Origin of the sequence: Thiomicrorhabdus sp. 6S3-12 (assembly GCF_017571475.1) — a bacterium.
Lineage (GTDB): Bacteria > Pseudomonadota > Gammaproteobacteria > Thiomicrospirales > Thiomicrospiraceae > Thiomicrorhabdus.
The window spans coordinates 115344-173014 of record NZ_JAGETW010000004.1; the positions used below are offsets into that span (position 1 = coordinate 115344).

The window sequence follows — 57671 nt, forward strand, 5'->3', positions numbered from 1 at the left end:
GGGCCGCTTCGACCTGACCGTCCGGATCCGACAAGTAGGCGTAAGCGATTTCGAAAGCCCCCTGCTGGAATTTTTTCAGACCGGTTTCGGCAAACGCAACCGTCATCGGGTATTTTTTAAAAATCGCTTTCTGCTCGGTGGTATTCATCAGGCGAACTTCGCAACAATCAATCAACTGAATCACCGCCTCTAGTTTAAAACCATTCGCACCACCGGCAAACTTGCCTTTTTTCATACGCTCGCGTACGACGATACGGTCGATTTTGTAATCTTCCACTAGTTTGACCAGACTCTTTTGAAAGTAGCGCAGATCGCCGGCGTTATCCGGATTGCGACATTCAATCCGGCGCGCGCGGCACTCCGGCAGATAAAACATTCCGGTACTGTATTCCACTAAAGCGACAATCGCGTCATTACCGCTCAGTTCGACTCCTAAAACTCGCATTTGCATTTTCCTTATCTCTTTTTACCACTCTCGGCCCCTGCATGCGTTCGATATATTCTTTCGAACGGCCGGAGCATGTCGCGGTAAAACAAAAAAGGCGACCGAAGCCGCCTTAACGATTTATTTGTTCTGTGACCAGGTATCTCTCAGAGCCACAGTTCGGTTGAAGACCAGACGGTCGGTGATTTTATTGTCACGACAGAAGTAGCCTTCGCGCTCACACTGATATGCCTGCTCGACCGGCGCATCCGCCATACCCGGCTCGACAAATCCGTTCTTGGTAATCAGTGAACCCGGATTCAATACCGCTTCAAAATCTGTTTCCTTGGCCGGGTTCGGTACAGTGAACAGACGGTCGTAAACGCGGAACTCGGCCGGCAGAGCCTTAGTCGCTTCGACAAAGTGAATTACGCCTTTTACCTTGCGTCCGTCCGCCGGATTCTTGCCTCGGGTATCCGGGTCATAAGAACAGTAAACGGTCGTAATATTGCCATCGGCATCGGTTTCATAGCGCTCGGCCTTGATAATATAGGCGTTGCGCAGACGCACTTCCTTGTCGATCGCAAGACGCATAAACTTGCGGTTCGGCGCTTCCGGCTCGAAATCTGCGCGATCGATATACAGCTCACGGCCAAAGAAGATTTCACGCTTTCCCATCGCTTCATTCTGCGGGTGAACCGGAGCTTGAATGGATTCGACTTCCCCTTCAGGATAGTTTTCGACCACCAGTTTGATCGGATCCATCACCGCCATAGTTCGCGGTGCAACCACATTCAAGTCGTCGCGGATCGCCGCTTCAAGAATGCCCATTTCGGTCATGCTGTCCACTTTGGAAATACCGATACGCTCTGCAAAATCGCGCAGGGAAGCCGGTGTATAACCGCGGCGGCGCATACCGGAAATTGTCGGCATTCGCGGATCGTCCCAGCCATCAACCAGCTTGTCGTTAACCAGTTGGTGCAGCATACGCTTGGACATCACGGTATATTCCAGATTCAAACGCGAAAACTCGTACTGAAACGGGCGATCCGGACGGGAAAAATCATCCAGATGATCCAGAAGCCAGTCGTAGATTCGACGGTTATCCTGGAATTCCAGAGTACATAAAGAGTGCGTCACGCCTTCAATGCCGTCGGAAATACAGTGTGCGAAATCGTACATCGGATAAATGCACCACTTGTCGCCGGTCTGATGATGGGTTTCAAAACGCACACGATACAAAGTTGGATCGCGCATACACATGAATGAAGAGGCCATATCGATCTTGGCACGCAGAACACACTCACCCTCTTTAAAACCGCCGGCGCGCATTTTTTCGAACAGCGCCAGGTTTTCTTCCGGCGAAGTATCGCGATACGGACTGTTTTTACCAGGTTCTTTCAGACTTCCTCGGTATTCGCGCGTCTCTTCGGCATTTAGGAAACAGACATACGCCAGTCCCTTATTAATCAATTCGACCGCGTACTGGTAGAACTTCTCGAAATAGTTCGATGAGTATTTGATGTCACCGGCCCACTTGAAGCCCAGCCACTGCACATCACGTTTAATCGATTCAACATACTCCATATCCTCTTTGGCCGGATTGGTATCGTCGAAACGCAGGTTGCATTCTCCCTGGTAATCTTCCGCCAGTCCGAAATTCAGACAGATTGATTTGGCGTGCCCGATATGCAGATAGCCGTTCGGTTCAGGCGGGAAACGGGTTCTGACCGATTGGTATTTATTTTTCGCTAAATCGTCATTAATGATATTACGGATAAAATTAACAGGACGTTCGATCGCTTCCGGCTTATTACTCATGGAAATATCTAACCTATAAACAAACTCATCAAGAAAAACGGGCCGCAAAACGGCCCTCTCATTATTGCGCGTGATTATAGCATAGGGCTTATAACGAGTGCGTTTTAAGGTAAGGCATTTTTATCGACAATAAGGTTTGCAATGCACCGTAAAACTGTTATTCGACAAGATAAGCCATCAGATGAATATGCAGCTTTTCGAGAACGTGAATATTTTCCCGACACTTCTCATGATCGTACAGGGGATCCTCGAGTGCGGCTTTGTTGAGTTTCCACAGATGACGGCAGGTATGAATCGTGACGCGAAGTTCGTAAGCGGACGGATTGCCGACCTCTTCCCAGTCACATGGAAGCATCAGCTCCTCTTTACCGCGAAAAGGAACCACTTTGCGTTCGTCGGAACCGATATTACGCTCGGCTCGGGATTCTGTTTTTTCAGGTAAAGTCGCAGGGGTCAGTACAGATATGCTTGCCATAGAAAGCTCTCCTTCTACTAAATGCTTTTATTGCTTTTAATGCTATAAATTTTTAATGACCTTACCTCTGGCTCCAGTATAAAAACCGCTAGCCTTCACAGAAATAACTTTTTGTAATCACTCTCTTTTAAAAAATTAATATTAAATCCCGAAATCGAATCTCTGACCTGAGGTCAGAAAACAAGAAACCAAAGCAGGGAAACGCTCTACAGACGCATCCACCCGGCTCATTTGGAACCTGCACCGGTATTCAAAGCAAAAGCCGCACCAGCCGCAATTGAATCGCACTCAACAGGTTTAATCGGCGTGAGGAAATACCGGTACAAGGAGCTATAAGCCGTAACCAACCTGCGAAAGCGGATTCTCACGCATTCAAACAGTCAGGATAATAGGAAAATAAACAGTATAGAAAACGGACCCCCCCTTACCGCAGCGTAAGAGAGCTGAAAAGAGGCTAAGTAGATGATCTAGCGAAGAAAGGCGGCGGGTAATGTGGGTAAAGAGGCTAAGCTAAGCTAAGCCAATCCGAGCCAAGCTACGCTTGCTGAGCCTGGAAGTCGATCTTAAACTGCTTGGCGACCCTGCCACTGCGTCCGCCCCGTAATGAAGCAAAGCGAATCGCCAAACGGTGCAACTCTGCGCGATCGCCGCAATAATCGGCAAACAGAGCGTCGATCATCTGCAGGTACAGATCCTGTGCCGGCGCATAGAAAGAGAGACTGAGCCCGAAACGATCTGCTAAAGACAATCCCTCTTCGATCGCATCGCCGTAATGAAGCTCGCCGTTAGCGGCGACTGTAACCGACTGGTTATCTTGCTGTGTTTCCGGAATTAGATGACGCCGATTGGACGTTGCCATCATCAGAATATTCTCCGGCGGCAGCTCAATCGAACCTTCCATCAGCACTTTCAAATAGCGATAGCGCTTATCGCCGGCCTCAAAACTTAGGTCGTCGCAATACAAAATGAACTTCCAAGGCAACTCGCGCAGTTGCGCGCTAATCTCCGGAAGGTCATGAATATCGTCCTTTTCCAGCTCGACGACACGCAAACCTTGAGCACCGTAGGCGTTAAGCGCGGCCTTGATCAATGAGGATTTCCCAGTGCCCCGAGCGCCCCAGAGCAGAACATGATTGGCGGGAAGGCCGTTTAAAAACGCCTGAATATTACGATTGAAACGGCGTTTCTGTTCTTCGATTCCGAGCAGCTCATGCATGTCGATCGGGTCAAGTGCTCTGACGCCGCGTAACGTTTGCTTGCGGCCGGACCATACCGCTGCCAGCGTCTTGTTCCAATCAACCTGTTCAGCCGTTCCCGGCATAGATTCAGGCATATTAATTAACTCCCTGAAAGTGAGTGTGGATCCGGATGATTGTCGATCAGGTGCGTTTCAAACTCACGCAGACGTTTGATCACCGAGAGGAATTTGGTGATATCGGTCCAACGGTCGATAAAGAAGCTGAAACCTTCGTTCACTTTACCGAAAGCGTTACCGGTCTGAGTGACAACCCCAAGCGTAATAATCCCGCCGAACAGAGACGGTGCCATCATCAGATACGGCAGCACAATCATCAGCTGGCCGTAAATATTCGACCAAAGATTGAAATAGGTGTAATGGTTGAACAGACGGAAGTAATTCGGGCGCAGTCCCAGAAATAACTCCGCCAGTGTCGGCAAACTGGCATAGCTTTTATCGTCTTCGGAATACACCAGGTGTTTGCGGTAATGCGCTTCGACACGCTGATTATTGTATTCCAGCCCCGGCAATTTGATTCCGACCAGAAAAGAGATCAGAACCGCTCCGAGCGAAGTCAGAAAAGCGATCCATACCAGCACGCCGGGAATTTCGGACAGCCATGGAATATTAATCTGTTCGGAAAGCGCCCAAAGAATCGGGATAAAGGCGATCAGGGTCAGCAATGAGCGGAAAAAGCCCAAACCAAGGGATTCCAGCGCATTGGCAAACTGATAGGTATCTTCCTGAATACGCTGCGACGCCCCTTCGATATTCCCAGGATGCGAGCTCCAGTAAGGCAAGTAATAGAAAGTGATCGCCTGACGCCAGCGGAAAGCATAATGGCGTGCAAAATAGCTGGAGACGATAGCGGCAAAAATATACGGGATGGCGATATACAGAAACTGCACCATCTTTTCCCAGAAAGCATCGATATCATTTGCTGCCTGAAGAATATCGTAAAACTCTTTATACCACTGGTTGAGCTGGACGGTCATCTCGACTTGAAAAACCACCAGAGCGAGAAGAAACAACAATCCGCCCCATGCCCAGAGTGCCCATTCTCGGGTTCCGAAAAAACTCTTTAACATAGCCTTGCAATAGCCCTTTTATTGTTTAAACGACAATCCTGTCGCAACTGATTCGGATACTTGCGAACAATACAATCTTAAGCATTTGCTGCATGTAAAGAATGGCGAAAAGCTTAAAAAGCCTTGTTCGCTTTTAATGCTGTTGAGGTTCCGAATAATGAAGTTTCAGCAGCTTGACTACCTTATCGCCGCCCTTCTCGCGAAAACGGTAGAAAGTCGGTTCTTCGCCGATACGGTCATAGTTCTCTTCCATATAGTGCATGCGGTCGTCGTGATACTGACGCAGAATCGACTGATCCGCCGTCCAACCTTTCGGGAAAGCCGCTTTTTGCGCCGCAGCCGACCCCTTCAAAGAGGCCATACAGACCAGCAGATCATCCTTGGTTTTCTGAAAAGTAACGGTCAACCAGGGGCACAGCACTTCCAGCTCACCATACTGGGTCAGCATCACCATATCGCCCGCCTGCTCTTCGCCGTCGACCTCGATACGCTCTTTCATACCAGCCTGTACCAACTGCTTCCAAAGCGCCTGCATTTCATCCAGCTTCAGAAAACCGATCCGCAGAAGATCCTGATCCGCACAAACCGCCCCCGGATACAGTTCTGCTCCGACACTTTGCAAAGCCTCCTGCGCCTGCGCATTCCGCAAAGCCTCTTGCTTATTAATGATAATTGAATAACCTTCAACCAAAACTGCCATGGAAAACTCCTGTTTTACGGATTTATCAAGTGTTCAGCCCGCATCCCCCGACAGTGCGAAACTTTTCAAAAAAGGGAATAATAAAACGATTCGTCGCAGAGATAAACCTTAAGACACCTATCGGCACTCTCGCGCGGAAAGAACATTCGGCAAAGCCCGCAACGCATCCAGCAGCGATTCATCGATATCGGCACGCAGATCAATCAGCGTATAGGCAATTTCCCCACGGGATTTGTTAAGCATATCTTCGATGTTAAGTTCCCTGCGACCAAGCGTTTCGGTAATCTCGGCGAGAATCCCAGCCTGATTGCGGTTAACGATTGCCAGACGGCGAATACCGTCACCTTTCGGTTCGATTGAGACATCCGGCAGATTCACCGAATTCTGAACGCTGCCCTGTTCCAAATAGCTCTTTAAGTTACGGATAACCTGAATGGCCGAAAGTTCCTCCGCTTCAAGCGTCGAGGCTCCCAAGTGCGGGAAGCTGAGAACATTCGGCAGACCCAGCAGTTCCTCATTCGGAAAGTCGCTGACGTAGGCATGCAGATAGTGATTGTTCAGGTGCGTTTTGAGCGCCTGTTCATCGACAATTTCGCCACGCGAGAAATTGAGCAGAATTGCGCCTTTCGGCAGGAGCGCAAGACGGCTGGCATTCAGCATCCCCTTGGTTGAATCCAGTAGAGGGACATGAATAGTCACCACATCGCTGGCCTGCAAGAGACTTTCCAAGCGTTCGCACTGATGAACTGCGGAGTTCAAGTGCCAGGCGTGATGAACCGAAATCACCGGATCATAACCATACACTTCCATCCCCATTCCGATCGCGGCATTGGCAACCTTGACACCAATGGCGCCAAGACCGATTACGCCGAGCTTGCGCCCGGCCAGTTCAAAGCCGGAAAAACGTTTTTTACCGCTTTCGACCTGGGCCGCGAGATCGCCTGCGGATGAATCCAGATGTTTTGCATAATCGGCCGCGGTATAGAGATTTCGCGCCGCCATCAGCATCGCCGCCATCACCAGTTCTTTAACCGCATTGGCATTGGCCCCGGGCGCGTTAAAAACCGCAATACCGGCTTCGCTCAGACTTTGTACCGGAATATTATTGACCCCGACACCGGCTCTGGCGACCGCTTGAAGATGGGATCCCGTTTGCAGTGCATGCATATCCGCCGAACGGACGATAATCGCTTCGGCGTCCTCGCTCTGTTCCGTCAAGCGGTACGACGGTTCGTTGAGTAACGCCAGCCCCTTTTCTGAAATTTGGTTTAATACTCGAATCTTTTTCATGCCGACTCCGGACCCCGCTCCGTTTATTCTTAGTAATCCAATAGGCTTCTGTAGAGTTTAATCGCAATTGCTTCCGAAACCAGCAGAAAAGCGCTAATTACGGCAAATTCGACCAGCAGCGCCGATTACGATGTCCGCCTGTTCATCAGCGGCAAAACGAAATAAAAGACTAACAAAAAGGATGCCACCGGCATAAAACAGAGTAAAATGCTTTAGCTTCAAAACCTTGCCGCGAACTTTCAGGCAATTTGACTCTTTTTCTACAGGTTTTCGTTATGCTGAGTTACCTTCACTCCTTCCATGCAGGCAATTTTGCCGATGTTCTCAAACACCTTGTCAGTACTCAAATCCTTCAGTACCTGACGCAAAAGCCCAAACCCCTTTACTATCTGGACACCCATTCAAGCAGCGGCGCTTTTCAGCTGGAACATCGTGAAGCTCAGAAAAACCAGGAATACCTCAACGGCATTGCAAAACTCTGGTCCATGTCAACACCTCCTGCCGCGCTTGAAAGTTACCTTAAATTGGTCAAAGAGTTTAACGGAGGAGCGGAGCTGAAACGTTATCCGGGCTCGCCCTGGTTTGCACAGGCGCTGCTGCGGGAAACGGATCGTGCGCACCTGTTCGAACTGCATCCGCGCGAATACAAGCTGTGCAAAAACAACTTCGCCGATGATCGCCGCTTCAAGGTGTTCAACAGCGACGGATTTCACGCCTGCCTGTCGCAGTTACCGCCGAAAGAAAAACGCGGTTTTATTTTGATGGATCCACCCTATGAAGTTAAACAGGACTACGACACCGCCGTGGATGCGCTGACCAAGGCGCACAAGAAATTTGCGACCGGAACTTACGCCCTCTGGTATCCGGTGGTCGAACGCAAACGCATTGATCGTATCGAAAAGCGTTTTCGCGATAGCGGGATTCGCAACATTCAACTGTTTGAACTGGGCATCGCCGACGACCGAGAAATCGGTATGACAGCCAGCGGCATGATTGTCATTAATCCGCCATGGATACTCAAATCCGAACTGGACACAGTGTTACCTCTATTGGCCAAAACACTCGGCGGTAACAAGGGGTTCTATCGCAGCGAGCAACTGGTCGAAGAATAGTCTGTTCGCATAGCGTTTTTTTTAACGCACCGGACCCAGTTTCTAGAACCAGATTAATAAATCGCCGAAACCCCACACCAGCGTACCGACAACGACCGTCAGGTGCGCGGCCCAAACCTTCTTGCGCTGCCATTTGCTGGGCGACAGATCAGGGATGTCCTCACCGACATCCAGCTTATCCAGTTTACGGTACAACACATCAAATTCGCCGTGCAAAAGCGCATATTCACTCATTACGGCAAACAAAACCACCAGACTTCCGAAACGGGCAAACCACATCGGTTCCAGGAACACGCCCAACAGCATTCCTATAATGCCAAAAACCCACGCCAACAGTAAAAACAGGCTCGCCCGACGATGCATAACTTCTCCTTATTCTGCGAGAATTATTGTAATCTTTTGTCTCCATCGAAAGAGAACTAAAATAAGTGACGCGCATTGTTGTTGCGCTAAGGCATTTTAAACTCTAAAATCCCCCACTTTCAGGTGCACCCTTACTTAACATCCCTGACATAAGGGCGTTAAACGGGAAGATTGGTGCGAAATTCGTTTTCAATTCCAACGCTGCCCCCGCAACGGTAATAGAGAAAACTTTGATGGGTTTGTCCCAACCACTGGCTAAATCGGTGCAAGCTGTTTAGCCGGGAAGGTCAAAGAAACCGCTCTTAAGCCCGGATACCGGCCTGAAATCCGACCTTGTCCGTACGACAAGCTCTCAACCGATTGCGGTGGGCAATGCGGAAGAAATAGGTTTATTGGTTCTCGCTCGCTGACCGCGACGGGACAATACGATTTATTCTTTATTCGGACTATCAGCCGGATAAACCGTTTTGCCTTCGTTCATAATTTATGAAATGAAGGAAATCCAATTGAAATTCTCCAAACGTTCCTCAGCACTCTTGATCGCTCTATTCAGCAATACAGCGGTTGCTGAACAGAAATCCTCTTTGCTTGAGACTATTTTCGTCTCCGAAACGCCGGTTATATCCGACAATCTGCAAACAGCCTATTCCGTCGAATCCTATGACGCCAAATCCATTCAAGAGAGTGGTTCGCGTTCATTGAGCGATTTTCTGAATCAGAAAACGACGCTGTCGGTTCAACCGAGCTACGGCAACCCGCTTGCACCGAGACTGGATATGAATGGTTTTGGTACCAACGGCGGCGAGAATATTCAGGTTATTATCGATGGCGTCTCCATCAATAATATCGACCTGGTTCCTCAACAACTGAGCAGTATTCCGCTGAATGCCATCCAAGAGATTCAAATTCTCCGCGGTTCAGGATCCGTTCTCTATGGTAACGGCGCGGTTGCCGGAGCGATTATTATCAATACCAATCAGGCCTTCAATAGCCAAGATGCACTCAGCGCCACGGTCTCTTACGGCGCCAACAATACAGTAACCAAGTCGTTTCAAGCGACAAAAACAGAAACGCATAAGGGTTATAAACTTCTCGGGAATATGAACTTCGAGACCCTTAAGAGCGACGGTTCGAAAGAAATTAAATCGGACGGCACCCGAAACAGTATTGAAAATACGAATTTCTCGACTAATCTCGGTATTGAAAAAGCGGGAACCCGTCTGATTCTCGGCATTGCTAAAAACGATTCAACCGTAAACTATGCCGGCGCCATGAGCATTGATGAGTTTGAGCAGAACCCGGATGCGAATCTGACTTCGGGTTCTACCGAACAGACTTACGATGTCATCAGCAAAAAACTTCTGTTTTCTAGCGAACTATCGGACAACTCGATTCTCGAGTACACATTCAACAGACGAAACAAAAATTCAGCCTACATCACCTACTCGAGCGAGACGGATTACGAGATTACCGATCACAAACTCGACCTAAAAACCATCCTGAATTCGGCCCTCATCCGCTATGGCGTAAGTAAGAACACATCAGAGGTCGAAGGGACATACGGCGATAAATCCAGAGAAGATCAGGCGGCATACGTCTCCGCCAGTATTGACCTCAATGACAAAACAGTCGTTAATGCAGGCTATCGAAAACAGCAGTTCGAATATGCCGACAAAAATGAGGGCGACGATGATTTAAACGCTTATGAAGTTGGTGTCAACTATCTGCTTAACGTCCAGTCAGCACTGTACGCCACCTATAATCACGCGTTTCTAGTTCCGAACTTTGACCGGCTGTTTGAAGGCGGCAGCTTCAATGACAATATCGAACCTCAGGAAAGTGACACCTATACGCTCGGTTACAAGTTAAATCAGCAGGCGTTCAACCTTAAAGCCGAGCTGTTTTATATCGATTTGAGTAATGAAATCTACTACAACTCGGCGCTTCCGTGGGGCAGCCGCAACACCAATATCGACGAGAGCCATAAACAAGGCGTAAACCTGTCCCTATCGCGTAGCGACGATGCTTTCTCCTACGGAGTAGCCTACAACTATGTCGATGCCGTTATCGATCGGGAAGCGGGACAGGACTACAGTGGAAATACTCTGCCGTCTGCACCGGCGCATACGATCAAGCTTGATGCCCGTTATCAATTTACCAGCCCGCTGATCTCCGCACTTCCGCAACACAGCATCGCCATCAGTCACAAGCAGACTTCGGAAAGCTTTATGATTGATGACTTTGCCAATGTTGCCGACAAAGCCCCCGGTTATAAAACGACCGACATCAGCTACCAGCTGTCGAATAAGTACCTGACCGTTCAGTTCGGCATTGATAATCTGTTTGACGAACCGAACGGCTTGTATTTATACCGATCAACAGGCAGTGTCGTCTATGCGACTGACTATGAGCGATACTATTACGTCTCTGCAAGCTATCAATTCTAAAGTGTACTTAAAGTGACTCACTGTTTGATGATCCAAGGCTGTACTTCCGATGCGGGGAAAAGCACCGTTGTTGCCGGTTTATGCCGTGTTTTGCAGCAAAAAGGCATTCAAGTTGCACCTTTTAAACCGCAGAATATGGCCTTGAATTCGGCCGTCACCGCAGACGGCGGTGAAATCGGTCGTGCACAAGCGCTACAGGCCGTTGCGGCCAAGGTTCCCCTGTCGGTGCATATGAATCCGGTTTTACTGAAACCGAATTCAGATACCGGTGCTCAGGTTATTCTCCAGGGCCACGCCATCGGTAACCTCGACGCCATGGATTATCACGCTTACAAACCGAAAGCCGCGCAAGCGGTTTTCGATTCCTTTCAAATTCTCTCGCAGCAATACCCCAATATACTGGTCGAAGGTGCCGGCTCACCGGCTGAGATTAATCTGCGCCAGGGTGACATTGCCAATATGGGCTTTGCCGAAAAAGTCGACTGTCCGGTTATTCTGGTCGCAGATATCGATAAGGGCGGCGTTTTTGCCCATATCATCGGGACACTGGAGTGTCTGAGTGAATCTGAAAGGAATCGGATCAAGGGATTTATTATTAACCGTTTTCGCGGCGATATTAAACTGCTGCAGGACGGTCTCGACTGGCTGGAACAGAAAACCGCTAAACCGGTCCTCGGCGTACTGCCCTATCTGCACGGCTTGCATCTTGATGCCGAAGATGCCATCCATCAGGAAATGGAATCAATTCAAGACAGCCACACCTTAACGGTTGTCTGCCCGTTACTACCGCATATTTCCAACCACACCGACCTTGACCCGCTGATCCAGCATCCTCAGGTCAATTTTCAGTGGATCAAACACCATCAGTCCATTCCGCCGGCCGATCTGGTAGTGCTGCCGGGCTCAAAGAGCGTTATCGCCGACCTGCAGTGGCTCAAGTCGCAAGGCTGGGAATCCTATCTGAACACGCATCTGCGCTATGGCGGTAAATTGATCGGAATCTGTGGCGGATTGCAGATGCTCGGTCGTCGATTACTCGACCCCGAACAGATCGAGTCCGAGACGAGTGAAGCCGCAGGGCTTGCATTGATGCCCTACAGCACAACCTTTCACAGCGATAAGCAACTGCTTAACCGTCGAGGAATACTCGATCTGCACGGCGCAGCCGAAATTCAGGGTTATGAAATCCATCAGGGCACGACGGATTTTGCCGGATTATGTCCGGCAATCCGCTTTGCCAACGGGGATACGGACGGTGCGATCAGCGACGACAAGCAAATTCTGGTCAGTTACTGTCACGGGCTTTTCGACCAACCTTCGGCGCTACAGTCTCTGTTGCAATGGGCCGGAATGGAAAGCAGCGAGCCGCTTGATCTGAACGATCTTCGCGAGCGGCAATTAAACCGTCTTGCCGATTGCTTCGAAATGCATCTGGATATCGAGCAGATTCTCTCCGTTATGCAGACCGGAACCATATGCGCCAAACGCTGAAAAACAGCACCCAACCGGCATACTGTTTTTGACCCCATTCCGTAGCCGTTAACCACCTGTGGCGACACCAATTAAGGTTTATAAATCCTTTCGATCATCACAAGCGTATAAACCCTATATAATTAAAGGTTTCATTATTTAAAAAATGCTTATTCACTATGCCGATAATCGATACCACGAAGTCTCTTAACCAATATTTCGTTGCCAACCTGTATACGCCTGCAAACAATCAGCTTCTGGATAAACACCATGCCTTGATTGAAGCTTGCATTGAGCAATGTATCGAGACCTTCTACGAAATACTGTTGCCGGACCCGATCGGTGCTCAGTTCCTCAGCAGCGCAGTAGTGGAAACGCATCTTAAGACCGAGTTGAAAAGATGGTTGCTGGAGACGCTTAGCCCGCAATATCAAGAAGAGGATCATCAGACAATGATCCTTAAGCACCGCCATGTCGGAGCGGTACACGCGCGTGTCGGCGTCCCGATGACCGTGGTTAATCATGCAATGAGCATCATTAAAAACCGCTTCTATGAGCTTCTGTATCAGACAGGCGATTTGCCCGACCTGGAAAAAATAGCTTTATACCGGGTTCTGAATAATCTGCTCGATTCCAGTCTGGCGCTGATTAACGAGTCTTATATTGACGACCATGTCACTCAGGAACGCGCCGCTCAGGAATACCGTTCCCGCAGCAATGCGCATGAAATCGCGATTGAAGTCGAACGCATCAAAGCGTCGCTGTTCAATTGGATCAGCCAGTTAATGAGCGGCCTTCTGACAAGTTCGCAAACCTCACATTCAAATCTGCAAAATCAGGAATTTGCTCTCTGGATTCGACATAAAATCGGCTACGCGTGTCAGGATGACAAAACCACTTCGAAAATCAAGCAGCTGGTTGACGAACTGCAGGAGCAAGTGGATCAGCTGCCTGATTCAGACCCAACACAAAGACGGCATACCATTCAGCAGATAACGGAACTGGGGAATGAATGCGGTTGGCTTCTTGGACAGATTTCCGAGCGCAATATAGACAACGCGGCCCGTGAAGACACCTTGACCACTTTGATCGAACGCCGTTTTCTGGCACCGATACTCAAAAGCGAAACCAAACTGGCAATTAATTCCAAACGGCCTTACAGCATCATTATGCTCGATATCGACAATTTCAAACAGATTAATGATGTTCATGGTCATCAGGCCGGCGACCAGGTACTTTCGCAGCTTGGACTGCTGATTAAACGAACCTTGCGAATCACCGATTACGCATTCCGTTACGGGGGCGAAGAATTCCTGTTACTGCTACCGGAAACCCCTGTTGAGAATGCGCAGATACTCGCACAGAAGTTACTTAAAGCGGTTCGTCAGTTGCAAATTGAAGTCAGCAACAACCATCGTCTGCAAATCACGATCTCTCTCGGTTTGGCGCCATTCAATGAACACCCGGATTTCGAACAGGTGATCAAGCGTGCGGATGAGAAGCTTTATCAGGCTAAACACAACGGAAAAGACCGCTATGAAGCCTAGAACGCGCACGTTCATCTACACGCATTAATATCTAAATTAAGCCACATAAAGGACTCGTCGCAGTCCTTTTTTCATGGCCCTTCCATTAAGCGACAAAATAGCATTTACTTACTTTTTAAGGTGCAATTACGCCCCTTTAAAACGTCATAAATCCCATCTCAAAAACAAGCATTGCTTACTTTTTAATCAGCAGTGGAAAACACCATGTAATATCAGTGACTTAAAAGTTTAATAACAGGATTATCCTGGAGTTATCCACAAAAAATGTGAATTTCTGTGCATTTTATCCCCGTCCCTTTAACCACCGATAAACATTATTAAAATCAATCAATTAAACAACTCTATAACCATTTTGACTCATGCAGGCAGCTCTCCCTCTCCAATCTACGCATACAGCGATGGAATAAATTTTTCCGAACGCATCATTTCGGCTAGACTAAGCAGCAAATTTCAAGAGTTGAATAGGCATATGAATCCACTGAATCAAACCCATCGCAATGGCAGTCGGCCACCTGTGTATCCAATCTGTCAAATCGGCAACGGCGAAATCATTATGATGCCGAAACCCAATGCGAAAACGCTTGCCGCCGACATCGCGTTTTATCGCAACAACGGCATCACGCATTTAGTGAGTCTGTTGCGCCAACCGGAAATGGAGGCCTTGCAACTGCTCGACGAAGAGCCGCTTAGCCGACAGGCCGGTATGCAATTCCTGCATTTTCCGATCAAGGACATGGACGTACCCGACTTCGACAGCTTACAGAAGTTTAATCGCCAACTGTTACCGCAAATTGAACAAGGTGCAAAAGTAGCGATCCACTGTCATGGCGGTCGAGGACGCGCCGGTACCGTCGCCGTCAGTTTAATGCTGGAAGCCGGAATCGAGTTGTCACAGGCCTTGCAAACCGCGCGCGAAAAACGTCAGGACCCTCTGGTTCCGGTGTGCCAGTTGCAAAATGATTTCTTGAAGCGCTATGCGCAAGAACTGGCTGAGCCCCGTTAGCGGAAGCACGTTTACTTTGACTGCGAAGCCGTTCGGTATCCGTTAAAATAAGCGCTTTAGCGTACAGTATGTTTTCAAGGGAGAGAAAATGTCGGATCAATCACTAAGCTGGGAAAACTTACAGCAACTTCTGACAATGAATTCGATCTGGGTCGATGCGATCATAATCGGTCTGCTCGCACTGCTTATCCTGCTGATCGGAAATTTCACGCTCTCTTCTCTGGCTAAACACCGCTTTAACGCCGCCGAACATCCGGTCACCCATTTTGTTCTTAAAGGCTTGCGCTATCCGTTAAGCATTTCGATCCTGTTATTTGCGCTTGGAAACATCCTGATTCTGTTTTCTCTCAGCGAACGTCAATTGGGCTTACTACACGATCTCTTCCGCAGCATCGATATCCTGATCTGGGGACAGTTCTTTTACCGCTCTTCGCAATTTTATTTAACGCGTTTCAGCGCTCTTAACGCGCAAGGATCGATTATCAAACCGCAGACTCTGCCTTTAATGCAGAATATCTCTTCGGTCGTGATTATTCTGATGATCGTTTATCTGCTGTTTATCACCTGGAACATCGATATGACGGCCTGGCTGGCCTCTGCCGGGATTATCGGGATCGCGGTCGGTTTCGCCGCTAAAGACACCATCGCCAACCTGCTTTCCGGGGTCTTTATTCTTGCCGATTCCCCATACAAAATCGGGGACTACATCGTAATCGACTCCGGCGAACGCGGCAAAGTAACCAATATCGGTCTGCGCTCGACGCGAATTCTGACGCGCGACGATCTGGAAGTGAATATCCCCAATGCAATTATCGCCAACGGAAAAATCGTTAACGAGAGTGCCGGCCGCGATATCCGTTCGCGGGTACGCGTGCCGGTTGGCGTCTCCTATACTTCCGATATCGATCAGGTCAAGCGCGTATTGATGGAAGTCGCTTTGACGGAAAGCGAAGTTTGCGCAGAGCCGGAACCTCGTGTGCGCTTCCGTCGTTTCGGGGCTTCCAGTCTTGATCTGGAAGTTCTGATCTGGATTTCCGATCCGGAAATCCGCGGTCGAGTGATCGACAGCATGAACACCCAAATCTACAAACGATTCCATCAGGAAGGAATTGAAATTCCTTACAGCAAGCACGATCTGTATATCAAATCGCTGCCTGCAGACGGGAAAATCGCTGATTTGCAAGACAAGGATGAACAATGAGTGAAAAGCCCGATCTCAGCCAGATGAGTAACGAACAGAAACGCGAGTATTTCCATAAGATTCGCATGGAACGAAAGAAAGCGCAGATCGACACGGCCATTGCCCGTGCAGACAGCGAAAAAGGCTTGCTACTGGTGATTACCGGCAACGGCAAAGGCAAGTCGACATCGGCCTTCGGTATGGTCGGCCGCGCACTCGGTCACGGTATGAAAGTCGGAGTCTGTCAATTTATCAAAAGTCGAACCGATACCGGCGAAGAAGCGTTCTTCGGTGCTTACGACAACTGCGACTGGCATGTTCTCGGTGATGGATTTACTTGGGACACGCAGGATCGAAGCGGCGATATTGCCACCTCGGAACGCGGCTGGGCCATCGCCAGCCAGATGCTCAGCGACCCGAGTTATGATCTGGTCGTACTGGATGAATTAACTTACCTACTCAGCTACGACTATCTCGACAAAGACTTGGTCCTCAACACGCTATCGGAAAAACCCGAAATGCAGCATGTCGTGGTGACAGGACGAAACGCCATTGCCGAACTTAAAGATCTGGCCGATACGGTTTCCGACGTTCAGGATGTCAAACACGCCTATAAAAGCGGGATCAAGGCGCAGAAAGGGATCGACTATTAATGCTGATCAGGCGTACCTTATTGGAACCTTGCAACGGAGCTAAGGGGTGATTAAGCAGCAACCGTCTTGCGAACATGGAGGCCAGATTTTTGCGTTTGCCAAACGCAACGCGGTAGCGCTCGACCAGGTGCTGGATTTCTCCGCCAGCATTAATCCCCAGACGCCCAAAATAGATTGGAACCGCCTGCAACAGAAAGCCAGATCGGAACTCCCTCACTACCCTCCCGAACGTGACGAAACTCTTTCGCCCTTGCTGCCGCTGTTGGCCGAGCGATTTTCGCTCAAGGCGGAGCAAATCTTGTTAAGCAACGGAACCACTCAGGCAATCCACCAGCTCTTTGCTTCTCTTCGCCCGCAGCAAAGCGTACTGTTTACACCGATATACGGCGAGTACCGGCAGGCGGCACAAACACACAGTAAAGAGGTGATTGAATACCGATGCTGCCCGAGCCAGTGGAATGACGCCAGCATGCCCCTGCCACAAAACGGCGTCGTAGTCATGGTCAATCCTGGGACGCCGCAGGGGAACTACCTGTCTCCGGAAAAGCTGCTGCCACTGCTTGAAGCCGTACATCTAAAAAACTCTTGGTTACTGATTGATGAATCCTTTTTGCCTTTTATCGGTTTTGCCAGTGAACTCAGCGTCCGTCAATGGCTGAAGCGCTACCCGAAATTGATCGTCATACAATCGCTGACCAAATTTTATGCCTGTCCTGGAGTGCGCATAGGCGCTCTTTTCAGTGGTTGCGCACAAACCAAGTCATTTCTACCGCAGCTGTGGCCAATCTCATCTTTGGATCGACTCTGGCTCAGTCAGGCGATACAGGATCCGGGGCATATCATGAATACCCGGCACTGGTTAGAAACGGTCAAACCGAAATTTCTACAGGAACTCGTGCAACTGCCGATTGTCGACAAACTCTATCCGGGCGACGTTAATTTTGTCTTGCTGCGTTTTACGCAGCCGGTCGGTCGCGTCCAACAGTATCTTGAAACACAGGGCATAATGATCCGCCCCGTACAGAGTTTCGGTTTCAGTGCGTACCATGCCCGTCTGGCGATAAAGTCCGCTCCCGATAACACCCGCTTAATCGAGGCACTTAACGCCCTGAGTCGACCTAATACGGAAAAACAGTATGCCAGAAACAACGCTCTGTAACTGGCTGGTCATGAACTCCGCCATCGCTGCCTGTGCACTGTTACTCGACCGGCTATTTGGCGAGTTTCTGCAACGCAGCCACCCTGTCGTGCTGATCGGCAGGTTTATCAGCGCGTTTGAACGGCGTTTATATGCTGACTCATTCAGGCACGGCGTTTTGCTTTGGCTGGCAACGCTTGCCGTCGCGCTGACGGGCGCTTTTCTGACGCTATGGTTGGTGCAGATGCTGCCCGGCTGGCTGGCTTTTCTGCTGACGACTGTACTGGCATCTACACTGTTGGCGCACAGAATGCTCTACGATTCAGTTAATGCGGTTTTATACAGCCCACAGCCGCAGGAATCCGTGGCAATGCTGGTCAGCCGCGATACTCAGAGCATGAGTCATGCCGATGCTTATAAGGCGGCGATCGAAACCTATGCAGAGAACCTCTCCGACGGTGTGATTGCACCTTTATTTTTTCTGCTTCTGTTCGGGCTGCCGGGCATTGTTTTCTATAAAACGGTCAATACTTTGGATTCCATGGTTGGTTATCGAACCCAACGCTATGAAAAATTCGGGAAGTTTTCGGCTCGCATCGATGATCTGGCCAACTGGATTCCGGCGCGCATCAGTGCCATTTTGATTATGCTGCTTAACCGGCAATGGCGCTTCTGGTCGTTCTATACTAACGGCAACCAGCACAAAAGTCCGAATGCCGGCCACCCTATTACCGCCATGGCGTTATCATGCCGCTGCCGTCTCGGCGGGCCGACCGCTTATTTCGGACAGCTGCAAGAAAAAGCCTATTTCGGTCGCCGGCACGACACTCGATCCGTCACCTCTGCGCATCTTCAGTGTGCTCTGAAGCGCCGTAATGCAATCGATCTGACACTCATTGCCGGCTGTATAGCGCTTGGCATAATCTGTCATCACGTTTAAACAAAGGAATGCTTTATGCCGTTAACCGTCGCTAACTTGCTTAAGTTGTGCAGTTTTTTTCTGTTACTGCTTGCGTCCTCCGGCAATGCCGCATCGCAAAGTGATCCGACAGAGTCACTCTCGCCACGTATCATTTCACTGGCTCCGCACCTGACGGAAATGGTCTATTCGGCCGGAGCGGGCGAGCAGCTTATCGGCGTAGTCAACTATTCCGACTACCCTCCCGAAGCCAAAAAACTACCGATCATCGGCAGCTATAACGCAATTAATTTGGAACGGATTGTCGAAATGCGCCCCGACCTAATTCTGACCTGGCGCTCCGGCAATCGTTTACAGGATCTGCAACGCCTCAAAGAGCTACAGGAAAAACTGGGGTTCAGAATTTATGAATCCGAGATCGAAACACTCGAGGATATTCCGGACCTGATCGCCCGTATAGGGAAACTGGCCGGAACCCAAACAACCGCCAATCTCAAAGCCCGTCAACTGCGCGCACAACTTGGAGAATTACGGCACAAATACGCTTCCAGTGAAGCGGTTTCGGTTTTTTATCAGATCTGGAACAAACCGCTGATTACCATGGGTAAAAATCAGTTTATCAGTCTCGGCATCAATCTGTGCGGCGGGCGTAATATCTTCGACGATCTGGGCAATCTAACCGGACAGGTCTCGCTGGAGACGGTTATTCTGCGCAACCCGCAGGTCATTCTTCTCGGCGGTCAGAAAGCCTTCCAGAGCGACTGGTATCAGGCATGGCAAAACTATCCCAACGTTCAAGCGGTCAAAAACGGTAGAGTGCATAAACTGAACAACGACCTCTACCAGCGGCCTACCGAACGCTTCATCGACGCCTTGGCCCCTCTGTGTGCATTACTGGAACAGGCAAGACACAATCGTGACCTATCAACGACACAATAAAAAACACCGCGACCCGAAAATTCGAGTGGCGGCGTTTGCTTTAGGAGAGTAGAAATCTTACTTTAAGCGAAACGGCTTTTCGGCTTCAAGACCTTTGCTTTATAAATAAAGGTTCCGAGAGGAATAAAGGAAGCGAAAAAACCGCTCATGGTGCTGAAAAATCCGAGGTGTCCTTTCATGGCATGGGTAAACAATACGATATTGAAGAGAACGAATAACACGCCGTGAATCGGTCCGATAATCTTAACCGCCTCCGGAATTCCCATCGCATATTTCATCGGCATAGCAACCAACAATAGCAGTAACAGAGAAGTCCCTTCCAATAAGGCGGCCACTTTCAAAATAGAAAAATTGCTGGTTGAACTGGTTTGACTCGACTGCATAACTCGATCCTTGCATCTTGAAGTAATATCGATGATCACGCTTTGTCCGAAAAATAAACAGAGACAGCATAACGCCGCTGCGGATCACTTTGAATTACAACTTATTATGAAGATCGAAAAACAAAAGCCAATAGAGGATTCTTAAGAAACCCTTGATATTTAATAAATCTATCCACCAATAAGGTTAAATTATCAACTAAATCAACTGCTTTCGCCGCCGGTTGCCAGATAATACAGCAGATAACCGCCGTAGATCACAACCAGTACAATGCTGAGAATCGTCACAGGGCGCATTCCCTGCTGTTCAATCTGATAGCCCTGACTTTCAAGTTTACGCTGGCGGATCTTATGTTTTATCAGCCAGTAGAAAAAGTAGATTATCGCCAGAAGGGTAATGTATTTAAGCATAGAAGAAAGCGTTTCCTGTTGCTCTGTAATTCGCCGTTATGCTCCGTCTCCGGACGTCATAAGTTGACGGACTCTCTGTAGATCCTGTTCCGTATCCACCCCGACACCGGCATCCATCAATGCATCCAATACCAGAATTTTTTCGCCGTGCCACAGAACCCGTAACTGCTCAAGCTTCTCAATCTGCTCCAACTCACACTCCGGCCAAGCCACATAGCGTTTTACAAATCCAGCGCGGTATGCGTAAAGCCCGATATGTCGGCGATAAAGATTGCAGGAAGGCAAATGCTCTTTGCTCTGCGCAAACTCATCGCGCGCCCATGGAAGCGGTGCACGACTGAAAGTCAGGGCAAAATCGTTCGCATCACGGCTGACCTTAACCGCATTCGGATCAAATAGCACCTGCGCCGAATCAATCTCTTCGCACAGAGTCGCCATTGGCACACTCGGATTCTCCTCCAGCCCCTGAGCGACCTGATGAATCAACTCCGGAGGCAACATCGGTTCGTCACCCTGGACATTGACGATAATCTGCTCGTCACCGATCAGACTCAGTTCGATCACTTCAGCAATCCGTTCTGTACCGGACTGGTGATGCTCACCGGTAATACAGACCTCCGCGCCGAACGCGTGACATGCGTCGGCAACCTCGTGGGATTCGGTCGCGATAATGATTCGGCTAGCACCGGATTTTTTCGCCTGCATCCAAGTCCAATACACCATCGGGTAGCCATTGATCTCCATAAGCGGCTTTCGCGGCAGTCTGCTTGACTGCAGGCGAGCGGGAATAATCACCACAAATGACATTCTGAGTCCTTTAGAGTTTTATTTTGCTTGAGGAAAAATTACGCTTTCTGCTTGCGGTACTTTTCCGCTTCTTCGGCGCTGATTTGACGCGCTTCGTCTTCCAGAAGAATTGGAATACCGTCACGGATGGGATAAGCAAGATTGGCCGAGGTTGAAATCAATTCTTGCTGTTCCTTATCGAACACCAGCTTGGTTTTACTGACCGGACAGACCAGAATTTCCAGAAGTTTAGGATCCATAATTCTCTCTTTATTCTTTATTCACAGCGGGTTAACGGACAATAAACACGTCATCAATTCTGCAATTTTTGCAAAATGAGGGTCAACAGTTCGTTATCGACCTGCGTTTCTACTTCCAAAGCCCACCAGTTCTTCGCATTGAGCTGCTGAGCGATGGGAAGACATTTTACCGCATCTTTAGTCGTCATAATCAGCGGTTTTTGCGGATCGAATCGCTTGAGATCATCGCGATTATAAGCCTGATGATCCTTAAAAGGATGTCTGTTCTGTTTGGCGACATAGGGTTCAAGCGTGTCGAAAAAACGCTTCGGGTTACCGATCCCGGCAATGGCATTGACCTCTTGTCCGGAGAAAGTCTCTACCGCTAGAGTCACCTCACCGTTCAGCAGATTTCGCAGAACTGTCGGCTTAAGTTGCATCCCGTATCGCGGTGGCAGCTTTCTCTGCAGACTGTTTCCAAGCTTAAGTTGATTGTTGCCGTTAATCACCACCGCGTCGACCTCGGTGATTCTCTGCAAAGGCTCTCTTAGCGGTCCCGCCGGCAAACACCAGCCATTACCGAACTGACGTTCGCCGTCGACGACAACCAGTTCAATATCGCGCTGCATACCAAAATGCTGCAAACCGTCATCGCTAAGAATGACATCGCAAGCCTGCTCTTTTTCAATCAGTCCGATTGCCTGATCCCTTTTCGGTCCGACAGCTATCGGCACCTGTAACTGTTTGGCCAGCAGCAAAGGCTCATCTCCGACCAGAATAGGATTGCTTTCCGCGGTAACGGCCTGCGGCCAGGTCTGGCTTTGCCCTCCGTAGCCGCGGCTGACGATCCCGACTTTCAAACCGCGTTGCTGCAAGGCCCGGGTCAGCCAGATGATCAAGGGGGTTTTACCGCTGCCTCCGACGACCAGATTGCCCACAACGATCACTTTCGCGCCATGGGCGTCGGTCTGCCGGGTCTGGTTGAACTTTTTCAAACGGCGTTCCGCTTCCAGACAGACCAGTTTGGAAACCGGCCAGAGCAGACCCGACAACCAATTCTTTTTATACCAGAAGTTTGGCCAACTCACCTCGGCTCCTTTAATCGCAACAAGCGTTTCAAGACAGCATCCTCACTTTATCGTTTCAGAACAGCGCTGATAATACCATTTTGCACGCGTTCTGCGTGCCTGATCTATCAATTCGATTTTGCGCGGCGTCACCCGCCAGCGCATTGCCCCCGAACAGGCCGTATTATATAACTGTGCCGTCGGGTTAAAACGTTGCAAACGCTCAACAAGCGCATCATTAGGAAAATCAAAACGGTTCCGGTAGCCAGCTGAAAAGATCACCACCTGTGGATCGAGTCTTTTTAACCAACGCTCGGAAGAAGAATGCCGGCTACCGTGGTGTCCGGCAATCAGAATTTCCGTCGCCCCCAGACCTGTGCCGAGTCGTTGCAGAAGTTTATGCTCGCCTCTAGCACTTAAATCACCGGGGATGAGCAGTGTTTTAGCATTCTCCCCTGCTCCGCTTGTCACCCGCAAAACACAGGACAGATCGTTATCACTGATTGTCTGATCGGCGAGGTCTGAACTCTGCGGCGATAAGAACTCAAATTGTACCTGATCCCATTGCCAGCTCATGCCGCGCAAACAGTGCTGCGAATCCAGCTCGTCCGGAAGCGCAAGCTTATCTAGCTGACTGCTCAACACCTGCTTGATCGGCAAGCGGTCGATCAAATACTGCAGACCACCGGCATGATCGCTATCCGAGTGGCTGACGACCAGTTTATCAATCACTGGTGCAGACTGTCCTCGCCACCACGGAAGCAAAGCAAACTGCGCGGCTGCGACTCGCCCCCATTGCGGTCCGGCATCATACACCAGCAGATGGTTGCGAGTTTTAATCGCCACAGACATGCCCTGACCGACATCAAATACAGTCAATTCAAAGGAACCGGATTGCCATGAATCTTTTTTCGGCTGCAGACAGAGCCAAAGAACGCACACAAGCAACAGCAACCAGAATCCATTTTTGAATGCGCCTGATCCTCTTACCGTTTGCTCACGATAAACTTCTGACAAACTATCTGCAGAGCGTAATGAGGCATTCAGGCTCTGACGATATTTTGCTATAAAAATGAACAGTCGCCAAACGGAAAACAGCAACAGGTAGACGGCACACAGCCATAACAGCGATTTGCTGCCGGTAAACCATTGCAGATTCAGAGCTTCCTGCCATTGCTGAATAGCCTGCAGATAGCGCCACAGGCTGTGCCAAATCCAGTCATTCAGTGTCAGAAATGGGGTTGCGACAGAAACTGAAACCAGACTGAGAATACTGCTGAAAAACAGTAGCGGCAGCCCTGCCAGTGTAACCACCGGTACGGCCACTAAATTAGCAATAAAGGCGAGTAACGGCAGCTGGTGAAATTGCCACACCAGCAGCGGAGCCAAACCGATTGTCAGCACCGCCTGAATAATTACCAGCTGTTGCCATCGCGGACGCGTTTTAATTTTTGGGAGTGACCAAAAGATCAGCGCCACAGCGCTAAAGGAGAGCCAGAACCCGGGACTCAGTACTGAACGCGAATCGTACAAAACCACAGTACCGGCCGCTATCGCCAGCGCACTCCAAGTTTGAAAACGTCTTTGCAGAAAAAGAAACAGCAGTACGCTGGTCACCATTAACCAGGCACGCTGCGTCGGGATGGACAGACCTGACAGCAACAGATAGAAACTGGCAAATATAGCAGCGCCAACGCCCATCCAGACCGGTAAATAAATGAATTCCAACCGGTAAACACCAAGCAACCACAAGCCCTTAAACAGAAGTGCGCCGAGGATCGCCATAATTCCCATATGCAATCCGGAAATGGCCATCAGATGGATGGTTCCGGTTTCCTGCAGAAGTCGCCAGTCATCATCGCTCATCAAACCTTTCTCGCCAAAAAGCAAGGCTTGGTAAATACGCCAATATTCATGACTACCAAGACGTTCGCTGAAACGATCCAGTAACCGCTGACGCCAAGAACGCCAATCGAGAAAAGACGCTTCGGCCACCTGTATGGCAAACGACTTCTTGCCGACACCCACTTCAGTGTCGGCGGGATATGGCCAATTCAGCTGTACCCAGTTTGCCAACTTCGATCTTTTCTCGACACTGTATTCAGGAAGGTAACCTTTAGCAGCAATCCCCTGCTGAAACAGATGAGTTTCGTAATCGCCGGCCAGAAAATTTTGCGATGCATGAATCGATTTTAATTTAACGGCAAGCACCCAGGTTTCTCCGACTTGCGGTAGAGCATGCTTTGAAAACCATTCGCTGCTTGCCGATCCGGGACGCAAATAAAGCGCCGTTTCCACCCGCGGCTGCATAAAAGTAAACGTTTGGTAGGACGCTTCAGCATTTTCTTCGGCATCGGAAAGCAAGGCGCCAACCGGCTGTAACGCTTTTAATCGCAGAGCGAGTTTAATACGTTTTAAACCCGCCGCAGTTTCGGAATTACCGGCTACTTCTTGAGGAATTTCCAGGTTGAGTATTTCGGCTTCAACCAAAAAATGTTTACCTGAGGCATTTTCCGGCAAGTTTAAGGAAAAAAAACTCTGCCAAAATGCCCAGCTGAAACCTATAATAAGTCCCGCGCATAGATTCAACGCTGCCCCGGATTTTTTAATAAGACCCGCTTCCGGTTTCGTCTTTGACCTACGAACTTGATAGTAAACAGTAAAAACGATAATCAGCAGACTTATAATCGCCGCACAGATTGCGATAAAAATACTCGGACGCTCTGCCAATGCGTAAAATAGGGTAACGGCCGAAATAAAACCGATAACAAAATAGTAAACCATGCCTAAAAAGCTTATTAAACGCTATATCCCCAGCCCGGAAAAAGTTAAAAAACTCAAAGGTTTAGGCTGGCTCGGAACCTGGTTGCACAATCCCAATATTTGGCATTTGCACAGACACTCCGTTGCCAAGGCGTTTTTTATCGGACTCTTCTGGATGGCAATCCCCGTGCCGTCGCAAATGATCATCGCCGCACTGTTTGCAATCACCTTCCGAGCCAACCTTGCCTTGAGCATCGCTTTGGTGTGGATTTCCAACCCTCTTACTATGGGACCGATTTTTTACTTCAATTACGAAATCGGCTCGCTACTCCTCGGCCAGGAAGCGACGGCAAAGCTGCATTTCGAGTTAAGCTGGCACTGGCTCACTGAAGTCTTAGGTGAATTGTGGCAACCTCTGTATCTCGGCAGTACCGTCGTCGGGCTCGTACTCGGCGTTACCGGCTACTTCAGTATTCACTTCCTGTGGCGCCGTCACGTCCTTAAACTCTGGCAAAGCCGCTGTAGAAATGCTCTGCACAAACGAAAAGCCGACAAATAAACAAATAAACGCGCCGTTTAAAATTCAATTAAAACACAATACCATTGCAAAATCACACCTACTCCAAATTAAATATCCATCAGAAATAAAAAAAGCCCCGAACGAGTGATTTATTCCGTTCGGAGCTTTAAGCGGCTGAATTTACCGTCTCAATTTAATCTGAAGACGGTTTAGTCGTTGTCTTCCTTGGCATTCATCTCTTCAAGCGCTTCGGTCACCAGCTTGTTGGCCTCTTCGGCACTCGTACCGCTCAGCAGTGCCAGAGCGTCGTCAATATGCGTCATGGTATAGATCGAAAAATTCCCTTCGGCCACTGCTTGACGAACCTGCTGATTCAACATCAGATGGTTGGCGTTGGCTTTAGGAATAATCACGCCCTGCTTGCCGGTCAGTCCACGAGTCGAACAGATTTTGTAAAAACCTTCGATTTTTTCGTTAACGCCGCCGATCGGTTGAATCTCGCCGAACTGGTTAATCGACCCGGTAATGGCGATATCCTGACGCATAGGCAGTTCGGCGATCGAAGAGAGCAGAGCCAGCAATTCAGCCGACGAAGCGGAATCGCCTTCGATACCGTTATAGGATTGCTCCATCACGATTGATCCGCTAAAACCCATGGCCTTGCGTTTCAAAAAACGTCCGCGCATATAACCCGAAAGAATCAGCATTCCCTTCGAGTGGATCGGACCGGCCATATCCACTTCACGTTCTATATCAACGACTCCTTCATCCCCTGCCGAAGCCTGCGCAGTGATGCGCACCGGTTGACCGAATGACTGGCGTCCAACCGTCAAGACCGTCAAGCCGTTAACCATTCCGATATGGGTTCCGGTTGTCGAGATCAAAACCTGTTGATCGGTAATGGCGCGGTGGTAATACTCTTCCATCAACCCGGTATGGAAATCGCGCTGCTCAATGGTTTTTTCGATAATGTCGCGATTGACTACGGACTGATCCAAGGCGCGGGCATAAGCGTTCGCTTCGGCCAACACGTCGCGCAGTATCGCTTTGTTGGTATAGAGACGGTTTTCGTCTTCAGCCATACGCGATGCGTATTCGATCAATCTTTCGTAAGCACTGACATCAACCTCAAGATCGTTCCATTCGCTGACTTCGGAAGCGAGCTGACGCGCCATAGCCAGTTCATGCTCCTGCGTCCGGTTCAGTTCCGCTTCGAACTCAACCTGAACCTTGAACAGTCGGCTGAACTGAGCGTCCAGTTCCTGAAGTGCGTAAAAATGCGCCGCTTGACCGACCAGAACCAACGTCAGGTTCAATGGGAAATCCGGTAGATGGTATGGCACCACCGCACTCGAGGACGGAATTTCGAAAGAAATTCGCTTGCTCATCAACGCGGCTTTAAGATGCGACCAGATCTCCGGCTCTTTCAGTACCGACTGAATGTTCAGCAGCAGATAACCGCCGTTAGCCTGCTGCAACAACCCCGCCTGATGGCTCATTGCCAAAGTCACGGTATCGGTTGCCGAAGCCTGCGCCGAATTAATCGCGTAACCGAACAGTTTCGGAATCGTCGCATTCTGCTCGTAAATGACCGGGGCGTGTTGTAAATCGCGATGGTCAACCAGCAGATTAACCTCGAAAATCGACAGCGATTGCTGCTCGGCCAAAAGCTCGTCCATACTGGCATTGCTGTTACTGGAAGTCACTCGATCCCCGCTCTGATCCCAGAAAAGGTGCAGTTTACTGATGACCGCGTTTTGCAGATCTTCCAGATAAGCACAGATCTCTTCGCTTTTTCCGAACTCCATTTTCAGCGTCTGAACCATCGGTTCCATATGTTCTTTGGCAAAGTCTGTATTCAGCTGTTTGCCAGCATCCATAAATTCATGCTGCAAGAACGGGAAATGGGTCAAAGCACGGTTAAGCGCCTCTTCAACCTCTTCGAAAGCCTGCTCGAAATGAATCTGAATTGACTGATCCAGATTTTTCAGCTCTGCACTGCGGTACGGCTTGCCGTCGATAATAGCCGTCAGAATAAAGCTGTTCTCCGACTGCGTCACCTCAATGCTTTTGCTTTCGGCGATATCGAAGGCTTCCTGAAGGATCGCCTGTTGCTTATCCGCCAGATCATTTTCCAACTGCTGCGATTTCAGCTGATAGACATGCCCGTCGAACAGAATCGGCAGTTGCGTTTTGAGTTGGGCAATAAAACTCTCTACCGCCTGCTTGAAAGCGTATCCATGCCCCGCCTGAAAATACAGATACTGCGTTTTATTCGCTTCGGAGAAATCGGATACCAGGACAACATCCTGCGGCATCTCCTTTTTACGAGCCATCTTTTTCAGCATCGCTTTGGTCATGCCGATACGTCCGACGCCCGGCTCGCCCATAATAAAAATGTGGTTCTGATTGCGTTTCAGGTGCAGACCGAAATTTAACGACTGATAGGCGCGCGGATGAAAATGCTGCATAAAGGCCAGCAGATCCTTATCTCGTGAAGAGTTTTCTTTGACTATGAAGCTGTTCGGTTCGAGGTGGGTGTAGCGATAAAGCTGCGATACTGAAAGTTTTTCCATAAAGTTTCTTTACTTAGAAAAGCGCCGTAAGGTGAGAAGCGCTGAATATTGATCTATTTATCGGGCATAACTTAACTATGACAACTATAACAAAAAACCCGCCACAAAGGCGGGTTCATGCGAAGTTCGACCCGAGTAACCGGATCGCCGGATAAGAGCGACACTCTTAACGGTTGAAATCTTCTTTCGGCGGATTGGCGTGAATTTTGTGGAAAGTCAAATCCGCACCCAGATACTGCTCTTCTTCGTTCATACGGATCGGAGCAAACATATTGACCAAGGCATACACCAGATAACCACCGATAAATGCGATGCCGACTCCGGCCAGAATACCGACCAGCTGGGACATCAAAGACACTCCGCCCAGACCGCCAAAGGCAGCTGAACCGAAAATACCGGCCGCTATCGCGCCCCAGATTCCGCAAAGACCGTGTAGAGGCCAAACACCAAGCACATCGTCGATTTTCAGATTCTTCTGCGTCCATGTAAACGCCTTAACGAACAAAGCGCCGGCAACCAGACCGATCACCAGAGCGCCCAAAGGACTGACAACGTCCGAACCGGCACAAATCGCCACCAATCCAGCAAGCGGTCCGTTATGTACGAAGCCCGGGTCCTTATCGGAGATAAAGGTCGCGGCCAGAATTCCGCCGACCATCGCCATAAGAGAGTTCATCGCCACCAGTCCCTGAATGCCTTCAACCGCTTGCGCCGACATGACATTGAAACCGAACCAGCCGACGGCCAGAATCCACGACCCCAATGCCAGGAAAGGAATACTTGACGGCGGATAAACATGACGGATCGAACCGTCTTTGGCATACCGGTTGTTGCGCGAACCGATCACCAGCATCGCAGCCAAGGCAATCCAGCCCCCGACACCGTGAACGACAATAGAACCGGCAAAGTCATGGAAGCCGGCACCGAAACGCTCTTCCAACCACGCCTGTAAACCGAAATTACCGTTCCAGCTAATTCCTTCAAACAGCGGATAAATAAAAGCGACCGTCAGAAAACTCGCCGCCAGAATCGGATAAAAGCGGGCACGCTCGGCAATCCCACCGGAAACAATCGCCGGAATTGCCGCGGCAAACGTCATCAGAAAGAAAAACTTCACCAATTCATAACCGGATTTTTCGGTCATTGCCTGGGTCAGTTGACCGTCAAGGTTGAAACCAAGAAATACGCCGTAGGCGATACCATAACCGACAAAGAAATAAGCGACGGTCGAAACCCCGAGATCGCTCATGATTTTTACCAGGGCGTTAACCTGATTTTTGTGTTGCACCGTTCCGACTTCCAAAAAAGCGAAACCCGCATGCATGAATAAAACTAAAATAGCACCCAGTAAGATAAAGAGCACATCCAGACTGGTGGTAAGTTGTTCCATAGAAACCTCTGGCTAAAACTTGATGTAATCCAATTTAAATACGAGCGTTTTTTATTTGCCGTCGGAAACGGGTCCAATGCATCCTTGCTTATTGCTTACTGTCAAAAGTCGCTAAAAGTCGATCCAAAATACTCGCCAAACAATCATGCGAGCATTCAATGGATAAGCAGTGGCGTCTGCCCGACCTTTACAATAAAATTTTCTTTGGATTTTTCGCAACGGCTAACGCTTTGTCAAGCCGACAATTTTACCAGAAGCCCACATGCTGAAACACAAAACCACACCTTTGCAGCCTATTGAGCATCCTCTGTTCAACGAACATAAAATTCGTGTTCTGGTCAAAAGAGAAGAACTGAATCATGAGCAAATTCAAGGAAATAAGCTATATAAACTGGAATTAAACTTAAAACAGTTCCGTAACAGTGATAAAAAATTTCTATTAACTTTTGGCGGCGCCTACTCGAATCATATTGCAGCCACAGCGACTGCCGCGTATCAGTTCCGTATTCCGACAATCGGCGTTATTCGCGGAGATGAGTTAGCCGATAATCAAGCCAAATGGAGCCACACCCTCATCGAGGCGCAAAGAAACGGCATGCATCTGCTCTTTATCCGTCGTACGGACTACCGGCTTAAAACCGGCGCTAACTTTTTGACACTACTGCAACAGAACTACGCTAAGCAACTGGCGGATTTTGTCGATCCTCAATTGGATCCGCAAAATGCCTATATCCTCCCTGAAGGCGGTTCCAATCAACTGGCCGTTCAGGGATTTCACAGTCTGGCTGAAGAACTGGATCAACAGTGCCCGCAATGGACGCATTTATACTGTGCAGTCGGCACCGGTGCCACTCTGGCTGGACTCAGCGCCTATTCGCGATACGATCCGCGGCGAATACTCAATGGCGTTGCCGCGATTAATGACAGTGATTACCTAATGCCGCAGATTGCTCAGTGGATCACCGCAGCCAACCCGCAGCACAACAATCGCTGGCAGTTGCGACAAAATTTTCATGCCGGCGGCTATGCCAAAAGCGATCCGGAACTGGATCAATTCATCCATGAAATCTGGCCGCAATTCCGGATTCCAATCGAGCCTGTGTATACGGCAAAAGCATTTCACTGTTTCTGGAAAGACCTTATAAATCATGAAATTAGAAAAGACTCTACAGTAATACTATTACATACAGGGGGTTTACAAGGAGTGGGTTACAAGGACAGCCGATAGAGTCATATTTCAGGACATTTCCCTAAACGCTCAGACGCAAAAGTACCAAGCCAGTAAATAGCAGAAGCAGTTCGCACAACTCGATCGCCATTCCCAGCAAATCACCATTAAGCCCGCCGATTAACCGCCGCGCAAAATACGCGATCATCGGCACCGCGAGTATCAGCGCAGACCATAAAAACAACCCGCCCGGCAGCACCCACAACAGCACGAGCGAAATCGCAATGCCATAGATGCCGATCGCCCACCAGGAAACCTTGGCAAACATCGCCTGATGCATACCGGTTCGAGTCGCACTGGGAGTCGTTTTCACCAGAATCAGGGGGGCAATTCGTGCCATGACCATGCTCGCGGCCAAAAGTAATATCGGCATCCAGAAGAACGGATTCTGAGCCTGCCAATAGAGATCAATCAACTGTTGTAACAGTATCCATTTGCCTAGCAGTACAGCTATTAAGGCAACCGCCGCGGCAGTACCAATACGACTGTCGTGCATAATCCGTAACGCCTTGTCCGGATCTCTTAGACTCCCCATGGCCGCATCGGCACTGTCGGCGACTCCATCGAGGTGCAAAGCGCCGCTGAGTACAATCCAGGCAATAAGAATCGCGAATGCAACCTCTGCGGAGGAAAAGAAATGCTCACGACCGCTCAGATCCGCCAGCCACATATCCGTCAAGGCAATCGACAAGACTGCTGCGCTCAATAATCCGGCAAACAGCAGTCCGACTAGAGGCAGATAATTAAGAACCCCTGCCTGACGTTGCTCACTGTAACAAGCGATATTAAAGGGGATTCTGCTGAAAAACTGTAAACTCAGGCAAAGTTCACGAAAAAGATGGCGCATAAATAAGTTCGACTCGTTGAAATATCAATTCCGAAGGCGGTTCAATAAACGTTGCAATATGCAATCAAGTGATAACCGCCTGCTCATTCTGACTTATTTCGACCAGATGCGTAAAGCACTCCTTACCAACACGTGTCACTTCAAAGGTCAGACGTGTCGCATAACCGAGTTTAAGATTGAACAAGGCGTCATTCTGCATCTGCAATATCCGCTTCAATACAATCCGCTGCACTCCTGAATGGCTGAAGATCAACAGATGCTCGCAGTCGGATTGACACAGCCGATTCCATTCTTGTACGACACGCGCTTCGAAAAGAGGTAAATTTTCGCCATACGGAATAATGTCGTCGGCAAATGGATCAGCGAAATAGGCCTCTAACTGCTTCGGATAGTGCGCGCGAATCTCATCGAGACTCAAACCGTCCCAGCTTCCGAAATCCCTTTCCGCCAATGCCTGACGAATTGAAACATGCGCAAAATGCTGTTCCGCAAAATCCCGGCAACGGCTCGCCGGAGAAGAGATCACCTGACACGGCTGCGGCAGGCCGTTCAACGCCTGCCGCATCTGTCTTTCCCCCTCCGTACTGAGTTTAGAATCGCTACGCCCGCGCAGAAAAACGTCATCTTCGCAGGCGCCATGACGGATCAAATCAATCCGCACTGCTGACTCCGGCTTGCTCGAAGGTCGCCATGCGATTATGCAGAGCACACGCCTGACGCAACAGAGGGATTACCAGAGCCGCGCCCGAAGCCTCCCCCAGGCGCATTTCAAATTGCAACAAGGGCTCAACGCCAAGCGCCTCCAAAATCACTTCGTGCGCAGGCTCCGCGGACAGATGGGAAAAAAAGCACCACTCCACCAAACGTGGGCAGGAACCGCAGGTACAGAATAAGGTTTCCGGCATCGAATATTTGCCCAGCTCAAGCATTTCCGCGCTTGACTGACAGTGCAGCAGCTGTTCGTTGCGGCTGACAAAATCGCCGACCCAGGCGGCAACAGAAGCGATCACGCCATCGACGACCACGCTCAGGCCCAATTGTGCACAACGAATATAGGCGCCGGTCATAGCAGCGATCTCAAATCCGCCAAGATACTGCAAAACCCGCAAAGGGGAAGTCAGATGCTCGCGATGCAATTCGATCGCCTGCTCGATGATCTGTACCTTCTGTTTTTTCTGGCTAAAACTGATTCCGGTGCCTTCGCCAACGACATCGGCAACTGCTTTACCGCTGAGCACGGCAGTCATTGCGGCTGCACTGCTGGTATTACCGATTCCCATCTCGCCGGCAATAAAAAGGTCTGCATCGGCATTCTTGGCTCGTTCGGCCGCGTCGGCACCGACGCTTAAGGCCGCAAACAGTTCTTGCTCGCTCATGGCCGGCGATTTACAAAAATTCTGTGTCCCGGCAGCGACTCGCGCGGAAATCAAGTGCGCCAGAGGCGCCGGATCTTGTTTGACTCCGACGTCCACGATCTCGAATTCGGCCTGCGAGAACTCGGCCAATACACTGATTGCAGCGCCGCCACGGCTAAAATTTTTGACCATCTCCAGGGTAACGGCTTGAGGGTAGGCCGAGACCCCTTCCTCGACAATACCGTGATCGGCGGCGAATACCGAAATCCACGGCTTCAACACCTCCGGATGCGTACACCTCTGATGGCTCGCCAGACGAACCGCGATCTCTTCAAGGCGCCCCAAGGAACCTTCCGGCTTAGTCAATTGCTGCTGATGCAGAAAAGCCGCTTCAATAAAGGACTCATCCAGTTCCTGATTGGCACAGAAAAAACGTTGTAAGTTTGCTTGCATAGTTGAATTCTCTTGTACTTTTATTGACTATCTTTTAAGCACATCGGCAAACCAGCGGTAACGAAGGTTACCTTATGCGCTCGCTTGGCCACTTGCTGATGCAGACGCCCCAGTTCATCGACAAATTCGCGACTGAGTCGGCCCAGAGGGACTACGCCCAGCCCGACCTCATTGCTGACAATAAAAATCGGCAGACGACTGGCTTCAAGTTGCTGTAAAAAGCGTTGGCTCTGTTCTTCTCGGCAATCGGCATCAATCAGATTCAGCATCCACAAGGTCAAACAGTCGATTAAGACCGCCGTCTTGCGCTGACTCGCCTGAGCCCCACGTTCAATGTCCTGTAACGCCTGCGCCAGTAAAATCGGTTCTTCATGGGTCAGCCAGTTCTGCGGTCTGCGATTTCGATGATGCTCGATCCGCTGCAACATCTCTTGATCAACAGACTCATCAGGTGTCTGCTGTTCTCCCGCATCCCGATAAGCACTTCTTGCCGTTGCCAGGTAGACCACTTCGGCCGTCCCGTTTTCCGTCTCGTTTTCGTTTTGCCAGCACCGGGATTGTTCTTCGGCGTAGGCGCTTTTTCCGGAACGGGCGCCCCCTAAAATCAGATGAATCATGCTAAGCCAATCTCACCTTAAATAAACGCTTAAAGCCGCTTATTCTAAATCAATAACAAGCAAATCTTTTGCTATCGGACAGTTTTTTTAAAGCGCATTTGTTTTAGACTCAAACACGAACCGTTCAAACACTGTCAGGCAAATAATAAGCCTCGCTTCAAAACAAGAATAAAAATAAGTTATCAGCAAATAAACAATTTTAATCTAAAATAAATCGTATTTATTTTGCACACAAAATTCGAAGAAAAGGATTACTTTATGTCAGCAGACAACCGTAAATTAACCGTTCTGGGAAGCGGTTTTGCCGCTTTAACCGCCATCAAGCAACTGCGGAAACTGAACCCGAATGCAGAGATTACCGTCATCTCTCCATCGAAAGAATTCATCTATTTACCGAGTTTGATCTGGATTCCATCCGGGATGCGCAGCGGCGACGATCTGCGTATAGATCTGACAAATTTCTTCAGCAAGAACAATATCCAACACGTTAAAGCGTCGGTGACTAACGTCACCAACGGCGGACGCACCGTGGAAACCGATGCCGGCGAATTTGACAATGATGGTCTGCTTATCGCATCAGGCGGTCGCTTCATTAAGAAGCTGCCCGGCATCGAGCACGCCATCACCCCATGCGAAGGTATTCCGGCAGCCGAGAAAATCCGCGACCGTTTGAATGCCATGGACGGCGGCACTATCGCGATCGGTTTCGGCGGCAACCCGAACGAACCTTCGGCAATGCGCGGCGGCCCGATGTTCGAATTCCTGTTCGGTATCGACAATCTGCTGCGTCAGCAGGGACGTCGCGACAAATTCAAGTTGATTTTCTTCAACCCGGCGGCTCAACCCGGTAAACGTCTGGGCGATAAGGTTCCGGCAAACATCACCAAAATGATGGCTAAAAAAGGCATCGAAACCAAACTGGGCCATAAGATGAAGGGCTTTGAAGCGAATCTGGTCAAAACCGAAGGCGAAGAATTCGCTGCCGACCTGATCCTGTTTATGCCGGGCATGACCGGACCGGCCTGGTTGCCGAACAGCGAACTGCCGAAATCCGCCGGCGGAATGATTACCGCAAATCAGTTTGCCCAGGTAGAGGGTTATCAAGCAACTTATGTTGCCGGTGACGCTGGTAGTTTCCCGGGACCGGACTGGCAGGCTAAGCAGGCACATGCCGCCGATCTGCAAGCCACGGCAGCGGCACAAAACCTGACTAAAGAACTTAACGGCCAGACGGATTACCAAGCGTTCAAACACGAACTGATCTGTATTGTCGACACCCTGAAACACGGTATTTTGATCAAACGCACTGAAAAAGGCACAACCCTGCTACCACCTTGCCGTCTGTTCCACTGGGCCAAACGGATTTTCGAAGGACTCTATCTGCGTCAATACCGCTAATCCCTGCAATGTGCTCATGACCCGGTTCGGCACTCGCCACCGGGTCTTTACTGCCCCGCCTCGAATCTAACATCCCTGTTAAACTTTAAATCATCAATTCAAACCATCCATTTAAATCATTAAATCGATTTGCTGAACCGAACCGGCTTTGCCCGAATCTTCAAACAGGAAGACGCCGCTGGATCGAACCTGTGCCTGCAATTGATTGTTTTCGTCCTTATGACTGAATTCAGATTCTACCGAAGCGAGTGAAATCGCACCGATATTCAATGCCATTAAACCGTCGAGCCACATGAAGCCGGAACTGTCCTGGTGATAAATCTGCAGATCGGCAAAAACCGCATCATTTTCATCGATCCACCCGTTACCATCCTGATCGTAAGCTGCCAGATCGACAAAGCCATTGCCGCTTTCGGTGCCGAACAACTCATACCCCTCGGTAATTTGGCCGTCGTTATTTTTGTCCAGTGCCAGATAACCGCTACCGGCCTGCAAGATGGCAACCTGATCGGAGTCGCCGTCATTGTTCAAATCGAGCTCCACTTTATCGAGGCTCAGCTGCGCCGGCTGACCGCCAAAATTAACCACCAGCGGATCCTGTGGCACGGCGCCCTGCTGAATGGCGACATAAGCGTTACTGGAATAAGCTCTTGATTGCTGAGTGCTCAGATCAAACGACAACTCACGACCATCTGCCGTCTTCACCGTTCCTTCGGCGTGAAAGCGCAGTGTTTCCGTTTCCTGAAGGCTGTGCGAAACATTTACACGCAAACCGTCTCCTGTCAGACTCCGCTCAGTCTGCGGCCAATCTGTACGCATGCCTTTTCGCTGATCCTGCAAATCGGAAACTGTGGAGGAATCACTGTTATCATGCGGATGGTAGCCATAAACCTTCAGATGATAGGTTTTTCCGGTCAAACGCTCCATCATCGACTCAATCGCTTCAATCATTTCAATCAACTGCGGTGGCAACCATGTTTCAGACTCGCCGGGTGTCGCCCCGCTGCGTAGCATTGGCGCTTTATTAAAAGCCGCCTGCAGGCCTCTCTGTGCCTCCGCTTGTCCGCTATTATCAATGCTTTCTTTATAAGCTCGGTTTGCCGGAAGATTCATAAGATTGCGGGCTTTTTCGCGGCTTTCGTCCATGCCAGAATTCAAGGACAGAGAACTGGAGCGGATCTCGGTTTGCGTCAGTGTTTGAGTGTCGACTCTCTGGCTTTGCAACTGGCCGTTGCGGTAGGTTTGCAGCTCTTGCAAGATCTGCTCTTGTCGCTCAAACCGCTGTTGGGCGGACAAGCTTAATTGCTGGTGGGTAATAATCATCGTAAACAGTCTCCTGATATTCTTGCTGTGGTTTCCCCTCGTGACTGTTTGCTGTATTTTTATAAATATCTATCTGATAATGTATCGGTAGCCATTGAAAAAACTTGAATTCCATTCGCCGAGATGCCTATGCCGCAATCCCTTCTTTCTCTAAACCGCCTAAAAACAGTACTGCTCTTTCTGCTGCTGATAACACTATTGAACGGTTGCAGCAAACCCCATCAAGCGTTATCGGAAAACGCGGTTATTCTGGCTTTTGGTGACAGCCTGACCGAAGGTTACGGCGTTCCCGAATCCGCATCCTATCCGACGGTCCTGCAAACTTTAAGCGGCCATGAAGTCGTTAATGCCGGCGTATCCGGAGAGACCACGGATCAGGGTTTATTGCGCTTACAGCAACTGCTTGCCGAACGTCAGTTCGATCTGGTCATACTGTTTGAAGGTGGGAATGATATTCTGCAAAAGCGTTCTTATGCGCAGATCGAAGCCAATCTGCGCAAAATGATCGAACTGCTACAGGCAAAGAAAATACAGATTCTTTTGATCGGAGTACCGGAAAAGCGTCTGTTTTCGGACAGCGCGCCGTTTTATGAAAAGCTCGCCGAGCATTATGACATTCCGTTGGAAGACGAAATTGTCGGCGATCTGGTCATGCGTCCGTCGATGAAATCGGACTATGTGCACTTGAATCGCCAGGGATACCAAGCCTTGGCCGAAGCGGTTTACCGGAAGTTAAAGGCAACCGGCGCCCTAGCCGACTGACTCCTCGTCGGCAAACGGCTGATAACGAATTTCGTTAAGCCACCAGAGTTTTTTTCCCTCCGGCGTCTGGACCACAACCTCATCATCAACCTGCTTACCGATCAGCGCGTGCGCCATCGGCGATTTAATGCTGATAAAATTTTTCGCCGGATTAAACTCGTCGGTTCCGACAATACGGTAGCGGCGAATCTCGCCATCGTCATTTTCCAGTTCGACCCAGGCACCGAAAAAGACCTTGCCCTCCTGCTGCGGGGAGTAAGGCACAACCTGAACGACTTCGAGACGTTTGCGCAGAAACCTTAAGCGTCGGTCGATTTCACGCAATTTGCGCTTGCCTTCCTTGTATTCGGCGTTTTCCGAACGGTCGCCGTGCGCCGCGGCCTCGGTTACGGCCTGCGTGGTTTTGCGACGCTCGATGCGCCACAGATAATCCAATTCTTTTTCCAGAGCCTGTCGGCCTTCGGGAGTAATCAGGTTATTTCGGTTAGTCATACAAAATCATTAATACTCAATAATCGGAAACCAGTTGGATGCTTCCGCCTGACGATACAGTTCTTTAAACTCGTCATGCATCTCTTTATCCCACTTCTGATCTTTTGCGGCCTGACAGCCGCCTTTTTTCGCCAGCACGATATTGAAATGCCGCGAGAACTGACGCTTATAGTCACGGAAATCCTCGGCAATAAAGGTTTCTATATAGTTATTGGCGCTGACGCCGTATTTGGTAATAAACAGGCGATTAACCTGATTGAAATTCTTATCGATACTCATGCCGCGACAACGTTCGGCAAAGGCGTCGTTAAGCAATGCCGATTTAACCAGATTGCTGTGAATCTCCTGCTGAGGATTCGGCACTTCTGGCTCCTGCGCTTGAGCAGGCAGCAAAAACAGACCCATTATAAAAACCAATGTTGTCGCGACCGTACGGGAAATGACTCTCATGCATTTTGCCTTATTGTTAATGACTTCCGAGGATTCAATCTCGATTATGCCGATTTTGCCAATAGGCAGCAAACAAAGAACCGGAAATATTATGCCAGACACTGAACAAAGCGCCCGGCAAGGCGCTGGCAGCGCCAAAATATTTAATCGCCAGCGCGACACTCAATCCGGAATTCTGCATAGCAACTTCGATGGCAACCGTACGCGATACACGTGAATCGTAGCCAAGCCCGCGACTCAATAAATAGCCCATAACCAGTCCTCCCAGATTATGCAAAACTACCGCTGCGACCAGCAGCGCACTGAGCGAAACGAAATTACTCTGATTCAAGGCCACAACGATACCGATAATCAAAGCGATCGCCAGTACCGCAACCTGCGGCAGCAGACTTTCAAGCCGTTGCAGTCTTGCAGCCGCAAGATGTCGAACCAGCATTCCGGCGAAAACCGGCAGCAAGACGATCTTTAGCAACATCCACAGCATCGAGGCTGCCGGAACTTGGATGGTGTTCTGAAGATATACCCAGGTCAGCCACGGCATCAAAATGACCGCAAGCAAGGTGGAAAACAGCGTCATGGACACTGACAAGGCGAGATCACCTCGCGCCAAATAGGCCATTACATTCGATGCGGTTCCGCCGGCGGTCGTGCCGACCAGAACCAGCCCGATCAGCCATTCGGGAGGCAGATTCAAAAACTTGGCCAGCAAAAATGCCAGCAGCGGCATCAGACTGAATTGCAGCATAACGCCCCAAAACGCAATCTTGCGGTAGCCCCAGGCTCGTTGAAAATCCGCGAGCGACAATGTCAGGCCCATGCTGAACATAACCAGCATCAGCAGAGGAACAATCCAGGATTTCAAAGCGGCCAGCGATTCCGGCCAAATCCAGCCCGCCAGCGCGCCTAATAGTGCCCAGAGCGGAAAAAAAATTAAAGTCTTCTGCATGTGCTTTTATCCGAGGCAGAATCAGGCCGGCAACACCAGCACGGACAAAGCGCCGATCAGCGCCCCGAATACACCTCCCCAGACAACCAGCCAGCCCAAGTGTTCGTCGATCAACTGCTGCACCATCTGCTTAACCATCTGCGGCGTCAACTCTTCAAGACGACTGTCCACAATCTGCTCGATCTTATTCTGAATCTGGGCAATCATTTCCGGCTGATCAATCTGCGCCTGCAATGCATTTTTAACTTCATCCCGTGAAGCGATTTCAATCAAGGATGTCTGAAGATTTATCATAAAAGGCTCTCTTAAGGGTTCCAGTTTTTCGGCCCCGCCAAACATCGCCAGCATCGAACCGAAAGAAGAGTTCATAATCACTTCAACCAGTCGGTCATATGCCGGAGACAAGTCGACATTCTGAATGACCGGTGCCAGTTCAATTTTATTTTCCCCGGAAGAGTCCTGCAAAAAGCGATCGATATTTTCTTGAGTAAAAAACTGCTCCATCATCAGATTCTTAATCGCGCTTTTAAATTCGCTGAAACGGGCCGGAATCACTCCGGAACCGATCAACCCCGGCACTCTTTCAAACAGCATATAGATCGCCAGCCAATTGGTAACGGCGCCCGATAGCGCAAACAAGCCGATCATCAACAATAAAAGCTGTCCACTCCACCAACCGGCAACAACCAATAGCAGCGCAACAAAATTGGTAACGAATTTTTTATCCAGACGGAATCCCATTTTCTATCCTCTCTGTAAAATCATGCCTTTTTAAAATGGCGCTATTTTAAAACAGTTAAGTCTTAGATATGTTGAAATAACTTTTTATTCAATTCACTGCGGTTTTCAAGGCTTTGCCGCTTACGGTTAAAGTACTTTGCTAAAATGAAAAGAAAAGCAAAACCGTCATAGATAAAGATTTACGGCGCAAACTTACCATCTGGATCAACCGATGCGACCTCGATATTTCTAACCTGAAAAAAACGGCCAAGATTTCCGTTGAGAACAATAGCATGAAAATAAAACCTTTAGACGCGGTAAGACGACTCAAAATTTTCATTAAACAGACAAGCATCTTTTTCCTGCTGTTTTTCGGCTCGGCAACAGCCGTCTTTGTCAGCTGGTATCTGGGTCAGAGCATTCAAGAATTTACCCAGCACAAAGAGCAGGGTAATAAACTTCTGCAGATTCATGAACACCAACTCTCAACCGAATACGAGTCGGTAATCGCTGACTTGACCATTCTCTCGGCACTTCCCGCGATTGATTTCAGCCAACAGCCCGGTAACGGTCAGATAAGCGAACTCAAGGAAATTTACAGCACCTTTGCCAAAGCTCGTGATCGCTATAACCAGATCCGTTATCTGGATAACGAAGGCAATGAACGTATTCGTATTAATTTCGAAAAAGATCGGGTTTATGTCGTGCCTGAAGAGGAACTGCAACATAAAAGCCATCGCTACTATATACAGGACATTCTCAAACTCAAACAAGACGAGATTTATGTCTCGCCGTTTGATCTGAATATAGAGAACCGGGAAATCGAGAAACCCTACAGACCGATGATTCGTCTTGGAAAACGCTTATATCAGGATGGCAAACCGGTCGGCATGCTGATTATCAACTACGAAGGTAAGTTCCTGTTTCACGCCATAGGTGAAGAACACAATATTATGACCGTTCCGTCACAACTGATGATGCTTAATCAAGATGGTTACTGGCTCAAGGATAACAACCCTGAACGCGAATGGGGCTTTATGTTCGAAGACAAGAAAAACATGACCTTCGCTCAACAGCATCCGGACGTTTGGGACTATATGCAACAGCACCCAAGCGGTCAGTACAAAAACCGTGACGGGCTCTACAGTTTTATGAAAGTCAACCCGCTCCACCCCATTACCGGTATTCACAGCAATTTTATTGAACAGAAATCGTTCATCACCAAAAAAGGACATGAAAATGCGACCTGGATACTGGTCAGCTTCCTGCCAACTGTAGAGTTCAACCGGCATACGATTGAAACGATCAAACAGAACCTGATCTATATCGTTCTTACCTTGTTGGCCACTTTTATCGCCGCTTTACTGGTTTCCCGATATCAGGTGGAAAGACATACGCTGTTGCTGCGAAATGAATACCTGGCCAATCACGATGCCTTGACCGGACTGTTTAACCGCTCGCAATTGGATTACACCGTTCCAAAAAAACTTATGGAATCCCGCAAATCGGGTGATCTCTGTACCTTATATTATCTCGATCTGGACGGTTTCAAACCGGTTAACGACAACTATGGACACGATATAGGCGATGAAGTGCTGAAAGTGGTTGCTAAGCGCCTGCTCTCCGCAACCCGCAGTCAAAATGACTTGGTTATCCGACTTGGCGGAGATGAACTGTTAATCGTCGCCAGCGGCTTGAACAGCGAAGAGGAACAGATTCAATTCGGCGACAAACTGCTTAAACTCTTCGAAAGCCCTATCGTAGTCAAGCAGCACCATTTAAATATCGGAGCAACGATTGGCGCTGCCACCTACCCTCAGGATTCCGAACAACTCGACCATCTGATCAGTATGGCCGACAGCGCACTCTATTACGCCAAACAGCATGATAAGGGTACCTTAAAACTCTTCTCACCTGATAAGCACACGTTTTAAAAACACCCCTAGCGCAGAGAACGAATCGGACATACCGGATCAGATTACAGTTCGTCTGCGGTAGACAACTCCCCAAAGCCATGCAGATCGAAGCACAAGCGCCCCTCTTCACAGAGTGAAAACTTCACCTTATCTTTAAGCAGCCCATCGTCTTCCATCCCCATACATCCGGAAAAGATATGCCAACGATAAGAAAAATGCATTTGGTACACCCCCTTCTGCACAGATTCGATCTTTTCAATCTGCATCCCTTCTTTGTAATAGGCCAAAGGATTGATATAGCTCAGATCTCTTATCAGTTTACGATCGATTAATTCGATATGTTGCTGAACAAAAGCCTGCAAATCGCGGCACAGTAATTCCTTGTCAGCAGTGGACGAGAGTGTTGCCATTTGAGGCAAAGGCTTGGGAAAAGTGTAATGCATAAATGTATGATGGGGTAAGAATAAGTATTAAAAAATAAGCGGTCGAAACCGCCTCTAAAAATAAAGTATGCTAGATGGCTGAATCAAAGCCCCAGGCTTTGTGCAACGACAAAGGCAACACAATAATGTTTTTCATCGCTGACGCTGATCTGCCAGTTGTCGGCCTGAATCTGCTGCGCTCTCTCCTGCGCGGCACCGCTTAAAATCAGATAAGGCTGGCCGCCGGCATGGTGTGCGATCGTCATCTGCTCAAAGGTTACCCCCTGAGCGATGCCGGTTCCCAAAGCCTTGGCAACCGCTTCTTTCAATGCCCAGCGTTTGGCCAGAAAGCTTTCCGGAAACTGCGAAGCAGAAAAGTCTTGCCACTCGTCGTCGGAAAGCAGACGGCGCGCAAAACGCTCACCCTGCTTCTGAAAGAGCTGTGCTATGCGCACATTTTCAACGATATCGGTACCGACGCCTACAATCATATGTAAACCAACCTACCAGCGAATTAGCCGAGATACGCCTGTTGACGCGCTTCCACCATAAGGCGTTTCATTTCGCGCACGGCATCCGGCAAACCACTGTAAACCGCCTGGGCAATAATCGCATGTCCGATGTTAAGTTCTTCAATCTCTTTAATCGCGGCGATCGCCTGTACATTGTGGTAATGCAAACCGTGTCCGGCATTGACAACCAAGCCCTGCTCTACGGCTAACGCGGTTGCTTTTCTAATACGCTCAAGCTCAGCGGCAACTTCCTGTGGTTTTTCCAACTCCGCATAGGTTCCGGTATGCAGTTCAATAACCGGTGCACCGACTTCTTTGGCCGCCAGAATCTGCTCCTCGTCCGGATCGATAAACAGTGAAACTCGGCATCCCGCTTGTGCCAGACGAGCACAGACTTCGGTTAACCATGCTTTTTGTCCGGCTACATCCAAACCGCCTTCAGTTGTCAGCTCTTCGCGTTTTTCCGGAACCAGACAGATATCTTCAGGTTGCATTGTGCACGCGATCTGCACCATCTCTTCGGTCGCAGCCATCTCTAGATTGACCTTGGTCTGACGCATTTGGGTAATTCGAGCTACATCTTCATCCTGGATATGACGACGGTCTTCGCGCAAATGCAGAGTAATACTGTCGGCACCAGCCATTTCCGCATCTAATGCCGCCTTGATCGGGTCAGGGTATCGGGTACCGCGCGCTTGGCGAAGAGTGGCAACATGGTCAATATTTAAACCAAGATAGATCGGATTCATGGCTGTATTCCTAAACAAATGTTAAAAGAGTGATTTTACCAATAGCCGCTTTCGGCGGTAAAGAGATCACATACGAATTCAAGATTTCTTAAGACTGCGCTTGAGAACGGATACGCAGAACTTCATTTCAACGGAGCCGTGGGGACGTGTCGTTCTTGTTACGTGCAATCTACGGTCATTTATTCGGTTGCGGCTGGTTACGCCCTAAAAGTAAACGCGCCTGTATCGGCCGGTCTCCGAGATAAGGTTGCAGACTCTGGCTCATCAGAACCCGCAGCGCTTTCAAGCAAGGCGCGCCAAGTTCAATAGCAGCAATATCTTCGGTTAACAGACTGCGCAATTGCAGCAGGCATTCACCCGGAATCTGCAAAAACGTTTGATTAGCATCGAAATCCATCAAGGCCTCGAAACCGTATTCCGGATAGAACAAATAGGTTCTGGATGCCTCTATCGGCTGATAATGGCAATCCTGCTCAAGATTAAAACCGTGCCCTAAACCGTTTAGCAATCGCAACTCGAACCAGCGCAAGGCCCATGCCTGTCTACGCTGCTGAACCGTGGGTTCTTCGAATTGCAGCTGCGCCAGATAGTACAACAGGTCACAGTAGTCTTGGAACAGATTATCGTAAGAAACATTCGGATACAGCAAACGATACAGCAGTTCGTTGCTGTAGAGGCCACATACGGCGGTTTCGCCGTGCAGAGGAAAACGCAGGTCACCGGATTCAATCGTATTCAGACTGACCAGATCCTGATGCGCTTTTTGCCGCCAGCTGAGTTGCAGCTGTTGGAAAGGCTGCAACAGTGCCGCCTTGAGATGGGCTTTTTTACTGCCGCGAACCGAACGGATAATGGCATTGAATTTACCCTGCTCTGCGCTGAAAAACGTTACCAGCGCACTGGTCTCCTTGTAGGGACGACTATGCAGAACGTAAGCGCTCTGTTCTACCAACACGGCGAAAAACCTGCGAAAAAGCCTTAAGAACTGTAGTTGTCGTTATAACCGAGACTTGCCAGAGCACGGGCGTCGTCGGACCAGTTCTCTTTCACCTTAACCCATAATTCAAGGTGAACACGAGCATCAAGCATATTAACCAGATCCTTACGCGCCTGAGTTCCGATGCGTTTAATGACATCGCCGCGTTTGCCGATAATAATCTGTTTCTGGCCTGCACGTTCAACCAGAATCAGACCGTTGATCAACCAACGCCCTTCCTGCTCGTCAAACTTGAACTGTTCAATTTCCACGGTAGCACCGTAAGGGACTTCGTCGCCCAGAGTACGCATCAGCTTTTCGCGAATAATCTCTGCCGCCAGGAAACGACTCGAACGGTCGGTCACATAATCCGCCGGAAAAATAGCGCCCTGTTTCGGCAGGTATTTTAGAACCTCTTCCTCGATCGCCGCCAGATTGACTTTTTTATATGCGGAAACCGGTACCAGAGCATCAAACTTCAGACCTTCCGAAATCTGCTGAATAAACGGAAACAATTCTTCCTTATTTTCAAACTTATCGACCTTGTTAACTACAACAATCACAGGCTGTTCGATATTCTGCAGTTTTTTAACCACCGCCTGATCTTCTTTTGTCCAGCGACCGGCCTCAACGACAAACAGGACGACATCGACATCGGCAAAAGCGCTCTGCGCCGTGCGGTTCATATAAACATTGATGCTTTTCTTGCCGCCCAAGTGCATACCCGGCGTATCAACATAGATGATCTGATGCTGGTCGGTCGTATGAATGCCGTGAATACGGTGACGGGTCGTTTGCGGTTTATGTGAGGTAATACTCAGCTTCTGGCCGAGCATTTCGTTCATGATTGTCGATTTACCGACATTCGGGCGGCCGATTACGGCAACAAAGCCTGCATGGTAATTTTCGTCGGTTTGCTGATCCGACTCGGCCTGAGCCAGAATCTTTTCCAGCGACAAGCTTTTTTTGTCTTCGGTTTCATCTTGACTCATGCGTTTTTCCTCGGGCATTTAATCGTGGCATATTATTTTGCTTACTCTTGCGCTTCCAGCGCCTGAATCGCACTATCGGCGGCTTTCTGTTCGGCCTTGCGACGGCTCGAAGCAGTCGCTTCGAATTTGGTTTTCAGTCTATCGACATAGCAGCTGACGGTAAATTCCTGTGCGTGAGCGGCGCCGTTTACGCTGATAATACTGTATTCCGGCAGAGATTCGTTCAACGACTGCAACATTTCCTGCAGGCGGGTTTTCGCATCCTTGCCGACTTTTTTCGGGTCCAGATCCTGCAAACGTTTCTCGTACAAGCGGTGAACCAGTTCGCGACACGGTTCCAGACCGCCGTCCTCATAGACCGAAGCGATAATCGCCTCAACCGAATCGGCAATAATCGAATCACGGCGGAAACCGCCGCTTTTAAGTTCGCCGGGACCTAACACCAGATAATCGCTCAGCTGATATTCGCGTCCGATCACCGCCAGCGTATCGCCCTTAACCAGATGGGCGCGCACTCGACTCATGTCGCCTTCTGGAAGTTTGCTGAACTGATGAAAAAGCGCATCGGCAATAATATAGTTGACCAGACTGTCGCCAAGAAATTCAAGGCGCTCATTGTTTTTCGCCCCCACACTACGGTGCGTCAAGGCGCGCTGCAACAAAGCCAGGTCCTGATATTCGTAACCCAACTTCTTCGCCAGCATATTGAGCTTTGCGACTCTTTCCTGATCTAGTTGTGGCTGTTTTTTGCCTGCCATAGCTTAATCGATTCCTTTACCGATACGATTGAAGTGGATGCCGTTATCCCAGTTCATCCAGATACCGAAGGCTTTCCCCTTCAGATTCTCTTCCGGAACAAAGCCCCAGAAGCGGCTGTCATTACTATGATCGCGGTTATCTCCGACCATAAAGTAGTGCCCTTCAGGAACAGTGACCGGCCCCATATCCACCGAGGTTTTATCCGGATCAAGCAGGATTTGATGGCTGACGCCGTTATCAAAACTTTCCTGCACAATCTGTGCATCGTTCATGACCGCACCGGAATCATTACCGCGATACAGGCCCAAGGCTTTCATTTCAACCGCTTTACCGTTGATAAACAGCGTGCGCTCGATATAGCTGACCGTATCGCCCGGAAGTCCCACCACTCGTTTAATATAATCGACATCCGGATCATTCGGATACTTAAAGACGACAACATCGCCGCGTTCAGGTTCGCCAAGCGGAATGATTTTGGTCTGCACAACCGGCAGTTTAATACCATAGGCGAATTTATTCACCGCAATGAAATCGCCGATTTCCAGCGTCGGGTACATAGAACCCGACGGAATTCGGAATGGTTCAATAATAAACGAACGCAGAATTAACACCACCAGAAAAACCGGAAACAGCGAACGTGAATATTCAACAATAATCGGCTCTTTGGCACCGGTTGTCGATTTACGGCGTGCCGGACGCCATACCAGGCGGTCAACATACCAGATCACCCCGGTTACCAGAGTGACAAGAACCAGAATCAGTTCAAAATTCATTTGGAATCTCCCGTATCCAGAATCGCCAGGAAAGCCTCTTGCGGCAGTTCAACACTACCGATCGACTTCATGCGCTTCTTACCTTCTTTCTGTTTCTGCAGCAGTTTCTTCTTACGTGAAACGTCACCACCGTAACATTTCGCCGTTACGTTCTTACGCAGCGCCTTAACATTAGTTCGGCCGATCACCTTGGCGCCGATTGCCGCCTGAATCGCAACATCGAACATCTGACGCGGAATAACCTTCTGCAGTTTTTCGATAATGACTTTACCACGCTGAACGGCGAAGGAACGGTGCACGATAACCGCCAATGCATCGACTTTTTCGCCGTTGACCAGGAAGTCCATGCGCACCAGGTCGTCCGCCTGGAAACGTTTGAATTCGTAGTCCATCGAAGCATAGCCGCGCGAACAGGATTTCAGGCGATCGAAGAAATCGAGAACAACTTCGTTCATCGGCAGCTCGTAATTGATCGAAACCTGACCACCGGAATATTGCATATCTTTTTGCACGCCGCGCTTTTCGATACACAATTTCATGACCGCGCCGACATACTCATTCGGCACCAGAATATTGGCTTGAATAATCGGTTCACGAATCTCGTCAATGGTTGCCGGGTCTGGTAGTTCCGACGGGTTATCAATCTTAATTAATTCACCGTTCTTTTTCAGTACTTCATAAACAACCGTTGGCGCAGTGGTAATCAGATCCAGATTATATTCACGCTCCAGACGCTCCTGAATAATCTCCATATGCAGCATCCCAAGGAAACCGCAACGGAAACCGAAACCGAGCGCTTCCGAAGTTTCCGGTTCGAAATGCAGTGCCGCGTCATTCAGACGAAGTTTACGTAGAGACTCACGAAGATCTTCGTAATCTTCAGAGCTGATTGGGAAAAGACCGGCAAAAACGCGCGGCTGAGCCGGTTTAAAGCCCGGGAGCGCCTCGACTTCCGGCAACGCCGCATCGGCCAGGGTATCCCCGACCGGAGCGCCGTCGATGTCCTTGATTCCGGCGATGACATAGCCTACTTCACCGGCTTGCAGACAAGCCTTCGGGGTACGCTTCGGAGTAAAAATACCCACATCGTCCACCAGATATTCTTCCTTGGTGGACATCACTTTCATTTTGGTCTTTTTACCGATCTTACCGTCGATCACTCTGACCAGCGAGACAACGCCAAGATAGTTATCGAACCATGAATCGATAATCAAAGCCTTAAGCGGCTTATCGGTATCCCCTTCCGGCGCAGGAATTTTCTTAACGATTTCTTCCAGCGTCTCTTTAATACCGATACCTGCTTTCGCCGAAGCTCTAACCGCATCTTCCGCTTCGATACCGACAATCTCTTCAATCTCTTCTATAACGCGTTCCGGATCCGCTGCCGGCAGATCAATTTTGTTCAATACCGGCAAGACTTCAAGCCCCTGCTCGATTGCCGTATAACAGTTGGCGACAGTCTGCGCTTCAACACCCTGCGAGGCATCCACTACCAGCAAAGCCCCTTCACAGGCAGCCAGTGAACGGGAAACTTCGTAGGAAAAGTCTACGTGCCCCGGAGTGTCGATGAAGTTCAGCTGATAAATCTTGCCGTTTTCCGCTTCGTAGTTCAGGGTAACGCTTTGCGCTTTAATGGTAATACCGCGTTCGCGCTCGATATCCATTGAATCAAGAACCTGCTGTTCCATTTCGCGGTCGGTTAAGCCGCCGCAAAGATGAATGAAGCGGTCGGCAATCGTCGATTTACCATGATCGATATGTGCAATAATCGAAAAGTTACGAATGAGTGATAAGTCGTTAGACATTTAATCTCCGATAACAGAATTCATTTGCCTGACAGCGGTCAAGATTCCTGGCTTTCATGAAAAACTTATCCGGTCGCTAAAATAAATCCCCGAATTCAAGCTAATAAAAAAGGGGACTTTTCCGCCCCCTTCTCATGACATTTTTTCATTGAATCCTACAGTGTCGTCACCTTAAACGACCGCTGTACTGTCATTTCCATCCCACTCTCCAGTTAACGGATGGAACTGGCTAAAAAAGTTAGGCCGTATTTTACGCTAAATTCTTGATAAAGACATTATTTATCGCTGATATGCCTAACTTTCCCGAGCTCAATGAGCTTTTTTCATCTAGTCCAGTACAAGCGGCAGGAATACCGAGCGCCCGTTACGGATAACACGAACCGGCAAGGAACGTTTTTTCGGCAGACTCTGCAACAGTTTATTCAATTCTCGCACACTCTTGACCGGTTTAAAGTCGATGGTGACGATAATATCTCCGTTGCGGATTCCCGCCTGTTCTGCCGGACCGGAACTGACGTCGGTTACACGTACACCGTACGGAAGACCGTTATCCTGCAACCACGCTTTCGGAATTTCCTCGACGGTGACCCCTAAACGATTACTGTTGAGCTTGCGATCGGACGACATCGCCAGATCTTTGGATTTATCCAATGAAGTCAATTTGACGGTAAGGTATTTCACTTTGCCTTGACGCAGCAGCTTAACCTTGACCTTCTCGTTGATCGGCGTCATGCCCACGACAGGAGGAAGATCCGAAGACTTTTCAATCTTTCTGCCGTCGAACTCGAGAATAATATCTCCGGCTTCGATACCGTATTCTTTAGCCGGTGTATTATCGTATACCTCTCCAACAAGCGCCCCGGTCGGCTTATCCAAACCGAACGATTCGGACAAATCGCTGGTCACTTCCTGAATCTGTACGCCCAGGAAACCGCGTACGACTTTACCGTTCGCCTTCAGCTGTTCGGCAACGTTCATTGCGATATCGATCGGGATCGAGAAAGAGAGCCCCATAGAACCGCCGCTATTGGAGTAGATCTGCGAGTTAATCCCGACGACTTCGCCATCCAGATTAAACAGAGGCCCTCCGGAATTCCCCGGGTTGATCGGCACATCGGTCTGAATGAAAGGAACATAGGTATCTTCCGGCAAAGATCTTCCCAGAGCGGAAACGATCCCGTGGGTCACCGTATAATCCAACCCAAATGGTTCACCGATCGCCAGAACCCACTGTCCGACTTTCAAATCCTTGCTTTTCCCGATCTTGGCGTAAGGCAGGTCGTCCGCCTTAATCTTCAACAGCGCCACATCGGTACGCGGATCGGTTCCGATCAATTCGGCTTTTAACTCTTTACGGTTGCGCATGCGCACAATGATTTCGTCGGCATCTTCGACCACGTGATTGTTAGTCAGAATGTAACCATCTTCACTGATGATAAAACCGGATCCCAGCGAGTGCGCCTGTTTTTTCGGACGATCTTGCTGTGGCGGCTGCTGAAACATTTCCGGCGGAATTCCGAAAAAGTGGCGCAGCAACTCTTCCGGCATCCCCCGGAACTGCGGAGGTATTTGATTATCCTGTTTGGAGACGGTTTTCGTCGTGGAGATATTGACCACAACTTTGTTATTGTGCTCGGCCAGTTCCGTAAAATCCGGCAAGCCATATTTTTCAGCCGCTTGGGTTGCCATCGGCTGCAACAGTAAGGCGGCCGCCAGCAGCAGAGAATTCAGAAACAATCCATTAAAGGTTAAACACCGTTTCATTCGATACACCCTTCCTCTTGTTTAGTAAAAATCACAATCAATGAAAGACTATACATCCCGCACCGTCGCGCCATCCGACATCTGCGATGCGTTATGAATCCGAGTGATTTCCGGCAAGACCGGTCGATAAAAACGTTTCGTTATCCACCAGCCGGCAAAAAGCCCGAAAAGACCTCCAAAGATAGCACTGACATCAGCGATTTTTTCTATCGCCGAGACAGGTATTCCCGAGATAAGCAGGAGCTTCTGGGCCAGAACCGAAAACACCAAAAGTCCAATTAATGGTAAGCCATAAGCCATAAAAGAATGTTTAACCAATCGTGACTCATCCATGGACAGATCGACAAGATTTCCGACTTCGGCTCCAAGAGGATTTTCTACCCGAATCGGCTTATTGTGCCGGGCAACAAACAGAGTCGACAGCGCGGAAGTTCCACAACCGCCACTTTGAGCGCAACCGCTGCAACCATTTTTCGGGGCCACCTCAACCAGAGCAAAATCGCCCTGAATCGCCACGACCGTTCCGCTTTCGGTCAGACTGCTGCTGGCGGAAGCGCCGGCAGAGGAATTCCGATCTTCACCAAAGCCGGGTTCATTATTTCTTTCCATTTAGACTGCTCGCATAATTCCTTAGGTACCCAATTTAGGTTTGCACTGTTTTTTTTTCAAGTTAAAGCGCATGAAAATATCAAAAACCGCCCATCGTAAAGCGCTTCACAGATAAAATATTCACTTGCAATCTGACGTCGGCTACCTATAGTAAGCGCCACCTTACGACTTTAATCGTCAGAATCCCATTCATTAGCTTTGAGGCGACCCGGCAATGCAACAATCGAAAGCCAACCAAGAGTATGCAAAATCGACTGAAGTATTGATTATCGGCAGTGGTATTGCCGGACTGTCGATCGCTCTGAAGCTGGCGCAGGAGCACAAGGTGATCGTGCTTGCCAAGGCATCACTCGAAGAAGGCAGCACCAGCTACGCCCAAGGCGGCATAGCCGGCGTACTTGACCCTTTCGACAGCATCGATGCGCATATTAAAGACACTAAAATTGCCGGTGCTGGTTTATGCGACGACAAAGCGGTCGCCGTAGTCGCTACCCATGCAGCGGAAACCATCCTGGAACTGATTGAGTACGGCGTAAACTTCACCACAGAAGGCGCCAACGCCAAGAACTTCCCGTATCATCTGACCAAGGAAGGCGGCCATAGCCACAGACGCGTCATCCATGTCGCGGATCATACCGGCCAATCAGTCGCGGACACACTTATCAACCAGGTTAAGAAACATCCTAATATCGAACTGCTGCCGGAACACATTTCGATCGACCTGATTCTGAACCGCAAGCGCAATCGTTGCATGGGGGCCTATGTCCTCAACAAAAATGAAAAACAGGTGTATTCCATTACCGCACCTTTCACGGTTCTGGCGACCGGCGGAGCCTCCAAGGCTTATCTTTATACCAGTAATCCGGACACCTCCACCGGTGACGGTGTCGCCATGGCATGGCGTGCGGGTTGTCGTGTGGCCAACATGGAGTTCAACCAGTTTCACCCAACCTGCCTGTTCCACCCCAAAGACCGCTCCTTTCTGATCAGTGAAGCCGTTCGCGGTGAAGGCGGTATTTTAAGACTGCCGGACGGAACCGCCTTTATGCAAGAATACGATCCGCGCGCCGATCTGGCACCGCGAGACATCGTCGCCCGAGCCATCGACCAAGAAATGAAAAAGCACGGTATTGATTGCGTCTATCTGGACATCACCCATAAACCGGCCAAATTTGTTAAACAGCACTTTCCGACCATCTATCAACGCTGCAAGGAAGACGGCATCGACATCACCAAAGAACAGATTCCGGTAGTGCCGGCGGCACACTACACTTGCGGCGGCGTAATGACCAATTTGGAAGGAAAAACCGATCTCGAAGGACTGTATGCGATCGGCGAGACCGCTTATACCGGTCTGCATGGCGCTAACCGCTTGGCCAGCAACTCTCTGGCCGAAGGTCTGGTTTTTGCCAAGCTGGCTCACCAAAGCATCGAGAAATCTTTTTCCGCACTGGGAGAACACGAGTTCAGTGCCAAGCCGTGGGATACTCGCGGCATTACCGATCCGAAAGAAAAAGTACTTGTCAGCCACGACTGGGATGAATTGCGACGGGTCATGTGGGATTACGTCGGGATCGTGCGCACCAACAAACGTCTGAAACGCGCTTTAAAACGTATCCGTAATCTACAGGCGGAAATCAATGAATATTACAGCCAGCACACTCTGAGCAGCGATCTGCTCGAATTGCGCAACCTGACCATGGTCGCCGAACTGATGGTACTTTGTGCGCAGAAGCGCAAGGAGAGTCGCGGCCTGCACTACAATCTGGACTACCCCAAAATGTTCAAGACCGCTAAACCGACTGTATTAAAACCTCAGCCGGGGAAAAACCCGACTAGCCGGTACAAATCTTAACAGCGCTTAACCGTTGCCCAACGGCATATGTCCGTTCTGGCTGATCTCGTCGATAATCCCCTCGGAAATCAGACGGTCAAGATCAACCAGAATCACCATATTATTGGTTGAAGCTTTGCGGTTATCATCGCCTTCAGCCGTTCTCTGAGTCTCCCCCACTGTTGCCAGCCCGAGAATGAATTGCGAGCTGATTTCAGTGGAAATATCCGGTGCCGGCTGCAGCGAATCCATATCGAAAGACTGCACATCGCTGACTTCATCCACCACAATACCGACAACGCGCTCGCCCTGAGAGGTGAGAACATGAACAACAATAACTACCGTAGTCGCATCGTAACTGGCCTGCAGCTTAAAACGTTCGCGTAAATCGACAATAGGCACCACCGAGCCGCGCAGATCAACAACCCCTTTTACAAAGGGCGGTACGCTTGGCAAAGGATTCGGCTTTTCCCATCCTCGGATTTCCTGCACACGCAGAATATCCACCGCAAACTGTTCGCGTCCGATTTTAAACGTTAAAAACTCTTTGTTGTTCGCCACTGATGGCCTCCCTGAAAAACCGTCTGATGATCGAAATTTCGCCGCAGCAATTTCCGTATAAAAATATCGGTTAATCTTAGCTTAATTTCGCTTTTAACAACACTCTCGCAAAAGCCTTTTAACGATTTGTGCGTAACAAATTCGCTTAAATCAACTGTTTCCCGCTTGAAATACGGCAAACCGGCCTCATTTAGTTTTGCGTTGACGCCGATTCCGGTATCATTTGCGCAACATCCAAATAAAGAAGATTAGAAAAACTAAAGGATTCACTATGCAAGCGACCGCTTCTCTAGATGCAACCTGGCTGGATTTTTTACAGCAACAAAACGCGCAATTCGACGAGTCCGGTAAAATTACGACTTTCGGACAGGCCGAACTGGAGCACTTCCTTATCAAAAACGGACCGGTGGTAACCAGCTTGACCCATCAGGCATTGCTGAAAGTATCCGGAACGGAAGCGCAGCAGTTCCTGCAAGCGCAATTGACCAGCGACATCAATCAGGTTTCGGAAACGCAAGCGCAACTTTCCTCCTACTGTGACCCGCAAGGAAACGTGCTGGCCATTTTCCTGGTTTTCAAATATCAGGATGCTTTTTATCTGAGTTTTGACGGCTCGCTACGGGACAGCATTCACAAACGTCTGCAGATGTTTGTGCTGCGCTCGGACGTAAAAATCGAAGAGGTTTCGCAGACGCTTATCCATATCGGTTTCGCCGGAGAATTTGCCGATCTTGACGTTCAGCGCCGCCTGGACACCAAGGTCAAGGAAGTCTTCGAGGCCAACCTGTCTCAGGATGACGAGACTAAAGACATTCTCATTATCAAGGTACCGGGGCCTTACCATAAATATGAAATTTTCGGCCCAGCCGAACAGATGGTAACCGCCTGGAACAATCTGCGCGTCAACTGCGACCTGACCAATAACTTCGACTGGCAACTGCTTAATATCGCGGCCGCCGTTCCGGAAGTCACCGATAAAACCAGCGGTCAGTTCACTGCACAATTCCTGAATCTGGATAAATTCGACGCCATCAACTTTAAGAAAGGCTGCTTTCCGGGACAGGAGATTATCGCCCGTATTCACTATCGCGGGAAAATCACCAAACGCATGCTGCGTATCCGTCTGGAAGACGATCTGGAACTTCATTCCGGTGACAGCTTAAGCCTTCAGGATCCGAACGGTAAAACCCACAAGCTGACGGTCATCAACTGCCAGCCGGACATTTTCTCGGGCCGTCTGTGTAATGCGGTCGGCACGCTGAAATCATTGGAATCGGTCGAAGGCGATCTGACCACGGAAAATGGTAAACCTGCAACCATCGAACCGCTTCCGTACCTGATTACCGAAGAAGAGTAAGGTGGAAATATCGCTTTGCGCGATATTGAATACACATGATTAAACGCAAAAGCCTGCCCATCCGAGCAGGCTTTTTCATGTCTGTTTACCATAAAAAACCCCGCAATTGCGGGGTTTAACATCTGCTCAAGACAGGTATTGTTTAGCTTTGACGCATATGTGGGAACAGCAATACGTCACGAATAGAGGCTGAATCGGTAAACAGCATTACCAGACGATCGATTCCAATCCCCTCACCCGCCGTCGGCGGCATCCCGTGCTCCAGAGCGGTAATATAATCTTCATCGAAGTGCATCGCTTCATCATCACCGGCATCTTTCGCTGCCACCTGAGCCTTAAAGCGCTCGGCCTGATCTTCGGCATCGTTCAACTCGTTGAAACCATTAGCTAACTCGCGTCCACCGATAAACAACTCAAAACGGTCGGTAATAAACGGATCTTCGTCATTACGACGCGCCAGCGGAGAAACTTCAGCCGGATATTCGGTGATGAAAGTCGGATCCATCAGACGGTGCTCAGCGGTTTCTTCAAAGATTTCAGTCAGAATCTTGCCAAGACCGTAGCCTTCTTCGACTTTGATATGCAGCGATTCGGCAAGCGCTTTCGCCGAATCGAAGTCTTCCAGCTGCTCAGGCTTAACGCCCGGATTGTAATCCAGAATTGCCTGCTTCATAGTCAAACGCGCAAACGGCTTACCGAAGTCGAATTCCTGCCCCTGATACGGTACAACGGTCGAGCCGACAGCCAGCTCAGCCAGTTCTTTCAACAACTCTTCGGTGTAATCCATCAGCTGATGATAATCGGTATAAGCTGCATAGAATTCAACCATGGTGAATTCAGGATTGTGGCGCGTTGACAGCCCTTCATTACGGAATGATCGGTTGATTTCGAAAACACGCTCAAAACCACCGACAACCAGACGTTTCAGGTAAAGCTCCGGTGCAATGCGCAGGAACAAAGGCATGTCCAGCGCATTATGATGCGTTGCGAAAGGTTTCGCCGTAGCTCCGCCAGGAATAACGTGCATCATCGGCGTTTCCACTTCCATAAAATTCTTACGGATCAGGAAATCGCGGACATGCTGCACGATTTTCGAACGCAACATAAAGGTGTCGCGACTTTCCTGATTCACGATCAGATCGATATAACGCTGACGGTAGCGAACTTCCTGATCCTGCAAACCGTGGAACTTGTCCGGCAACGGGCGCAGCGATTTAGTGATCAGTTCGATATGCTCGACGTGAATCGACAATTCACCGGTGTTGGTTTTGAACAGGTAACCCTCGGCACCGACAATATCCCCAAGATCCCATTTTTTGAACTGCGTGTTGTAGAAACCTTCCGGCAACTCGTCACGAGTCACATAAATCTGGATGCGACCGGAATGATCCTGAAGGGTTGCAAAGCTCGCTTTACCCATAATACGGCGCAGCATCATACGGCCGGCAACCTTAACACGTACCGGTTCCGCTTCCGCCATAGCTTCTTTTTCGATTTCACCATACTTGGCTTGCAGGTCGGCGGCATCGTGTTCACGACGGAAATGATTTGGATAAGAGTGACCCTCTTCGCGCAAAGCTGCTAGTTTCGCACGACGCTCGGCAATGATTTTGTTCTCATCGACTTCTGGCGCTGTATTTTGGTTATCAGACATTCACTATCTCGCTTAAAAAATAAAGACCGCTAAGCTTCTCTGCTTCGCAGTCGTTTTAAATTCAAAAAGGTTTTTAAAATTGTCGCTATTTTACGGCTTTTACGCTCGAATCTCTAGAGAACTCTAAACAAGCCCTGAAAGTCCGGGCAAGAATTCTCCAGAGACCGCAACAGATGTTTACAATCCGGCTTTCAGACTGGCTTCGATAAACGGGTCCAGAGAGCCGTCGAGAACAGCCGTGGTATTTCCGGTTTCGACATTCGTACGCAAATCTTTAATGCGCCCCGAATCCAGAACATAAGAACGGATCTGACTGCCCCAACCGATATCCGCTTTGGAATCTTCAAGAGCCTGCTTCTCGGCATTACGTTCCTGCATTTCCAGCTCGTAAAGTTTGGCGCGCAGCTGTTTCATGGCCTCGGCCTTATTTTGATGCTGCGAGCGTCCGTTCTGACACTG

55 protein-coding genes and 1 riboswitch (2 of these 56 cut by a window edge) are annotated in these 57671 nt (G+C 49.4%); of the genes, 17 read left to right on the top strand and 38 right to left on the bottom strand.

Annotation, left to right across the window (positions count from 1 at the left end; all coding sequences use genetic code 11):
- The 7 genes from J3999_RS06105 to J3999_RS06135 form a co-directional block, all read right to left on the bottom strand.
- On the bottom strand, positions 1–445 hold the 5' portion of the coding sequence (locus J3999_RS06105; RefSeq protein ID WP_208127030.1) for a DUF3010 family protein. Its footprint begins 53 nt before the window's first position; 445 of the gene's 498 nt are visible here — the first part of the coding sequence; its start codon is at positions 443–445; its stop codon lies beyond the left edge, outside the window.
- Positions 446–565: 120 nt separating this feature from the next.
- Positions 566–2245 carry a glutamine--tRNA ligase gene (locus tag J3999_RS06110; RefSeq protein ID WP_208127031.1) on the bottom strand — a complete coding sequence of 560 codons (1680 nt, stop codon included), beginning with the start codon at positions 2243–2245 and terminating at the stop codon, positions 566–568.
- 157 nt (positions 2246–2402) lie between these two features.
- On the bottom strand, positions 2403–2720 hold the full coding sequence (locus tag J3999_RS06115; RefSeq protein ID WP_208127032.1) for a hypothetical protein: 318 nt from the start codon (positions 2718–2720) through the stop codon (positions 2403–2405).
- A gap of 535 nt (positions 2721–3255) precedes the next feature.
- Complete coding sequence (locus J3999_RS06120; protein ID WP_243755334.1) at positions 3256–4053, bottom strand: ATP-binding protein; 798 nt, start codon at positions 4051–4053, stop codon at positions 3256–3258.
- A gap of 5 nt (positions 4054–4058) precedes the next feature.
- A complete protein-coding gene (locus tag J3999_RS06125; RefSeq protein WP_208127033.1) occupies positions 4059–5045 on the bottom strand; it encodes a putative transporter in 987 nt (328 codons plus the stop codon).
- Positions 5046–5178: 133 nt separating this feature from the next.
- A complete protein-coding gene (locus J3999_RS06130) occupies positions 5179–5745 on the bottom strand; it encodes a hypothetical protein (protein WP_208127034.1) in 567 nt (188 codons plus the stop codon).
- 117 nt (positions 5746–5862) lie between these two features.
- Positions 5863–7035, bottom strand: coding sequence for a phosphoglycerate dehydrogenase (locus J3999_RS06135; RefSeq protein WP_208127035.1), 1173 nt, complete (start codon positions 7033–7035; stop codon positions 5863–5865).
- Positions 7036–7310: 275 nt separating this feature from the next.
- On the opposite strand from J3999_RS06135, the gene J3999_RS06140 reads away from it, so the two are divergent.
- Positions 7311–8147: a 23S rRNA (adenine(2030)-N(6))-methyltransferase RlmJ gene (locus tag J3999_RS06140; RefSeq protein ID WP_208127036.1), complete on the top strand. Its 837-nt coding sequence runs from the start codon at positions 7311–7313 to the stop codon at positions 8145–8147.
- 42 nt (positions 8148–8189) lie between these two features.
- Here J3999_RS06140 and J3999_RS06145 read toward each other — a convergent pair whose 3' ends face one another.
- Entirely contained in the window at positions 8190–8510 is a 321-nt protein-coding gene (locus J3999_RS06145; RefSeq protein ID WP_208127037.1) for a hypothetical protein, read from the bottom strand.
- A gap of 104 nt (positions 8511–8614) precedes the next feature.
- Positions 8615–8849: riboswitch (cobalamin riboswitch) on the top strand.
- A 167-nt stretch (positions 8850–9016) separates the two neighbouring features.
- Here J3999_RS06145 and J3999_RS06150 point away from each other — a divergent pair.
- The 9 genes from J3999_RS06150 to J3999_RS06190 all read left to right on the top strand — a co-directional run bounded on the left by J3999_RS06150 (position 9017) and on the right by J3999_RS06190 (position 19806).
- A complete protein-coding gene (locus tag J3999_RS06150) occupies positions 9017–10957 on the top strand; it encodes a TonB-dependent receptor domain-containing protein (RefSeq protein ID WP_208127038.1) in 1941 nt (646 codons plus the stop codon).
- Between the two features lie 12 nt (positions 10958–10969).
- The gene (locus tag J3999_RS06155; protein WP_371811865.1) at positions 10970–12448 is read left to right on the top strand and encodes a cobyric acid synthase; all 1479 of its coding nucleotides are present in this window, start codon (positions 10970–10972) and stop codon (positions 12446–12448) included.
- Positions 12449–12606: 158 nt separating this feature from the next.
- Positions 12607–13974 (top strand): GGDEF domain-containing protein, encoded by a 1368-nt coding sequence (locus tag J3999_RS06160; RefSeq protein ID WP_208127039.1) that lies wholly within the window; start codon positions 12607–12609, stop codon positions 13972–13974.
- Between the two features lie 469 nt (positions 13975–14443).
- Positions 14444–14977 (top strand): dual specificity protein phosphatase family protein, encoded by a 534-nt coding sequence (locus J3999_RS06165; protein ID WP_208127040.1) that lies wholly within the window; start codon positions 14444–14446, stop codon positions 14975–14977.
- An 88-nt stretch (positions 14978–15065) separates the two neighbouring features.
- Positions 15066–16178 (top strand): mechanosensitive ion channel family protein, encoded by a 1113-nt coding sequence (locus J3999_RS06170; protein ID WP_243755335.1) that lies wholly within the window; start codon positions 15066–15068, stop codon positions 16176–16178.
- On the top strand, positions 16175–16810 hold the full coding sequence (cobO, locus tag J3999_RS06175; RefSeq protein ID WP_371811866.1) for a cob(I)yrinic acid a,c-diamide adenosyltransferase: 636 nt from the start codon (positions 16175–16177) through the stop codon (positions 16808–16810). The genes J3999_RS06170 and cobO overlap by 4 nt, the downstream gene beginning before the upstream one ends.
- A gap of 46 nt (positions 16811–16856) precedes the next feature.
- Positions 16857–17969, top strand: a complete 1113-nt coding sequence (locus tag J3999_RS06180) for an aminotransferase class I/II-fold pyridoxal phosphate-dependent enzyme (RefSeq protein WP_208127041.1) — start codon at positions 16857–16859, stop codon at positions 17967–17969.
- Positions 17947–18888: an adenosylcobinamide-phosphate synthase CbiB gene (cbiB, locus tag J3999_RS06185; RefSeq protein WP_243755336.1), complete on the top strand. Its 942-nt coding sequence runs from the start codon at positions 17947–17949 to the stop codon at positions 18886–18888. The genes J3999_RS06180 and cbiB overlap by 23 nt, the downstream gene beginning before the upstream one ends.
- 15 nt (positions 18889–18903) lie before the next feature.
- The gene (locus J3999_RS06190) at positions 18904–19806 is read left to right on the top strand and encodes a cobalamin-binding protein (protein ID WP_208127042.1); all 903 of its coding nucleotides are present in this window, start codon (positions 18904–18906) and stop codon (positions 19804–19806) included.
- Positions 19807–19868: 62 nt separating this feature from the next.
- Here the strand turns inward: J3999_RS06190 and J3999_RS06195 are convergent, their stop codons facing one another.
- From J3999_RS06195 to J3999_RS06220, 6 genes are all read right to left on the bottom strand, one after another.
- On the bottom strand, positions 19869–20189 hold the full coding sequence (locus J3999_RS06195) for a DUF3817 domain-containing protein (protein ID WP_173284774.1): 321 nt from the start codon (positions 20187–20189) through the stop codon (positions 19869–19871).
- A 201-nt stretch (positions 20190–20390) separates the two neighbouring features.
- Positions 20391–20597 carry a hypothetical protein gene (locus tag J3999_RS06200; protein ID WP_208127043.1) on the bottom strand — a complete coding sequence of 69 codons (207 nt, stop codon included), beginning with the start codon at positions 20595–20597 and terminating at the stop codon, positions 20391–20393.
- Positions 20598–20633: 36 nt separating this feature from the next.
- Positions 20634–21404, bottom strand: coding sequence for a 3-deoxy-manno-octulosonate cytidylyltransferase (gene kdsB / locus J3999_RS06205; RefSeq protein WP_208127044.1), 771 nt, complete (start codon positions 21402–21404; stop codon positions 20634–20636).
- A gap of 38 nt (positions 21405–21442) precedes the next feature.
- On the bottom strand, positions 21443–21643 hold the full coding sequence (locus J3999_RS06210; protein WP_208127045.1) for a Trm112 family protein: 201 nt from the start codon (positions 21641–21643) through the stop codon (positions 21443–21445).
- Between the two features lie 53 nt (positions 21644–21696).
- Positions 21697–22710 (bottom strand): tetraacyldisaccharide 4'-kinase, encoded by a 1014-nt coding sequence (gene lpxK, locus J3999_RS06215; RefSeq protein WP_208127046.1) that lies wholly within the window; start codon positions 22708–22710, stop codon positions 21697–21699.
- 42 nt (positions 22711–22752) lie between these two features.
- The gene (locus tag J3999_RS06220) at positions 22753–25179 is read right to left on the bottom strand and encodes a DNA internalization-related competence protein ComEC/Rec2 (RefSeq protein ID WP_208127047.1); all 2427 of its coding nucleotides are present in this window, start codon (positions 25177–25179) and stop codon (positions 22753–22755) included.
- A gap of 292 nt (positions 25180–25471) precedes the next feature.
- Here J3999_RS06220 and J3999_RS06225 point away from each other — a divergent pair, with 292 nt between their 5' ends.
- Entirely contained in the window at positions 25472–26011 is a 540-nt protein-coding gene (locus J3999_RS06225) for a DUF2062 domain-containing protein (protein ID WP_208127048.1), read from the top strand.
- Positions 26012–26181: 170 nt separating this feature from the next.
- Here J3999_RS06225 and J3999_RS06230 read toward each other — a convergent pair whose 3' ends face one another.
- Complete coding sequence (locus tag J3999_RS06230) at positions 26182–28548, bottom strand: Lon protease family protein (protein WP_208127049.1); 2367 nt, start codon at positions 28546–28548, stop codon at positions 26182–26184.
- A gap of 166 nt (positions 28549–28714) precedes the next feature.
- On the bottom strand, positions 28715–29938 hold the full coding sequence (locus J3999_RS06235; RefSeq protein ID WP_208127050.1) for an ammonium transporter: 1224 nt from the start codon (positions 29936–29938) through the stop codon (positions 28715–28717).
- Positions 29939–30200: 262 nt separating this feature from the next.
- Here J3999_RS06235 and J3999_RS06240 point away from each other — a divergent pair, with 262 nt between their 5' ends.
- On the top strand, positions 30201–31166 hold the full coding sequence (locus J3999_RS06240) for a 1-aminocyclopropane-1-carboxylate deaminase/D-cysteine desulfhydrase (protein ID WP_208127051.1): 966 nt from the start codon (positions 30201–30203) through the stop codon (positions 31164–31166).
- A 22-nt stretch (positions 31167–31188) separates the two neighbouring features.
- Here the strand turns inward: J3999_RS06240 and J3999_RS06245 are convergent, their stop codons facing one another.
- From J3999_RS06245 to cobU, 4 genes are all read right to left on the bottom strand, one after another.
- A complete protein-coding gene (locus J3999_RS06245) occupies positions 31189–32013 on the bottom strand; it encodes an adenosylcobinamide-GDP ribazoletransferase (protein WP_208127052.1) in 825 nt (274 codons plus the stop codon).
- Positions 32014–32077: 64 nt separating this feature from the next.
- Positions 32078–32674, bottom strand: a complete 597-nt coding sequence (locus J3999_RS06250) for a histidine phosphatase family protein (protein ID WP_208127053.1) — start codon at positions 32672–32674, stop codon at positions 32078–32080.
- Positions 32664–33821, bottom strand: coding sequence for a nicotinate-nucleotide--dimethylbenzimidazole phosphoribosyltransferase (locus J3999_RS11870; protein ID WP_243755337.1), 1158 nt, complete (start codon positions 33819–33821; stop codon positions 32664–32666). The genes J3999_RS06250 and J3999_RS11870 overlap by 11 nt, the downstream gene beginning before the upstream one ends.
- 20 nt (positions 33822–33841) lie before the next feature.
- Entirely contained in the window at positions 33842–34438 is a 597-nt protein-coding gene (gene cobU, locus J3999_RS06260; protein WP_208127054.1) for a bifunctional adenosylcobinamide kinase/adenosylcobinamide-phosphate guanylyltransferase, read from the bottom strand.
- Positions 34439–34696: 258 nt separating this feature from the next.
- On the opposite strand from cobU, the gene J3999_RS06265 reads away from it, so the two are divergent.
- The gene (locus J3999_RS06265) at positions 34697–35836 is read left to right on the top strand and encodes an NAD(P)/FAD-dependent oxidoreductase (protein WP_208127055.1); all 1140 of its coding nucleotides are present in this window, start codon (positions 34697–34699) and stop codon (positions 35834–35836) included.
- Between the two features lie 111 nt (positions 35837–35947).
- Here the strand turns inward: J3999_RS06265 and J3999_RS06270 are convergent, their stop codons facing one another.
- Entirely contained in the window at positions 35948–37159 is a 1212-nt protein-coding gene (locus J3999_RS06270; protein WP_208127056.1) for a VCBS repeat-containing protein, read from the bottom strand.
- A 129-nt stretch (positions 37160–37288) separates the two neighbouring features.
- Here J3999_RS06270 and J3999_RS06275 point away from each other — a divergent pair, with 129 nt between their 5' ends.
- Positions 37289–37921 (top strand): GDSL-type esterase/lipase family protein, encoded by a 633-nt coding sequence (locus J3999_RS06275; protein WP_208127057.1) that lies wholly within the window; start codon positions 37289–37291, stop codon positions 37919–37921.
- On the opposite strand, the gene greB is transcribed toward J3999_RS06275, so the two are convergent.
- The 4 genes from greB to J3999_RS06295 are packed head-to-tail and all read right to left on the bottom strand — an operon-like array spanning position 37910 to position 40550.
- Positions 37910–38413, bottom strand: a complete 504-nt coding sequence (greB, locus tag J3999_RS06280) for a transcription elongation factor GreB (RefSeq protein WP_208127058.1) — start codon at positions 38411–38413, stop codon at positions 37910–37912. The two genes, J3999_RS06275 and greB, sit on opposite strands and share 12 nt — an antisense overlap.
- Before the next feature lie 9 nt (positions 38414–38422).
- The gene (locus J3999_RS06285; RefSeq protein ID WP_208127059.1) at positions 38423–38863 is read right to left on the bottom strand and encodes a hypothetical protein; all 441 of its coding nucleotides are present in this window, start codon (positions 38861–38863) and stop codon (positions 38423–38425) included.
- A gap of 34 nt (positions 38864–38897) precedes the next feature.
- Entirely contained in the window at positions 38898–39809 is a 912-nt protein-coding gene (locus J3999_RS06290) for a bile acid:sodium symporter family protein (RefSeq protein WP_208127060.1), read from the bottom strand.
- Between the two features lie 21 nt (positions 39810–39830).
- Positions 39831–40550 carry a DUF445 domain-containing protein gene (locus tag J3999_RS06295; protein ID WP_208127061.1) on the bottom strand — a complete coding sequence of 240 codons (720 nt, stop codon included), beginning with the start codon at positions 40548–40550 and terminating at the stop codon, positions 39831–39833.
- 272 nt (positions 40551–40822) lie between these two features.
- On the opposite strand from J3999_RS06295, the gene J3999_RS06300 reads away from it, so the two are divergent.
- Positions 40823–42463: a GGDEF domain-containing protein gene (locus J3999_RS06300; RefSeq protein ID WP_208127062.1), complete on the top strand. Its 1641-nt coding sequence runs from the start codon at positions 40823–40825 to the stop codon at positions 42461–42463.
- 44 nt (positions 42464–42507) lie between these two features.
- On the opposite strand, the gene J3999_RS06305 is transcribed toward J3999_RS06300, so the two are convergent.
- The 10 genes from J3999_RS06305 to J3999_RS06350 form a co-directional block, all read right to left on the bottom strand.
- On the bottom strand, positions 42508–42855 hold the full coding sequence (locus J3999_RS06305; protein WP_208127063.1) for a hypothetical protein: 348 nt from the start codon (positions 42853–42855) through the stop codon (positions 42508–42510).
- A 116-nt stretch (positions 42856–42971) separates the two neighbouring features.
- Positions 42972–43358 (bottom strand): holo-ACP synthase, encoded by a 387-nt coding sequence (gene acpS / locus J3999_RS06310; protein WP_208127064.1) that lies wholly within the window; start codon positions 43356–43358, stop codon positions 42972–42974.
- A 23-nt stretch (positions 43359–43381) separates the two neighbouring features.
- Complete coding sequence (gene pdxJ, locus J3999_RS06315) at positions 43382–44128, bottom strand: pyridoxine 5'-phosphate synthase (protein WP_208127065.1); 747 nt, start codon at positions 44126–44128, stop codon at positions 43382–43384.
- A 175-nt stretch (positions 44129–44303) separates the two neighbouring features.
- Positions 44304–45083, bottom strand: coding sequence for a DNA repair protein RecO (recO, locus tag J3999_RS06320; RefSeq protein ID WP_208127066.1), 780 nt, complete (start codon positions 45081–45083; stop codon positions 44304–44306).
- Between the two features lie 23 nt (positions 45084–45106).
- A complete protein-coding gene (era, locus tag J3999_RS06325) occupies positions 45107–46096 on the bottom strand; it encodes a GTPase Era (RefSeq protein ID WP_208127067.1) in 990 nt (329 codons plus the stop codon).
- 41 nt (positions 46097–46137) lie between these two features.
- Positions 46138–46854, bottom strand: coding sequence for a ribonuclease III (gene rnc, locus J3999_RS06330; protein WP_208127068.1), 717 nt, complete (start codon positions 46852–46854; stop codon positions 46138–46140).
- A gap of 3 nt (positions 46855–46857) precedes the next feature.
- Positions 46858–47628 (bottom strand): signal peptidase I, encoded by a 771-nt coding sequence (gene lepB / locus J3999_RS06335; RefSeq protein ID WP_173284718.1) that lies wholly within the window; start codon positions 47626–47628, stop codon positions 46858–46860.
- Positions 47625–49433 carry a translation elongation factor 4 gene (gene lepA / locus J3999_RS06340; RefSeq protein WP_208127069.1) on the bottom strand — a complete coding sequence of 603 codons (1809 nt, stop codon included), beginning with the start codon at positions 49431–49433 and terminating at the stop codon, positions 47625–47627. Before lepA ends, lepB begins: the two co-directional genes overlap by 4 nt.
- A 327-nt stretch (positions 49434–49760) precedes the next feature.
- Positions 49761–51197: a DegQ family serine endoprotease gene (locus tag J3999_RS06345; protein WP_243755338.1), complete on the bottom strand. Its 1437-nt coding sequence runs from the start codon at positions 51195–51197 to the stop codon at positions 49761–49763.
- Positions 51198–51245: 48 nt separating this feature from the next.
- A complete protein-coding gene (locus J3999_RS06350) occupies positions 51246–51806 on the bottom strand; it encodes a SoxR reducing system RseC family protein (RefSeq protein ID WP_208127070.1) in 561 nt (186 codons plus the stop codon).
- A gap of 214 nt (positions 51807–52020) precedes the next feature.
- On the opposite strand from J3999_RS06350, the gene nadB reads away from it, so the two are divergent.
- A complete protein-coding gene (gene nadB / locus J3999_RS06355) occupies positions 52021–53661 on the top strand; it encodes an L-aspartate oxidase (RefSeq protein ID WP_208127071.1) in 1641 nt (546 codons plus the stop codon).
- Positions 53662–53667: 6 nt separating this feature from the next.
- Here the strand turns inward: nadB and J3999_RS06360 are convergent, their stop codons facing one another.
- Positions 53668–54201, bottom strand: a complete 534-nt coding sequence (locus J3999_RS06360) for a chemotaxis protein CheW (protein ID WP_208127072.1) — start codon at positions 54199–54201, stop codon at positions 53668–53670.
- A 271-nt stretch (positions 54202–54472) separates the two neighbouring features.
- On the opposite strand from J3999_RS06360, the gene J3999_RS06365 reads away from it, so the two are divergent.
- Positions 54473–55558, top strand: coding sequence for a folate-binding protein YgfZ (locus J3999_RS06365; RefSeq protein ID WP_208127073.1), 1086 nt, complete (start codon positions 54473–54475; stop codon positions 55556–55558).
- A 142-nt stretch (positions 55559–55700) separates the two neighbouring features.
- Here the strand turns inward: J3999_RS06365 and lysS are convergent, their stop codons facing one another.
- Both lysS and prfB read right to left on the bottom strand, forming a co-directional pair.
- Complete coding sequence (gene lysS, locus J3999_RS06370; RefSeq protein WP_208127074.1) at positions 55701–57212, bottom strand: lysine--tRNA ligase; 1512 nt, start codon at positions 57210–57212, stop codon at positions 55701–55703.
- Between the two features lie 177 nt (positions 57213–57389).
- Positions 57390–57671, bottom strand: a protein-coding gene (gene prfB, locus J3999_RS06375) for a peptide chain release factor 2 (protein WP_208127075.1); it runs 814 nt beyond the window's last position. Within the gene, positions 57390–57671 belong to an annotated coding region that runs on past the window's edge; the region does not span the whole gene.

Excerpts from the sequence above, each read along its gene's own strand:
- nadB (WP_208127071.1), top strand. The coding sequence starts at position 52,021 with ATGCAACAATCGAAAGCCAACCAAGAGTATGCAAAATCGACTGAAGTA.
- J3999_RS06125 (WP_208127033.1), bottom strand. The coding sequence starts at position 5,045 with ATGTTAAAGAGTTTTTTCGGAACCCGAGAATGGGCACTCTGGGCATGG.
- lysS (WP_208127074.1), bottom strand. The coding sequence starts at position 57,212 with ATGTCTGATAACCAAAATACAGCGCCAGAAGTCGATGAGAACAAAATC.
- J3999_RS06130 (WP_208127034.1), bottom strand. The coding sequence starts at position 5,745 with ATGGCAGTTTTGGTTGAAGGTTATTCAATTATCATTAATAAGCAAGAG.
- J3999_RS06145 (WP_208127037.1), bottom strand. The coding sequence starts at position 8,510 with ATGCATCGTCGGGCGAGCCTGTTTTTACTGTTGGCGTGGGTTTTTGGC.
- J3999_RS06300 (WP_208127062.1), top strand. The coding sequence starts at position 40,823 with ATGAAAATAAAACCTTTAGACGCGGTAAGACGACTCAAAATTTTCATT.
- J3999_RS06290 (WP_208127060.1), bottom strand. The coding sequence starts at position 39,809 with ATGCAGAAGACTTTAATTTTTTTTCCGCTCTGGGCACTATTAGGCGCG.
- kdsB (WP_208127044.1), bottom strand. The coding sequence starts at position 21,404 with ATGTCATTTGTGGTGATTATTCCCGCTCGCCTGCAGTCAAGCAGACTG.
- J3999_RS06295 (WP_208127061.1), bottom strand. The coding sequence starts at position 40,550 with ATGGGATTCCGTCTGGATAAAAAATTCGTTACCAATTTTGTTGCGCTG.
- J3999_RS06350 (WP_208127070.1), bottom strand. The coding sequence starts at position 51,806 with ATGGAAAGAAATAATGAACCCGGCTTTGGTGAAGATCGGAATTCCTCT.
- J3999_RS06225 (WP_208127048.1), top strand. The coding sequence starts at position 25,472 with ATGCCTAAAAAGCTTATTAAACGCTATATCCCCAGCCCGGAAAAAGTT.
- J3999_RS11870 (WP_243755337.1), bottom strand. The coding sequence starts at position 33,821 with ATGCAAGCAAACTTACAACGTTTTTTCTGTGCCAATCAGGAACTGGAT.
- J3999_RS06235 (WP_208127050.1), bottom strand. The coding sequence starts at position 29,938 with ATGGAACAACTTACCACCAGTCTGGATGTGCTCTTTATCTTACTGGGT.
- era (WP_208127067.1), bottom strand. The coding sequence starts at position 46,096 with ATGAGTCAAGATGAAACCGAAGACAAAAAAAGCTTGTCGCTGGAAAAG.
- J3999_RS06170 (WP_243755335.1), top strand. The coding sequence starts at position 15,066 with ATGTCGGATCAATCACTAAGCTGGGAAAACTTACAGCAACTTCTGACA.
- J3999_RS06365 (WP_208127073.1), top strand. The coding sequence starts at position 54,473 with ATGCAAGCGACCGCTTCTCTAGATGCAACCTGGCTGGATTTTTTACAG.
- J3999_RS06345 (WP_243755338.1), bottom strand. The coding sequence starts at position 51,197 with ATGAAACGGTGTTTAACCTTTAATGGATTGTTTCTGAATTCTCTGCTG.
- J3999_RS06135 (WP_208127035.1), bottom strand. The coding sequence starts at position 7,035 with ATGAAAAAGATTCGAGTATTAAACCAAATTTCAGAAAAGGGGCTGGCG.
- pdxJ (WP_208127065.1), bottom strand. The coding sequence starts at position 44,128 with ATGAATCCGATCTATCTTGGTTTAAATATTGACCATGTTGCCACTCTT.
- lepB (WP_173284718.1), bottom strand. The coding sequence starts at position 47,628 with ATGAATTTTGAACTGATTCTGGTTCTTGTCACTCTGGTAACCGGGGTG.
- J3999_RS06230 (WP_208127049.1), bottom strand. The coding sequence starts at position 28,548 with ATGGAAAAACTTTCAGTATCGCAGCTTTATCGCTACACCCACCTCGAA.
- J3999_RS06275 (WP_208127057.1), top strand. The coding sequence starts at position 37,289 with ATGCCGCAATCCCTTCTTTCTCTAAACCGCCTAAAAACAGTACTGCTC.
- J3999_RS06245 (WP_208127052.1), bottom strand. The coding sequence starts at position 32,013 with ATGCGCCATCTTTTTCGTGAACTTTGCCTGAGTTTACAGTTTTTCAGC.
- J3999_RS06165 (WP_208127040.1), top strand. The coding sequence starts at position 14,444 with ATGAATCCACTGAATCAAACCCATCGCAATGGCAGTCGGCCACCTGTG.
- J3999_RS06265 (WP_208127055.1), top strand. The coding sequence starts at position 34,697 with ATGTCAGCAGACAACCGTAAATTAACCGTTCTGGGAAGCGGTTTTGCC.
- J3999_RS06160 (WP_208127039.1), top strand. The coding sequence starts at position 12,607 with ATGCCGATAATCGATACCACGAAGTCTCTTAACCAATATTTCGTTGCC.
- rnc (WP_208127068.1), bottom strand. The coding sequence starts at position 46,854 with ATGGCAGGCAAAAAACAGCCACAACTAGATCAGGAAAGAGTCGCAAAG.
- J3999_RS06115 (WP_208127032.1), bottom strand. The coding sequence starts at position 2,720 with ATGGCAAGCATATCTGTACTGACCCCTGCGACTTTACCTGAAAAAACA.
- J3999_RS06240 (WP_208127051.1), top strand. The coding sequence starts at position 30,201 with ATGCTGAAACACAAAACCACACCTTTGCAGCCTATTGAGCATCCTCTG.
- J3999_RS06210 (WP_208127045.1), bottom strand. The coding sequence starts at position 21,643 with ATGGATCCTAAACTTCTGGAAATTCTGGTCTGTCCGGTCAGTAAAACC.
- J3999_RS06270 (WP_208127056.1), bottom strand. The coding sequence starts at position 37,159 with ATGATTATTACCCACCAGCAATTAAGCTTGTCCGCCCAACAGCGGTTT.
- J3999_RS06120 (WP_243755334.1), bottom strand. The coding sequence starts at position 4,053 with ATGCCTGAATCTATGCCGGGAACGGCTGAACAGGTTGATTGGAACAAG.
- cobU (WP_208127054.1), bottom strand. The coding sequence starts at position 34,438 with ATGATTCATCTGATTTTAGGGGGCGCCCGTTCCGGAAAAAGCGCCTAC.
- J3999_RS06110 (WP_208127031.1), bottom strand. The coding sequence starts at position 2,245 with ATGAGTAATAAGCCGGAAGCGATCGAACGTCCTGTTAATTTTATCCGT.
- lepA (WP_208127069.1), bottom strand. The coding sequence starts at position 49,433 with ATGTCTAACGACTTATCACTCATTCGTAACTTTTCGATTATTGCACAT.
- J3999_RS06200 (WP_208127043.1), bottom strand. The coding sequence starts at position 20,597 with ATGCTTAAATACATTACCCTTCTGGCGATAATCTACTTTTTCTACTGG.
- cobO (WP_371811866.1), top strand. The coding sequence starts at position 16,175 with ATGAGTGAAAAGCCCGATCTCAGCCAGATGAGTAACGAACAGAAACGC.
- J3999_RS06140 (WP_208127036.1), top strand. The coding sequence starts at position 7,311 with ATGCTGAGTTACCTTCACTCCTTCCATGCAGGCAATTTTGCCGATGTT.
- greB (WP_208127058.1), bottom strand. The coding sequence starts at position 38,413 with ATGACTAACCGAAATAACCTGATTACTCCCGAAGGCCGACAGGCTCTG.
- J3999_RS06190 (WP_208127042.1), top strand. The coding sequence starts at position 18,904 with ATGCCGTTAACCGTCGCTAACTTGCTTAAGTTGTGCAGTTTTTTTCTG.
- cbiB (WP_243755336.1), top strand. The coding sequence starts at position 17,947 with ATGCCAGAAACAACGCTCTGTAACTGGCTGGTCATGAACTCCGCCATC.
- J3999_RS06285 (WP_208127059.1), bottom strand. The coding sequence starts at position 38,863 with ATGAGAGTCATTTCCCGTACGGTCGCGACAACATTGGTTTTTATAATG.
- J3999_RS06305 (WP_208127063.1), bottom strand. The coding sequence starts at position 42,855 with ATGGCAACACTCTCGTCCACTGCTGACAAGGAATTACTGTGCCGCGAT.
- J3999_RS06195 (WP_173284774.1), bottom strand. The coding sequence starts at position 20,189 with ATGCAGTCGAGTCAAACCAGTTCAACCAGCAATTTTTCTATTTTGAAA.
- acpS (WP_208127064.1), bottom strand. The coding sequence starts at position 43,358 with ATGATTGTAGGCGTCGGTACCGATATCGTTGAAAATGTGCGCATAGCA.